Origin of the sequence: Heyndrickxia camelliae, from assembly GCF_002844575.1 — a bacterium.
In the GTDB taxonomy this organism is placed as follows: domain Bacteria; phylum Bacillota; class Bacilli; order Bacillales; family Bacillaceae_C; genus Margalitia; species Margalitia camelliae.
The window spans coordinates 57,672-115,342 of the sequence record NZ_PIQO01000013.1; the positions used below are offsets into that span (position 1 = coordinate 57,672).

The 57,671-nt window shown below is 40.1% G+C and carries 60 protein-coding genes and 1 other annotated feature (2 of these 61 cut by a window edge); of the genes, 57 read left to right on the forward strand and 3 right to left on the reverse strand.

Going from position 1 to position 57,671, the window contains the following annotated elements; genetic code table 11:
• A protein-coding gene (gene putP, locus CWO92_RS15985) for a sodium/proline symporter PutP (RefSeq protein ID WP_101355220.1) crosses the window boundary here: on the reverse strand, positions 1-808 show its 5' portion. It extends 671 nt beyond the left edge of the window; 808 of the gene's 1,479 nt are visible here — the first part of the coding sequence; it begins with the start codon at positions 806-808; its stop codon lies off the left edge, out of view.
• Positions 809-1,199: 391 nt separating this feature from the next.
• Here putP and CWO92_RS25480 point away from each other — a divergent pair, with 391 nt between their 5' ends.
• Positions 1,200-1,340: a hypothetical protein gene (locus CWO92_RS25480; RefSeq protein ID WP_158175445.1), complete on the forward strand. Its 141-nt coding sequence runs from the start codon at positions 1,200-1,202 to the stop codon at positions 1,338-1,340.
• Positions 1,341-1,399: 59 nt separating this feature from the next.
• Positions 1,400-1,631 (forward strand) — a binding site (T-box leader).
• A 4-nt stretch (positions 1,632-1,635) separates the two neighbouring features.
• Positions 1,636-2,889 (forward strand): threonine--tRNA ligase, encoded by a 1,254-nt coding sequence (thrS, locus tag CWO92_RS15990; RefSeq protein WP_101355221.1) that lies wholly within the window; start codon positions 1,636-1,638, stop codon positions 2,887-2,889.
• Between the two features lie 87 nt (positions 2,890-2,976).
• Here the strand turns inward: thrS and nagZ are convergent, their stop codons facing one another.
• Positions 2,977-4,608: a beta-N-acetylhexosaminidase gene (gene nagZ / locus CWO92_RS15995; protein WP_101355222.1), complete on the reverse strand. Its 1,632-nt coding sequence runs from the start codon at positions 4,606-4,608 to the stop codon at positions 2,977-2,979.
• A gap of 231 nt (positions 4,609-4,839) precedes the next feature.
• Between nagZ and rlmD the strand changes: the two genes are divergently transcribed.
• From rlmD to CWO92_RS16025, 6 genes are all read left to right on the forward strand, one after another.
• A complete protein-coding gene (gene rlmD, locus CWO92_RS16000) occupies positions 4,840-6,216 on the forward strand; it encodes a 23S rRNA (uracil(1939)-C(5))-methyltransferase RlmD (RefSeq protein ID WP_101355223.1) in 1,377 nt (458 codons plus the stop codon).
• A 359-nt stretch (positions 6,217-6,575) separates the two neighbouring features.
• Positions 6,576-6,770, forward strand: coding sequence for a helix-turn-helix domain-containing protein (locus CWO92_RS16005; protein WP_075726255.1), 195 nt, complete (start codon positions 6,576-6,578; stop codon positions 6,768-6,770).
• 22 nt (positions 6,771-6,792) lie between these two features.
• Positions 6,793-8,427, forward strand: coding sequence for an HsdM family class I SAM-dependent methyltransferase (locus CWO92_RS16010; protein ID WP_101355224.1), 1,635 nt, complete (start codon positions 6,793-6,795; stop codon positions 8,425-8,427).
• Positions 8,414-9,514 (forward strand): DNA cytosine methyltransferase, encoded by a 1,101-nt coding sequence (locus tag CWO92_RS16015; RefSeq protein ID WP_101355225.1) that lies wholly within the window; start codon positions 8,414-8,416, stop codon positions 9,512-9,514. The genes CWO92_RS16010 and CWO92_RS16015 overlap by 14 nt, the downstream gene beginning before the upstream one ends.
• 5 nt (positions 9,515-9,519) lie before the next feature.
• On the forward strand, positions 9,520-11,391 hold the full coding sequence (locus tag CWO92_RS16020; RefSeq protein ID WP_207767805.1) for an McrB family protein: 1,872 nt from the start codon (positions 9,520-9,522) through the stop codon (positions 11,389-11,391).
• 14 nt (positions 11,392-11,405) lie between these two features.
• Positions 11,406-12,713 (forward strand): LlaJI family restriction endonuclease, encoded by a 1,308-nt coding sequence (locus tag CWO92_RS16025; protein ID WP_101355226.1) that lies wholly within the window; start codon positions 11,406-11,408, stop codon positions 12,711-12,713.
• 67 nt (positions 12,714-12,780) lie between these two features.
• Here the strand turns inward: CWO92_RS16025 and CWO92_RS16030 are convergent, their stop codons facing one another.
• Positions 12,781-14,004 carry a CGNR zinc finger domain-containing protein gene (locus CWO92_RS16030; RefSeq protein WP_101355227.1) on the reverse strand — a complete coding sequence of 408 codons (1,224 nt, stop codon included), beginning with the start codon at positions 14,002-14,004 and terminating at the stop codon, positions 12,781-12,783.
• A gap of 375 nt (positions 14,005-14,379) precedes the next feature.
• Here CWO92_RS16030 and CWO92_RS16035 point away from each other — a divergent pair, with 375 nt between their 5' ends.
• The 49 genes from CWO92_RS16035 to CWO92_RS16290 all read left to right on the forward strand — a co-directional run.
• Positions 14,380-14,964 (forward strand): sigma-70 RNA polymerase sigma factor region 4 domain-containing protein, encoded by a 585-nt coding sequence (locus CWO92_RS16035; protein ID WP_207767806.1) that lies wholly within the window; start codon positions 14,380-14,382, stop codon positions 14,962-14,964.
• Positions 14,965-15,027: 63 nt separating this feature from the next.
• Entirely contained in the window at positions 15,028-15,807 is a 780-nt protein-coding gene (locus tag CWO92_RS16040; RefSeq protein ID WP_101355229.1) for a phage antirepressor, read from the forward strand.
• A 1-nt stretch (position 15,808) separates the two neighbouring features.
• A complete protein-coding gene (locus CWO92_RS16045) occupies positions 15,809-16,243 on the forward strand; it encodes a DUF7768 domain-containing protein (protein WP_101355230.1) in 435 nt (144 codons plus the stop codon).
• Positions 16,240-18,597: a virulence-associated E family protein gene (locus CWO92_RS16050; RefSeq protein ID WP_101355231.1), complete on the forward strand. Its 2,358-nt coding sequence runs from the start codon at positions 16,240-16,242 to the stop codon at positions 18,595-18,597. Before CWO92_RS16045 ends, CWO92_RS16050 begins: the two co-directional genes overlap by 4 nt.
• 224 nt (positions 18,598-18,821) lie before the next feature.
• Positions 18,822-19,103, forward strand: a complete 282-nt coding sequence (locus tag CWO92_RS16055) for a VRR-NUC domain-containing protein (protein WP_101355232.1) — start codon at positions 18,822-18,824, stop codon at positions 19,101-19,103.
• A complete protein-coding gene (locus tag CWO92_RS16060) occupies positions 19,084-20,436 on the forward strand; it encodes a DEAD/DEAH box helicase (RefSeq protein ID WP_101355233.1) in 1,353 nt (450 codons plus the stop codon). The genes CWO92_RS16055 and CWO92_RS16060 overlap by 20 nt, the downstream gene beginning before the upstream one ends.
• Entirely contained in the window at positions 20,433-20,657 is a 225-nt protein-coding gene (locus CWO92_RS16065) for a hypothetical protein (protein WP_046391911.1), read from the forward strand. The genes CWO92_RS16060 and CWO92_RS16065 overlap by 4 nt, the downstream gene beginning before the upstream one ends.
• Positions 20,654-21,106, forward strand: coding sequence for a DUF1492 domain-containing protein (locus CWO92_RS16070; RefSeq protein ID WP_101355234.1), 453 nt, complete (start codon positions 20,654-20,656; stop codon positions 21,104-21,106). Before CWO92_RS16065 ends, CWO92_RS16070 begins: the two co-directional genes overlap by 4 nt.
• Positions 21,107-21,224: 118 nt before the next feature.
• Entirely contained in the window at positions 21,225-21,584 is a 360-nt protein-coding gene (locus CWO92_RS26745) for an HNH endonuclease (protein ID WP_046391909.1), read from the forward strand.
• A 118-nt stretch (positions 21,585-21,702) separates the two neighbouring features.
• A complete protein-coding gene (locus CWO92_RS16080; protein WP_101355235.1) occupies positions 21,703-22,242 on the forward strand; it encodes a P27 family phage terminase small subunit in 540 nt (179 codons plus the stop codon).
• Position 22,243: 1 nt separating this feature from the next.
• A complete protein-coding gene (metK, locus tag CWO92_RS16085) occupies positions 22,244-23,407 on the forward strand; it encodes a methionine adenosyltransferase (RefSeq protein ID WP_101355236.1) in 1,164 nt (387 codons plus the stop codon).
• Complete coding sequence (locus CWO92_RS16090; RefSeq protein WP_101355287.1) at positions 23,397-24,632, forward strand: site-specific DNA-methyltransferase; 1,236 nt, start codon at positions 23,397-23,399, stop codon at positions 24,630-24,632. Before metK ends, CWO92_RS16090 begins: the two co-directional genes overlap by 11 nt.
• Positions 24,625-26,361: a DNA cytosine methyltransferase gene (locus CWO92_RS16095; protein WP_207767807.1), complete on the forward strand. Its 1,737-nt coding sequence runs from the start codon at positions 24,625-24,627 to the stop codon at positions 26,359-26,361. Before CWO92_RS16090 ends, CWO92_RS16095 begins: the two co-directional genes overlap by 8 nt.
• Positions 26,362-26,455: 94 nt before the next feature.
• Entirely contained in the window at positions 26,456-27,148 is a 693-nt protein-coding gene (locus CWO92_RS16100; RefSeq protein ID WP_101355237.1) for a virulence protein, read from the forward strand.
• Positions 27,132-27,362 (forward strand): DUF4314 domain-containing protein, encoded by a 231-nt coding sequence (locus tag CWO92_RS16105; protein ID WP_101355238.1) that lies wholly within the window; start codon positions 27,132-27,134, stop codon positions 27,360-27,362. The genes CWO92_RS16100 and CWO92_RS16105 overlap by 17 nt, the downstream gene beginning before the upstream one ends.
• A complete protein-coding gene (locus CWO92_RS16110; RefSeq protein WP_101355239.1) occupies positions 27,352-27,531 on the forward strand; it encodes a DUF5049 domain-containing protein in 180 nt (59 codons plus the stop codon). Before CWO92_RS16105 ends, CWO92_RS16110 begins: the two co-directional genes overlap by 11 nt.
• 110 nt (positions 27,532-27,641) lie before the next feature.
• Positions 27,642-29,243: a terminase large subunit gene (locus CWO92_RS16115; protein WP_235851622.1), complete on the forward strand. Its 1,602-nt coding sequence runs from the start codon at positions 27,642-27,644 to the stop codon at positions 29,241-29,243.
• Between the two features lie 15 nt (positions 29,244-29,258).
• A complete protein-coding gene (locus tag CWO92_RS16120) occupies positions 29,259-30,581 on the forward strand; it encodes a phage portal protein (protein WP_101355240.1) in 1,323 nt (440 codons plus the stop codon).
• Complete coding sequence (locus CWO92_RS16125) at positions 30,517-31,248, forward strand: head maturation protease, ClpP-related (protein ID WP_207767808.1); 732 nt, start codon at positions 30,517-30,519, stop codon at positions 31,246-31,248. Before CWO92_RS16120 ends, CWO92_RS16125 begins: the two co-directional genes overlap by 65 nt.
• A 16-nt stretch (positions 31,249-31,264) precedes the next feature.
• Complete coding sequence (locus tag CWO92_RS16130) at positions 31,265-32,461, forward strand: phage major capsid protein (RefSeq protein WP_101355241.1); 1,197 nt, start codon at positions 31,265-31,267, stop codon at positions 32,459-32,461.
• Positions 32,462-32,473: 12 nt separating this feature from the next.
• Positions 32,474-32,698: a Head fiber protein gene (locus tag CWO92_RS16135; RefSeq protein ID WP_101355242.1), complete on the forward strand. Its 225-nt coding sequence runs from the start codon at positions 32,474-32,476 to the stop codon at positions 32,696-32,698.
• A 22-nt stretch (positions 32,699-32,720) separates the two neighbouring features.
• Positions 32,721-33,029, forward strand: a complete 309-nt coding sequence (locus CWO92_RS16140) for a head-tail connector protein (protein ID WP_046391896.1) — start codon at positions 32,721-32,723, stop codon at positions 33,027-33,029.
• A 3-nt stretch (positions 33,030-33,032) separates the two neighbouring features.
• Positions 33,033-33,374, forward strand: a complete 342-nt coding sequence (locus CWO92_RS16145; RefSeq protein ID WP_101355243.1) for a head-tail adaptor protein — start codon at positions 33,033-33,035, stop codon at positions 33,372-33,374.
• Positions 33,361-33,792 (forward strand): HK97-gp10 family putative phage morphogenesis protein, encoded by a 432-nt coding sequence (locus CWO92_RS16150; protein ID WP_077316360.1) that lies wholly within the window; start codon positions 33,361-33,363, stop codon positions 33,790-33,792. The genes CWO92_RS16145 and CWO92_RS16150 overlap by 14 nt, the downstream gene beginning before the upstream one ends.
• On the forward strand, positions 33,789-34,133 hold the full coding sequence (locus CWO92_RS16155; RefSeq protein WP_077316358.1) for a hypothetical protein: 345 nt from the start codon (positions 33,789-33,791) through the stop codon (positions 34,131-34,133). Before CWO92_RS16150 ends, CWO92_RS16155 begins: the two co-directional genes overlap by 4 nt.
• 2 nt (positions 34,134-34,135) lie before the next feature.
• On the forward strand, positions 34,136-34,720 hold the full coding sequence (locus tag CWO92_RS16160; RefSeq protein WP_046391892.1) for a major tail protein: 585 nt from the start codon (positions 34,136-34,138) through the stop codon (positions 34,718-34,720).
• A gap of 13 nt (positions 34,721-34,733) precedes the next feature.
• Positions 34,734-35,117 (forward strand): hypothetical protein, encoded by a 384-nt coding sequence (locus tag CWO92_RS16165; RefSeq protein WP_101355244.1) that lies wholly within the window; start codon positions 34,734-34,736, stop codon positions 35,115-35,117.
• 205 nt (positions 35,118-35,322) lie between these two features.
• Entirely contained in the window at positions 35,323-37,929 is a 2,607-nt protein-coding gene (locus tag CWO92_RS16175; protein ID WP_101355246.1) for a phage tail protein, read from the forward strand.
• 12 nt (positions 37,930-37,941) lie between these two features.
• On the forward strand, positions 37,942-38,718 hold the full coding sequence (locus CWO92_RS16180; protein WP_101355247.1) for a distal tail protein Dit: 777 nt from the start codon (positions 37,942-37,944) through the stop codon (positions 38,716-38,718).
• A 4-nt stretch (positions 38,719-38,722) separates the two neighbouring features.
• Positions 38,723-41,248, forward strand: a complete 2,526-nt coding sequence (locus CWO92_RS16185) for a phage tail spike protein (RefSeq protein ID WP_101355248.1) — start codon at positions 38,723-38,725, stop codon at positions 41,246-41,248.
• 202 nt (positions 41,249-41,450) lie between these two features.
• Positions 41,451-42,035: a hypothetical protein gene (locus tag CWO92_RS16195; protein ID WP_101355249.1), complete on the forward strand. Its 585-nt coding sequence runs from the start codon at positions 41,451-41,453 to the stop codon at positions 42,033-42,035.
• Positions 42,035-44,503: a glycosyl hydrolase family 18 protein gene (locus CWO92_RS16200; RefSeq protein WP_101355250.1), complete on the forward strand. Its 2,469-nt coding sequence runs from the start codon at positions 42,035-42,037 to the stop codon at positions 44,501-44,503. The genes CWO92_RS16195 and CWO92_RS16200 overlap by 1 nt, the downstream gene beginning before the upstream one ends.
• Before the next feature lie 60 nt (positions 44,504-44,563).
• A complete protein-coding gene (locus CWO92_RS16205) occupies positions 44,564-44,971 on the forward strand; it encodes a phage holin family protein (protein WP_101355251.1) in 408 nt (135 codons plus the stop codon).
• A 2-nt stretch (positions 44,972-44,973) separates the two neighbouring features.
• The gene (locus CWO92_RS16210) at positions 44,974-45,912 is read left to right on the forward strand and encodes a GH25 family lysozyme (RefSeq protein WP_101355252.1); all 939 of its coding nucleotides are present in this window, start codon (positions 44,974-44,976) and stop codon (positions 45,910-45,912) included.
• Between the two features lie 139 nt (positions 45,913-46,051).
• Positions 46,052-46,270, forward strand: a complete 219-nt coding sequence (locus CWO92_RS16215) for a hypothetical protein (RefSeq protein WP_101355253.1) — start codon at positions 46,052-46,054, stop codon at positions 46,268-46,270.
• Positions 46,245-46,562 (forward strand): rRNA biogenesis protein rrp5, encoded by a 318-nt coding sequence (locus CWO92_RS16220; protein WP_101355254.1) that lies wholly within the window; start codon positions 46,245-46,247, stop codon positions 46,560-46,562. The genes CWO92_RS16215 and CWO92_RS16220 overlap by 26 nt, the downstream gene beginning before the upstream one ends.
• The gene (locus CWO92_RS16225; protein WP_101355255.1) at positions 46,555-47,691 is read left to right on the forward strand and encodes a DUF2800 domain-containing protein; all 1,137 of its coding nucleotides are present in this window, start codon (positions 46,555-46,557) and stop codon (positions 47,689-47,691) included. The genes CWO92_RS16220 and CWO92_RS16225 overlap by 8 nt, the downstream gene beginning before the upstream one ends.
• A 5-nt stretch (positions 47,692-47,696) precedes the next feature.
• The gene (locus tag CWO92_RS16230) at positions 47,697-48,248 is read left to right on the forward strand and encodes a DUF2815 family protein (protein ID WP_101355256.1); all 552 of its coding nucleotides are present in this window, start codon (positions 47,697-47,699) and stop codon (positions 48,246-48,248) included.
• Positions 48,249-48,321: 73 nt separating this feature from the next.
• On the forward strand, positions 48,322-50,262 hold the full coding sequence (locus CWO92_RS16235) for a DNA polymerase (RefSeq protein WP_101355291.1): 1,941 nt from the start codon (positions 48,322-48,324) through the stop codon (positions 50,260-50,262).
• Positions 50,263-50,317: 55 nt separating this feature from the next.
• On the forward strand, positions 50,318-50,533 hold the full coding sequence (locus CWO92_RS16240; protein ID WP_067632657.1) for an SHOCT domain-containing protein: 216 nt from the start codon (positions 50,318-50,320) through the stop codon (positions 50,531-50,533).
• Between the two features lie 61 nt (positions 50,534-50,594).
• Positions 50,595-52,157 carry a recombinase family protein gene (locus CWO92_RS16245; protein ID WP_101355257.1) on the forward strand — a complete coding sequence of 521 codons (1,563 nt, stop codon included), beginning with the start codon at positions 50,595-50,597 and terminating at the stop codon, positions 52,155-52,157.
• Entirely contained in the window at positions 52,158-52,574 is a 417-nt protein-coding gene (locus CWO92_RS16250) for a hypothetical protein (protein WP_061106162.1), read from the forward strand.
• Between the two features lies 1 nt (position 52,575).
• Positions 52,576-54,138, forward strand: coding sequence for a recombinase family protein (locus CWO92_RS16255; RefSeq protein WP_437177559.1), 1,563 nt, complete (start codon positions 52,576-52,578; stop codon positions 54,136-54,138).
• 142 nt (positions 54,139-54,280) lie between these two features.
• Positions 54,281-54,505, forward strand: coding sequence for a helix-turn-helix domain-containing protein (locus tag CWO92_RS16260; RefSeq protein ID WP_000205227.1), 225 nt, complete (start codon positions 54,281-54,283; stop codon positions 54,503-54,505).
• A 14-nt stretch (positions 54,506-54,519) separates the two neighbouring features.
• Complete coding sequence (locus CWO92_RS16265) at positions 54,520-55,389, forward strand: nucleotidyltransferase domain-containing protein (RefSeq protein WP_101355258.1); 870 nt, start codon at positions 54,520-54,522, stop codon at positions 55,387-55,389.
• Positions 55,370-56,107: a class I SAM-dependent methyltransferase gene (locus CWO92_RS16270; RefSeq protein WP_101355259.1), complete on the forward strand. Its 738-nt coding sequence runs from the start codon at positions 55,370-55,372 to the stop codon at positions 56,105-56,107. The genes CWO92_RS16265 and CWO92_RS16270 overlap by 20 nt, the downstream gene beginning before the upstream one ends.
• A gap of 99 nt (positions 56,108-56,206) precedes the next feature.
• On the forward strand, positions 56,207-56,485 hold the full coding sequence (locus tag CWO92_RS16275) for an HNH endonuclease (RefSeq protein WP_207767809.1): 279 nt from the start codon (positions 56,207-56,209) through the stop codon (positions 56,483-56,485).
• Positions 56,486-57,182: 697 nt separating this feature from the next.
• Complete coding sequence (locus CWO92_RS16285) at positions 57,183-57,497, forward strand: YdcP family protein (RefSeq protein WP_101355262.1); 315 nt, start codon at positions 57,183-57,185, stop codon at positions 57,495-57,497.
• A 20-nt stretch (positions 57,498-57,517) separates the two neighbouring features.
• Positions 57,518-57,671, forward strand: partial view of a YdcP family protein gene (locus CWO92_RS16290; RefSeq protein ID WP_101355263.1) — the 5' portion only. It continues 230 nt past the right edge of the window; 154 of the gene's 384 nt are visible here — the first part of the coding sequence; its start codon is at positions 57,518-57,520; the stop codon falls past the right edge of the window.

Consider the following 57,671-nt stretch of genomic DNA (forward strand, 5'->3'; position numbering starts at 1 on the left):
CACTTTTTGTTTCCTTAATGGTTTTAATCGCCATAAAGCGTACAATAATATGCGGCTGTCCAACATAGCCCAGCCCCCAAGCGATAGCAGAAATCAATCCTAATATGGTTGTTCCTTTAAAAAGGTTTAAGAGTGTCGGATCAATGGCTCTTATTGTATGAAATGTTTCAGATGGTCCTCCCGTTGCAACAAAGCCTATGGCTGGAACAAGCAATAACGCAATTACCATGATAAGACCTTGAATAAAATCAGTCCAACTAACAGCAAGGAAGCCGCCGAATAATGTATATGCGACTACAACCCCCGCCACAATAAGCAACCCAATATGATAGTTTAAGTGAAAAGAACTTTCAAAAAAGACTGCACCTGAAACGATTCCAGAAGATACATAGAAAGTGAAAAAAACTAAAATGACAAGGGATGAAACAATCCTTAATAGCTTGGTTTTATCCTTGAAGCGGTTCTCAAAAAAGGATGGAATCGTAATAGAGTCATTTGCGACCTGAGTGTAAGAACGCAATCGTGGTGCAATCAATACCCAGTTTAGATATGCCCCAATAGTTAGCCCGATGGCAATCCACGCATCTGTAAGACCATGCTTATAAATTCCTCCTGGCAATCCCATTAAGAGCCAGCCGCTCATATCGGCAGCACCAGCGCTTAACGCAGTGACGGCTGGACCTAATGATCTTCCCCCTAACATATAGTCTGTTAAATTGCTTGTTCTCCGGAAGGCATACCATCCGACTAAAAGCATCATCAGTATATATAGAATAATGGCAATTAACTTGTAAAATTCTGGTGTCATGTAATCATCTCCTTCATGAATTATTGGAAGTAGTCTATCACGAATTTGTCTAAATTTATAGCAATATTCTCATTAATAGGGAAAATGTCACCATGTGATAGGTTAATAGACCTGGAAAAATGGAAATTTTATTATATATAGACTATCCATCGGTGCATATTTCCTGCGAATGGTGACAGAATAAATATGTATTTGAAAGGGAACAAATTGTTACGCAGCGGAACATAATGTGAAGTTTCCGATAATGTTCATAAAAATAAATATTCTGTTCTTTGTCTATTGCAATTTTGGAATCCCTGTGCTAAGATACATTTCAATTAACAAAATAATATTCTAAGCGTTGAAAAGGACATGAATCATTCTTAAATATCTTTACTAGAGAACAGGGTCAATGGCTGAAAGCCTTGTAGGTATAGGGATGATTTACCACCTTGGAGCAATGGTGGAGAAATGCGCGGAGCAGAATAACCACCATCGGGAAAACCGTTATTTATTTGAGCATATGTACGCGATTATGTGCATATGGAATTAGGGTGGAATCACGACCGCACTCGTCCCTTGTAGGGGATGGGTGCGTTTTTTAATTTCATAATGTATGCGAGGAAGAGGACATGAGTCATTCTTAATGTTTCTTTACTAGAGAACGGGGTCATCGGCTGAAAGCCCCTAAGAAAAAAAGGATGATTTACCACCTTGGAGCAATGATAGGGAAATGCATAAGCAAATTATCTATCATCGGGAAACCGTTATTTTACTTAAGCATAAAATACAATCAATGTGTTTTATGGAATTAGGGTGGAACCACGACACACTCGTCCCTTTTGCGGATGAAGTGTGTTTTTTTTATACAAAATTTTAGGAGGAATAATAATATGTCTATGCAAATGGAAGTGGAAAAAAGAAATCATCGTAAATTAGGCCAAGAATTAGAACTTTTTGCTTCTATGGAAGAGGCACCAGGAATGCCATTTTTATTGCCAAATGGGATGGTTATTCGGAATCAATTAGAAAATTACTGGAGACAAAAACATCATCAAGCGGGCTATCAAGAAATCAAAACACCAATCATGATGAAGCAGGAGCTCTGGGAGCAATCGGGACATTGGGATCACTATCATGAAAATATGTATTTTTCGGATGTAGATGAGCAGCGTTATGCCATTAAACCGATGAACTGCCCAGGTGCCATTCTAATTTTTAACCACAAAAAAAGAAGCTACCGAGAACTTCCTATTCGTTATGCAGAATTGGGATTGGTTCACCGTCATGAGCTATCTGGGTCTTTAAATGGTTTATTGAGAGTTCGATCATTTACTCAGGATGATGCTCACATTTTCGTTAGAAACAATCAGATAGAAGCAGAAATTGGAAAAGTTTTAGAGTTAATTGATGAAATCTACTCTCATTTTGGATTTGAGTATAAAATCGAGCTATCCACTCGTCCAGATGAATATATGGGAGCAAAAGAAATGTGGGATGAAGCAGAATCAGCATTAGAATTTGTCTTAAAGGAAAAATCACTAAACTATCAAATTAACCCTGGAGACGGAGCTTTTTATGGGCCGAAAATTGACTTTCACATATTAGATTCTCTTGGACGAAGTTGGCAATGTGGCACAGTGCAGTTAGATTTTCAAATGCCGGAAAAATTTAATTGTTCCTATGTCGGAGAAGATGGGAAGCTTCATCGTCCTGTACTGATTCACAGGGCAGTTTACGGTTCCATTGAACGTTTCATGGCTATATTGATTGAACATTTTGCAGGTGAATTCCCCCTTTGGCTAGCACCGGTTCAAGTAAAAGTGCTACCGATTGCGGAAGCACATAAAGACTACGCTTATTCTATGAAAGCGATGCTAGAGTTAGCTGGCGTAAGAGTAGAGGTTGATGAAAGAAATGAAAAAATAGGCTTTAAGATTAGGGAGGCTGAAAAACAAAAAATCCCTTACATGCTTGTGGTCGGTGACAATGAAGTGGCAAATCAATCAGTGGCAATTAGAAATCGAATAGATAAAAGTCAGAGTACTAAGAGTGCAGAGGAAGCATTTTATTATTTCAAACAGGAGATGATGAAAAAATAATGAATACAACCTATCACATAAAATAGAGATCGATTCCGAACTGGAATCGTCTCTATTTTATAGCTGTAGGTCCATCGATGTTTTTTATTATTTTGGTGGACTGCTTACAGAGTAATGATCTAATATTGCTTGCTGATTGTGATTAGGAAAAACAAATTTTACCGTATAAGGACGATATGAATAACTAATAATCTCTTCGTTATTTTCTGTTGTAATGTCTGAATTTGGTAAACCAAAGTTACTTTTAATATCTTCAACCGTTACATTTCTCAATATGGGATCAAAGGACCGTATTTCGAATAGTAGGTGCTCTTTATTGTATGCAACCACTACATGCTTTTTTCTGTAAGTACTGAAGGTCCCTTTAGCTGCGGCTACGTAATCGCTTGTTTCTTCTTTTCCCCACTCTTTTCTAACAGTGTCCATCGTGATTCCAACATGGAATTCAGCATTTATGATTTCTCCTTTTTTTGCTTTTGTGGCAATATCTTTAAGAAGGCTGGCCTTTGCTGAGCTATTTGTAGAACTACTATATGAATTAGCCCTTTCTATTTGCGAATTTAGTTTCGTTATATTCACTGGTGGAACATGATGATTCGTAAGTTCATATTTTCTCTTTAAAGATAAAATTCTGTATACACTTTTATCGATAGTATCTTCCTTAATCGTATGATTTTTGGCAGCTTCGTATAAACTGTTGTACACAGTGCTTACATTATCTTTTCCGTGTCCAACGAGTATCATGTCACATCCAGCGTTTACTGCCCTTACGGCCGCATCCTTTAAGTTATAGTGTTTAGTAATCGCTCCCATGGTCATGTCGTCCGTTATAACAACTCCGTTAAATCCAAGTTGTTTCCGTAAAAGTCCCGTAATAACCGTTTTGGACATGGAAGCGGGATATTTGGAATCTAACTTTTTCATCAATATATGTGCGACCATTACCATGTCTGCTTGGTTTTTAAATGCATTTCGGAAGGGGATTAATTCCAATTGATTTAAACTGGCAATACCTTTATCCACAACGGGAAGATCTAAATGAGAGTCAGTAAATGTGTCTCCGTGCCCAGGGAAATGTTTGATTACCGGAATGATATTTCCAGAACGAATACCCTTCATCATCATTACTCCTAGTTTAGATACCACACTTGAATTGGAACCAAATGAACGATCACCAATTACGGTATTTTTAGGGTTACTCTGTATGTCTAGCACTGGAGCAAAATCGACGTTGAACCCAAAAGATGTTAACTCTTTAGCAATCACTTTTCCGATGTTATAGGCATATTTGTCATTCTGTGTCTGTCCAATCGACATTGCTCGAGGAGTGTTTATTACCGTTGCAGGCATACGGTTAACTCTCCCGCCTTCTTGGTCAACAGAGATAAAAAGAGGGACCTTATTTTTAGAATTGGCTGTTTTTATTCCGTTTGTTAAATTCACCAATTGGGAATCACTTTTTACATTTCCCCCAAACAGAATTAGACCACCTAATTTGTATTGCCTTATAAGATTTGCCGCATCGGTCGTTGCACTACTACCATCAATTCCGCTAATAATCATTTGTCCAATCTTTTCAGCGAGAGTCAACTTATTCAGCTCTTCCTGAACTGGATCTGAATTAATATTTTTCGTATGCTTATCAATATTTATCTCACACCCAGTTATTAGGAAGACGATACTTATTACTACAAATAATTTAGTTGTTAATGATTTCATATAATAATTCCTTTCTTTGAATAATTGAGTTAAAGGAACCTGGATAGAATTCTATGTTTATAAAATATGTACATCTAGTATTCATTACTCTTTTGAAGTTCTTAGTATATGTAAATTCTGATGTTTTGCCATCATTGAATAAAAAGAGGGGCAGGCTAAACAACCTCCATTTAGCAATGCGCTTCTTGATATGGTACAATCATTTCATCAAAAATTAAAGGAAGACAATTCATGACCAAACAAGCACCAGTTCAAAAAAACGAATATATAGATGTAGTATTTGAAGATTTAACTCACGAAGGGAATGGAGTAGCAAAGGTAGACGGGTACCCCCTCTTTGTTCCCAATGGCTTACCTGGAGAAAAGGCTAAAATTAAAGTTATTAAATTGAACAAAGGCTACGGGTTCGGACGACTCATAGAGCTATACGAGAAAAGTCCGGACCGTGTTGAACCTAATTGCCCAATCTATAAAGAATGCGGCGGCTGCCAGCTTCAACACTTAAGTTATCCTGGTCAGTTAAGGGCAAAGCATAACCAAGTTCAAGAAGTATTGACTCGTATTGGAAAAATAGAAAATGCAATAGTTCATCCGGTCTTAGGTATGGAAGATCCTTGGAGATATCGGAATAAAGCGCAGGTACCAGTTGGTGAACGCGAAGGGGGATTAATCGCAGGTTTTTATCAGAAGCGAAGCCACGATATTATTGATATGGAAGCCTGCCTCATTCAACAGGAGAAAAATGATGAGGTAGTACAATCCATCAAACGAATTTGTGAAAAGCATGGTGTTCGTGCTTATAATGAACAAACTCACAAAGGTACATTGCGTCATATTATGGCACGTTCCGGGATGAAAACAGGTGAAATAATGGTGGTGTTGATAACCCGTAACACAGATCTACCAAATAAAAATCAAATAATACAGGACATCATTCAGTCTAATCCCGATATAAAATCCATTGTTCAAAATATCAATACAAAGAAAACAAATGTGATTTTTGGAGACGAAACAAAGGTCCTTTGGGGCAACGAATTCATCTACGATTATATTGGCAACATTAGATTCGCTATCTCTGCCCGTTCTTTTTATCAAGTTAATCCTGAACAGACAAAGGTCCTTTATGATCAAGCGCTAAAATATGCAGGATTAAGTGGCAAGGAAACTGTTATCGATGCATATTGCGGAATTGGCACGATTTCCCTCTTCTTAGCTCAACAAGCTAAAAAAGTGTACGGAGTGGAAATAGTACCTGAGGCAATTGAAGATGCAAAGCGTAATGCTAAATTAAATGAAATCGAAAATGTAGAATTTGCTGTCGGTGAAGCAGAAACGGTCATTCCAAAATGGTACGAGGATGGGGTAAAAGCAGACGTTCTAGTGGTCGATCCGCCACGAAAAGGCTGTGACGAAACACTACTACAAACCATTATAGAAATGAAGCCTAAAAAAGTCGTTTATGTATCCTGTAATCCTGCGACATTGGCAAGAGATTTACGGATATTGGAAGACGGAGGATTCAAAACAGCTGAAGTGCAGCCGGTAGATATGTTCCCGCAGACGATGCATGTTGAGACGGTGGTATTGATGTCAAGGGTCGATAAGTAAGGGTGTAATAAGATAAGTAAATAAAGGCTTTCCGTGGTTTGAGGTCTGGTTCTAAGCTGGAAGGATAATCATGGTTTTTTGCTTTGAGGGAAGTTATCTAAGATTGGTGAAATGTGAAATTTGTCCATTGGTAGATTAATTGATGTGGTGAGTTGATAAGGTGGTTGGCAAAATAATGGTGAGTTGACAAGATTGATATATGGTTTGCTTGAGTATCGCAACTATCGAAGAATTTAAAAAAAGTTCAATTATCAACAAATATAAAGAAATATCAACAAACATATTGAAAACAGGCTTTTTTTGATATATAGTATAATAGTATGCTGTTGCAAATTTACAGATATCTGAGGTGACATAGAATGGGTAAATTAATCAGTGACAACTGGATAAATATTGATGAGGCAGCAGAGTATCTAGGGGTAAAAGCTGTTACTGTGCGAACTTGGATAAAAAAGAAAAATGGAATTCCTGCTCATAAAATCGGTAAACAATGGAAGTTTAAATGTTCGGAATTAGATGAGTGGATTAAGAGCGGGAAAAGTGCAATTGATTAAACTATAGGTAGGTGCAACAGAAATGATAAGTGAGATTATAGTCGAGGCATTAACAATCACATGTAATTATATGTCTCAAAATTATAGTGATAAAAATTATAAAATTCTCTTTGATGAAATATTAACTATAGCTGGAATTGATAAATTTGAGTTTGAGAGTGATGAAACAATTTATTCATACGAGGCTGTTCAAAAAATATTATCATCTTTAAATGAAAAGGAAAATACAAGAAAAACTAAAGGGGTGTACTACACACCTATTGATGTTGTGAGATTCATATTAATTAACACTATAAAATCGGCTTGTGGGAAATTAAAACCAAATGGGTTACATGTTTTAGATTTAAATGGTATTCCTTACAATAATTTTTGTTTTAGCAAGACCGTATTTGATCCTACATGTGGAGCAGGAGAATTTCTTGTCGCTGCACTAGAGATAAAACTAGACTTACTGGATTTACATAAAGCAAATATTAGTAAAGGCAACCTCAAAAAGATTATCAGAACTATAAAAGGCAATGACGTTAATGTTGATTCGATTATAATTTCGAAGATTAGACTATTTCTATGTGCGTTGCAAAGACAAGGTGTAGCAAAAGTGTCAGGACTAGGGATAGAATTGAACAACTCTTTTGAAAGCTATGATTTCGTTCAAGAAACCCCAACTAGTGAAAAAAGTTTTGACATTATAGTTGGGAATCCCCCATATGTAGAAGACTCTAAGAGCGGTTTATCTCCAGAAAACAAGTATGGTAATATTTATGCGAATGTATTAGAGAATTCGAGTAAGCATCTTAAGCAAAACGGTTCGATGGGTTTTGTAATTCCTCTTTCTTATGTGTCTACACCAAGAATGTCTAAAATTAGAGAGATCTTACATGTCTATGTACCTGAGCAATATATATTGAGTTATTCGGATAGGCCGGATTGCTTGTTTACGTCGGTACATCAAAAATTATGTATTTTAATAGGTAAAAATAAAAAGATTGAAAAAACTATTTTTACGGGAAACTATCGCTATTGGTATAGTGAAGAGAGACCAGAGTTATTCAATACGGTTGAAGTTGTCAGAAATCTATATGGAACTGATAGTTACATACCTAAATTAGGAACTATTACGGATAAAGATATATATGCAAAAGTAATTAATAATGAAAGTAAGTTAATAGATGCCATGAAAGGAAATCAAGGATCTGTTTATTTAAATATGAGAGCGGCTTTTTGGATTAAAGCTTTTGTTAATAAGCATAATGGTGGCGAATATAAAGAGTATGGTTGCCAAAGTAAGGAAATGGCAAATTATATTATGTGCATTCTAAATTCTTCTTTATTTTGGTGGTATTGGATATGTGTATCAGATTGTTGGCACATAACAAGAAAAGAATTAATCGGATTTACAATTCCTAAAAATTCCAATTTTAGAGAGACAGATAGACTCGCTAAACTACTTGAAGATAAACTGGAAGTAACAAAAAAATATGTGGGTACTAAGCAAACCGAGTATGAGTATAAACATAAAGAGTGCATTGATGAAATTCATGAAATCGATGATTATATCAATAAATTATACGGACTTACAGAAGAAGAAAGCCTTTATATCAAAAACTTTGCTTTTAGATATAGAATAGGTGGAGGTGTTGAAAATGAAAGTAATTGATTTGTTTTCAGGGTGTGGAGGGCTTTCATATGGATTTATTAAAGATGGATTTCAAATAAAAAGAGCAGTGGAATTTGATGCAAGTATAGCCAATACTTATATTCTAAATCACCCAGAAGTTGATATGATTGTTGATGATATTCAGAATATTGACCAAGCAGGAGTATTTACTCAAGGTGACGCGGATGTAATTATTGGAGGCCCCCCTTGTCAAGGCTTTTCAATGGCAGGAGCGAGAATTCGCACAGGATTCATTGATGATCCTCGGAATTATTTATTTAAGCATTATTTTAATGTCGTCAAAACAGTAAAACCAAAAATTTTTATCATGGAAAATGTCAAAGGAATAATGACAATGCAAGGAGGGAAAATCTTTGATGAAATATTGCGGATTTTCTCCGATGAAGAATTATTAGAAGGACAATCATATAAAACTTACCATCGTCTTGTGAAAGCTGTTGATTTTGGAATTCCTCAAAAAAGAGAAAGAATGATAATAATTGGCACGTTATTAAACGAGGTTGACTTTGATAGAGTATGGCAACAAACTAAAGAGGAAATTGAAAGAGATTATCCCTTATATTTCCATAAGGTTACTATAGCTGATGCTATTAATAATTTACCGAAAACAACATCAGATGGTATCATTAGCAATCCTGAAATCCAAACAGAATACCAAAAATATTTAGCTTGTGATTCTAACACACTTAATAATCATACTAAAACAAACCACTCTAAAGTTGCTGTCGATAGAATGAAGAAGGTAGATAATGGTGAGAACTTCACTGTATTGGATGAAAAAATAAATTCTATTCATAGTGGTTCTTATGGACGCTTATCTTGGGATGATCAAGCTCCAACTATTACTACAAGGTTTGACACACCTGCAGGAGGAAGATTTATCCATCCTGTTGAGAACCGTACTCTATCACCACGTGAGGCGGCCAGGATACAAAGTTTTCCAGATGATTTTATTTTCTATGGTAATAAAACATCAATATGCAAGCAAATCGGAAATGCAGTTCCACCAAAGATATCCTATTTCTTGGCGAGGTTTGTAAGAAATATATTAAATGAGGAGGTATAAGCTATATGAACCCATTATTAGAAAGCAAATTAAACGAACTTAACAGTGCAGCAGATTATGAATGTTGGTATTTGGTGAAACAGCCAACAGCATTTGATAATATCTGTTATCTTGTTAGTTTCTTAGAAGATTTTAAAGCACAAGATAATCCAGGAAATCTACAGGACTACATCGCAAATAAAATAGAAACACTAAAGACAATAAAACCGAATGTGGATATATCTAATAATTATCGTGCTCTGAGAGTAGCGGCATTTTTTGGTCTTATTACTATGACAAACACGAAGTATGAGAATGCAGTTATTACAGATTCGTTTAAAGAGGTTACATTAAGATGCAATGGTGAATATGAGAAGACAGGATTATATTTAGACATTATACAGCGTCAAATTGAAAAAATGTATATCAGCTCTTCTGTAGATGAAGAATATGAAGGAGTAAGGCAAGACTACAGATTGTACCCCGTTATGTTGCTATATAAGGTGTTGGTTGAACTTGGACGTTCAACCGGTAATTACTCTATTTCAATGACAGAGTATAGATACTTGGTGGCTACAACAAAAACATTTGAAGGTTTTCTTGATACGCTTTTATTAATTAAATTATTACGTGATGATTCTGATGCAACAACTTCATTTGAACAATATCGTTCTAAGTTTGACAATCGTCTAATTCAAGCACTGAAACAACTTTCGACATTGGTTGTTGAAAGAGATTCCATTTCACTCAATGAAGATTATATTGAAGAGGTGGCACATAAAGTATATATTTTTGAGGACAACCCAAATATATTCACGACAGAAAACTATCTGGGGTTTCTTGGCTCGACAAAATCCTTGTTTGAGTTAGAAAAATTTGAAGAAGAAGAGGAACTAACAATTTATGAAAATTCCACTAGAGTTAAAGGTGGAATGAATACCTTATTATATGGAGTCCCTGGGTCTGGAAAGAGCTGGACTATTGAAAAAGAGTATTGTGATGATGAAAGCAGAATGGAGCGTCTTGTATTCCACCCAGATTACACTTACTCGGATTTTATTGGTCAAATTCTTCCTAATGTGTCTGATGGTATTGTAAGTTATAAGTTTACGGAAGGACCATTTACAAGTCTATTGAAAAAAGCTTATACAAATCCTGAAAAGATGTTTTACCTTATAATTGAAGAAATTAATCGTGGAAACGCACCAGCTATATTTGGCGAAGTTTTTCAACTTCTAGATCGCAAAGACGATGGAACGAGTGAGTATGGAATAACTAACGTGGATATTGCGAATATAGTCTACAACAATCCAAATAAAAAAGTTCGTATTCCTTCTAATATGTCTATCATTGGAACAATGAATACATCAGACCAGAATGTGTTCACTCTTGACACTGCCTTTCAACGTCGTTGGAATATGCGTATGATAGAAAACACATTTGTAGGACATGATTATGCAAGAACAACCATCTTAGACACAGGTGTAACTTGGCAAAGATTCTGTGAAGTTATCAATAATGAAATTGTTACAAAAAATATTCGTATGACATCGTCAGAAGATAAAAGACTTGGAACATATTTTGTTAGAGCTGCTGACTTAGAATATCATGAAGAAGCAGACAATAATGACCTTTCTGAAAAAGAGCAAATTCAAGCAAGGTTGCTTAATTATAGATTTGCTGAGAAAGTTCTTAAATATTTATGGGATGATGCTTTTAAATTTTCTCGTGAGGATATTTTCAAAAATACAATTTATAAGAGTCTAGAAGAAGTAGTTAATCACTTTAATTCTAGGAGTTCTGCAAAAGCAACAGGCAATGATCGTCTAGATGTTTTTAAAGAAGAGATTATTGACGCTTTTCTAACCCAGGATTCAATTGATAGTACTGTTGAGTAAGGTGGTGATAATCTATGGAAATAAGCACTGAATTGCTGAAGAGCAAGTGCCATGTTAATACGAATGAAGAGGGGGATCGCTTTGTTGGCATCAAGGCTGATTCTGAAAATGCGATGGTCTATTTTCCTATGGGTTATCAATTGCCAGACACAGAACATGAACGAAGAAGAGATATTTTGCATCTAATATCCGTACTTTCAGAATTTACGGTCAGAAATGATAGAGTTCTCCATATGAAAAAGTTTGAAGCTCCTCAATCCGTTGATTTTCCTGTCAATGCATATATGGAAGTAATAAACTACTATTTGGAGCAACGCTCATATTACACAGAGAAGGAGCCTATCTATAAAACTAGCGATCGTGGTAACACCGACTGGGCTAAAACAATTCGTCAGCAGAAACCTTTGTTGCAAGCTAACAATTCGCCTATTTATTTAAAACAGACAGTAAGGGATTCTACACCGAATGATCGTAATCTGATAACACAAATCCACAAGTACTGTGTATATGAGAGTTTTCAAAAATTAGGATGGTTGTTTACACCAAATCTTCCACCTAAACCAGATTTTCCGATTGATATAAAACGGTTTCTTATTGAACTAAATGATAAATTAGGTAAAACAAATAATGATAAAGATAAACGTCTTTTCACTTCAATGATTGCAATGCTTAAGTATATAGATGAAGAGACAAACAAACGTCAATTCTATTTTGGGACAGATAGTTTCGAGTATGTATGGGAAAAACTTATTGACAGAGTATTTGGTGTTAGTAACAAAAACTCATATTTTCCAAAGGCAACCTGGCACCTAAAAAAAGGTAAGACAAGAACATTTGAAGCTCTTAGGCCAGATACAATCATGGTTTGCAATAACAAAATCTATGTCTTAGACGCAAAGTATTATAGATATGGATTAACTGGCGAACCCATGCATCTGCCAGAGGGTAGATCTATACATAAGCAGATAACTTATGGTGAATATATAAGTACAAACAATAAATTTAAAGATGAAAATGGCAATAATCCAACGGTATACAATGCATTTTTGATGCCATACAATTCACGAGAAAATATTTTTGATTTGTCTGGTATATTTGAAAATTGTGGTGAAAGTACTGGTGAGTGGAAAGGGCATGATAATACTTTTGAACATGTCCAAGGCATCTTGGTCGATATCAATTACTTGATGCACCATTACACAGGAAACCACTCGAAAAAAATTATAGCCTTAGCAGATTCGATAGAGAGAGCTTTAGCTGAAAATGGTGGAAATTTACCTACAGAGGCTGAAATAAGTGTATCAGTTGGATCAGATTATTAATCATAAGTATATAGAAAAAAATAAAAAATCACCGTTACTATGTGGACTGCATAGTGACGGTGATTTTTTATTTTTGAGCCATTTTCTTTACTTTTTTCCGGTGATTGCGCTGAGCAGTTGCATTTCTACAGTTAGGGCTACAATATTTTTTACGACCATTAGAAGTCTTCACTAAGAAATGATTATTGCAAGCAGGATTAGCGCATTCTCTATATATTTCAGAACCTGGTCTCATATAAAATATTGAAAAATATAAGGCCGAAAGCAGGTTAGTGGCTTTCCACGAAGGCTCCATTTTACTTGCCACGAAACGAGGCACAATTCCAGAAAGATTTGAATTAATTTCTTCATTTAACACAATCTTTGCGACTATTATAAGAGCCTGTTTAAGGTTGTCATCAAAATTTTCAATAGCCGGTTTATCATAAAATTCGATGCCATTTTCATAAGTTACTTTACTAACCACACCTACCTTTCTCATAAGATGAAATAGGAAATCTATGGTAATACGAGCAGCAGGTGTTTCATTTGGTGCATTGCGATATAGATAAACAATATCTTTATATCGAAGGTCGTTCATTCCTGGATAACGGTTTGTCAAAGAACTACCCGAAATAATATCTTGATATTCCTCAATATTTAAATCATATGTTGGTTTATATACTGAATCATTAATTATATACGTTTCACTTTCAAAGCCTTCTTTGGTGCCGTCAATCTCGGGTACTGAGGAGGCTTTTTCTAATGTTTTAATAAAACCATGATAACAAGTCGAATATGGTTTGCTCATAGAATTTAACTTGATAGAAACTCGCTCAGACAGAAGAAGATAAAGAGTTAGGTATAGTATTTTCTCATAGTTTCTATTAGGTTCTTCAATCTCACTCATGAGAAGAACTGTTGCTTTTATATGATTCACAACTTCAGTTAACGAATGTATATCGATTTCCTCGTATTCTGCTTTACTAACAGGAAAGAAAAAACCGTTTTCCTCAAAAAAACTTCGTATGCTGTCCACTTCGTTTGGTAAAGAGATTAGTTCACTTAGCAAGTTTTCTTTTCTAACTGATCCCATCGGTGTGGTTCTACAAAGACCGTTTGAACCACTAAAGGCATAATGTAATTCATTTTGTTCATCAGATTGAATTTTCAAAGTGTGTCTCATCTCACCAGGAGAAAGATTAACAACATCAACACCTGTAAAACATCTATAGCCGTATAGAGAAAAATAATCATTTCCTAAATTAAAAAAGTTTTCATTTTCTAATGCAATATTTTCGATTTCAGACATAAGAATTTCCTCCTCCTCATACTACAAGCACATAAAATCACATCCACAAGTAATTGAATAAATAATCGTAAATTCATTATATCAAATTTTAGTAATCAAAACAATAACCTTTGAAAGTTGATTTTTATTAATAGTAAGCAATAAATTCAGAAATTTACTTACTTTTTGAGACTGATTACAATTATAGATGAGGGGAATCCCTCTTTAAATTTATCAGTCTCAAAGTCCAAGATGCGCATTAGGACGGCGGGATGCATAGAGAGTTCGGAACACAGTGATAAAGACTGTGTTTGGAATGAAGATGCACCCACCGTTATTTCGTGTGCCCTTTTTTAGGACAAACGAAGTTTGTGGTCATCTTATCCGCAGACTCTTTTGCATTCCGCCACCCATAGATGGGACGGAAAGGAATGCAAAATGAAAATACGAGTTTTATATGAAGATCACATCAAAAACGGTCACAAGAACTACACCACAATTGAAATTCCAGATGGAGATTACAGTGTCATGCTGGATATCGACTATGAGCAACGTCTTGCAGAGGCAAATCCTGAAAAGAAAGCGGAGGTGAAACGCTGCGAGACTCTACAAGAAATGTTCGACCTCATGAACAACAAGGAATACAACCATTGGCGCCGCTACCATCGACATCTTGGTAATCCCAAGACACCTTATCGGAAAGATGGTGAAGATGAAACAGATGTCATGGATACTTTCGCTGATAACTCTCAGGAGATAGAACGAAGTCTCCAAGATGAGTACGAATCTGTCTGCCAATGGATACGCAAGGCTCTCGGTAAAAAACAAGATTGGGCAGATATGTTCATTGCAGTTCGTATAGACGGTATGTCTATCCGTGAGTATGCGAGTTCCATCGGTGCAAGTGAGAACAACATTACTCAGAAATTAAAGCGAGCAACAAAGAAATTAGAACAAGAATATAAAAACCGTCAGATTTGACCTTCTCCCAAGGCTACTAGGTAGGAGGTCAAGACCTCCAAAAAACACAAGGAGGTAATTCGAATGGAATTACAAGTTTACAAAAATGCAGAGTTAGGCTCTGTACGTACTACAACGATTGGCGGGCAACCATATTTTGTTGGCAAGGATGTAGCAAGCATTCTTGGTTATGCAAATACTCGCAAAGCTTTAATTGACCACGTTTATGAAGAGGACAAGGGAGTAACGAAATGTGACACCCTTGGTGGAAAACAGGATTTGATTATTATCAATGAATCCGGTCTTTATAGCCTCATACTCTCAAGCAAAATGCCAAATGCTAAGAAGTTTAAGCGATGGGTCACCAATGAAGTCCTCCCTGCTATTCGCAAACATGGACTTTATGCAACAGACGATTTAATCGCAAATCCAGACCTTGCCATTGCTGCTTTTACTGCACTGAAAGAGGAACGAGAAAAGAACAAGGAATTGATGGCAGCCGTTGCGATTGGTCAGCAGCAAATTGCTGAGATGAAACCCAAGGCTACCTATTATGATGTAGTGCTTAAATGCAGGGATGCGGTCAACATTTCTGTGATTGCCAAAGATTATGGCTGGAGTGCCATGCGCATGAACGAACACCTCCATGAAAAAGGCATTCAGTTTAAGCAAGGTGATATATGGCTTCTCTACCAAAAGTATGCTCCAAATGGATATACCAAAACCAATACTCACATTTATGAAGATAGCAAAGGTATAAAGCATACGAAAGTGCATACCAAGTGGACACAAAAAGGCAGACTCTTTATCTATGAACAGCTAAAGGCAGACGATATTTATCCGCAGATTGAGATGGAGGTGTGATATGGAAATTAATATGAAAAATGCAGAAGGGTATTATGATCCAACTCCCCATGAAGCACTTAGCAAAATAACTCGTGAGGAAAAGGCAGCAGCAAAAGCTGCCTTTAAGCCCCTTGTCTATATTTGCTCTCCATTTAGTGGCGATATAGAAAACAACAATAAGCGCACACGAGCATTTTGTCGTTTTGCTTTAGACAAGGGCAATATTCCGCTTGCTCCTCACCTTCTATTTCCACAGTTTATGGATGACAGCAATGAGAAAGAACGTGAGCTCGCTATTTTTATGGATATTATCCTGATGGGCAAATGCCAAGAGGTCTGGGTGCTAGGTGATGTGATCTCAAGAGGCATGAGTATTGAAATTGAAAAAGCAAAGAAGCGCAGACAGCCGGTTAGATACTTTAATAAAGATTTTGAGGAGGTAGAGTCTCTATGAAGATAGCATACGGTAACAGCCGAATGGATAAGAAATGGAAAAACACAGACATCAGCTGGGAGGACTTTTGCTCCCGGGTTAAGAACACACAGCGTACCACTGAAACCGTAGAAGAATATCGAAAAATGAGAAAAGGTGGTCAAGATTCCATTAAAGATGTCGGAGGTTTTGTTGGGGGTCACTTAAAAGATGGCAGACGTAAAAAAGGAAATGTTCTATCTCGTTCTATGCTCACCCTTGATATGGATTATGGCATAAGTACTATCTGGGAAGAAATCTCTACCTTCTTCCCTTATCAGTGTTGTATTTATTCTACTCATAAGCATACTCCAGAAAATCCAAGACTAAGGCTGATCATTCCTCTCTTCCGTGATGTGGGAGAGGAAGAGTATGCAGCTGTTAGTCGCATGGTCGCAAAAGAAATCGGCATCGACCTTTTTGATGATACGACCTATGAACCGGAACGTTTAATGTATTGGCCGTCTACCTCTAGAAACGGTGTCTTTGTGTATGAAGAAAAAAACGGTTCTCTCCTAGACCCTGATGAATTTCTAAATAAATACGATGATTGGCGTGATACCAGTACATGGCCCGTATCCTCTAGGCAGTCAGAAGTTATTGATCGCTCATTAAAGGAACAAGCCGATCCACTTTCTAAAGAAGGTGTCATCGGTACTTTTTGTCGCACCTACTCAGTAAGCAGTGCAATCGATATGTTCTTAAAGGATATATACGAGCCTTCAGCAATGACTGGTCGCTATGATTATATCCCAGCTGACTCCAGTGCCGGAGTCATACTCTATGATGATAAGTTTGCCTATTCCCACCACGCAACGGATCCTGCAAGTGGGAGACTTCTTAATGCTTTTGACCTCGTTCGCATCCATCGATTTGGTCATTTAGATGATCGAGCGACAGAAAGCACTCCACCAAGTAAACTCCCATCCTTTATCAACATGTGCGAATTTGCCATACAAGATGATGAAGTGAAAGCACAGTTTACGAAAGAGCGGATGGATCAGGCAACAATCGATTTTGCGGAAGATAACTGGCAGACAGCACTTGAACTGGATAAGCAAGGAAAGATTAAGGATACCTTGGATAATATCGTTCTCATCATCCGCAACGATTCAGAACTAGAATCCATTGCCTTTAATAAGCACCGTGATGGAATCGATGCAAGAGACGGATTACCTTGGGAACAGATGAAAGGCGGCTGGAATGATTCAGATAATGCTGCCCTTAAAGTTTATCTATCAAATAAATACGGCATCTACTCCCCAACTAAGACAAAGGACGCAATATTAGCAGTCGCAGCAGAGCGTTCCTATCATCCTATAAAAGAATACCTGGATCATTTACCAGAGTGGGACGGAATCGACCGTGTCGAAACCTTGCTGATTGATTACTTCAATGCAACAGATAATTCCTATACCAGAGCCGTTACCAGAAAAATGATGGTGGCAGCAGTCGCTAGAATTGTTCATCCTGGTACGAAATTCGATAGTGTCTTAATTCTAAATGGACCACAAGGCATCGGTAAGTCTACCTTCTTTGCAAAGCTTGCAGGCGATTGGTTTTCCGATAGTTTAACCCTCACCGATATGAAAGATAAAGCAGGTCCTGAGAAACTTCAAGGGTACTGGATTTTAGAACTGGGTGAACTAGCTGGCATGCGAAAAACCGATGTGGAAGTTGTGAAATCCTTTATCTCAAGGTCGGATGATAAATACCGTGCCAGTTATGGTGTGAATGTTGAAAGCCACCCTCGTCAATGTATCATTGTCGGCTCTACCAATGCAGAAAGTGGATTTTTGCGAGACATCACGGGTAACCGAAGATTCTGGCCAGTGCGTATTAGTGGTAATGGTAAAAGAAAAGCATGGCAAATGTCCGTATACGATGTAGAGCAGATTTGGGCAGAAACTTTGGTGCTTTATGCCAAAGGTGAAAAGCTCTATTTAGAGGGCAGTGATGTAGAGTTGGCAACGAATGAGCAGGCAGATGCCATGGAGAGTGATGAGCGAGAAGGGCTTGTTCGCACTTACCTTGAAACGCTTTTACCCGATGATTGGAATGCCCTGTCCTTATACGAACGAAGAAATTACCTTAACGGTAGTGAATTTGGTGGGGAATCCCGTATCGGTACGGTAGAACGTACGCTTGTTTGTAATATGGAAATTTGGTGTGAATGCTTTGGAAGGGATGCCTCCGCCATGAAACCTGCGGACTCCTATGCCATTGCAGGTATTATGAAAAAGATTAATGGGTGGAACAAGTACCAAGGGAACAAGAACGGAACAAGTCATTTTCCCATTTACGGTAGACAACGTTGTTACGAGAAGAATGAGTAAGGTCGTTCCTTGTTCTTTAGTTGTTCCCTGTGCTTGTTCTCTTAAAAACCCAGTCATTACCGATGTTTTGGCTTTGACGGAATGAGAGGAACAAGAGTTTTACTACTTAGTAATAAATTAATAAATAGTAGTGGTAAGGCATCTTGAGTGTGTGTATGCGCGCGTATAGGGAAAAACGTTAAAAGTTGTGCTTGTTGTTCCTAATCAATTTATGGAGGTCATTTATGCAAGAAAAATATATAGAACAAAAACTGGTAGCGACAGTAAAAAGCATGGGAGGTATTGCCCCGAAATTTGTGAGTCCTGGAATAGATGGAATGCCTGATCGCATTGTACTACTTCCCATGGGAAGAATCGCCTTTGTCGAATGTAAGGCGACAGGAAAAAAGATGCGACCTTTACAAAATAAAAGAAAGAAGCAATTAGAGGCATTAGGCTTTCTAGTTTATTGCCTTGATGATGTAGAACAGATTGGAGGGATACTTAGTGAAATACAAGCCACATGAATACCAACGCTATGCCACTGAATTTATTTTATCCCATCCCATATCTGCTGTATTTCTTGAGATGGGTTTAGGTAAAAGTGTGATTACCTTATCCGCCATCTTTGATTTGTGTTTAGATAGCTTTCTCGTTTGCAAGGTTTTAGTCATTGCGCCTTTAAGAGTCGCAAGGGACACATGGCCAGCAGAAATCAATAAGTGGGATCATCTAAAAGGACTCTCTTACTCGGTGGCAGTCGGAACAGAAAAAGAAAGAATCGATGCCCTCAAGAAACAATCAACACTATACATCATCAACCGTGAGAACGTGGATTGGTTGGTTCATAAAAGTGGTATTCCTTTTCATTTTGATATGGTGGTCATTGATGAGCTGTCATCATTTAAGTCTTATGGAGCAAAGCGGTTTAAGAGTCTACTTAAAGTAAGACCCTCTGTAAAAAGAATAGTCGGCCTTACCGGAACTCCCTCCAGTAATGGATTGATGGATTTATGGGCTGAATTTCGAATTCTTGATTTGGGTCAAAGGCTTGGACGCTACATTAGTCATTACCGAAATACCTACTTTACACCGGATAAGAGAAACGCACAGATTATATTTTCTTATAAACCACTGCCAGGTGCAGAAGAGGAAATCTACAAACAAATATCGGACATCACCATTTCTATGAAATCTACCGATTATCTCAAGATGCCTGAATATGTCAGTAATGAAGTGTTTGTCACTTTAAGTGAAAAAGAATGGAAAGTCTATTCAGATTTTAAGGAAGACATGGTGGCTAACTTAGGTGATGAAGAAATTGATGCTGTTAATGCGGCAGTCCTTTCTGGAAAACTGCTACAGATGGCAAATGGTGCAGTATACGATAGCGAAAATAAAGCTCATGTGATTCATGACAAAAAGCTAGATGCCTTGGAAGATTTAATCGAAGGAGCAAATGGGAAACCGGTCCTTGTTGCTTATTGGTATAAGCATGATTTAGAGCGAATTAGAGATAGATTTCCAGTCAGACAAATTCAGTCATCAAAGGATATTGAGGATTGGAATGATGGCAAGATACCCATTGCTGTTATTCATCCAGCCAGTGCTGGGCATGGTCTTAATCTTCAAAGTGGCGGTTCAACGCTTATCTGGTTTGGTCTGACCTGGTCACTAGAGCTGTATCAACAAACTAATGCAAGACTTTATAGGCAGGGTCAAAAGGATACAGTTATTGTTCACCACATCATCACCAAAAACACCATCGATGAAGACGTACTGCTTGCACTCACAAAAAAGGAGAAAACTCAAGATGCCTTGATTGATGCGGTAAAGGCGAATTTAGAGGTGATGCGATGACAGAACCTTATCAAAACTTAGCCAATGCCATCATTTTAATGGCTGTTAAGGATTATCGGACAGCCTTAAAGAAACTAAAAAAGCGTCCAAAGTATGGACCGGCACAAGATTTGAAAAACGAGGTGGAGAGGTTCTTCCGCTCTGATTGGTATAGAGAACTTACCTCTGTTGATGGGAACGTCCTAATCAAAAAGCTACAAGCGGAGGTGAGCGAGAAATGAAAGCAAAAGAATATTTACATCAAGCCTACAGGCTAGATAAACGAATCCAATCCAACATTGAGGAAATGGAAAGGCTAAGGGAGCTATCGACCAGTGTTTCCTCCCCTATTTGGGGTGAGAGAATACAAACCCAGCGGCATACCGATGCTTTGTTTGTCAGGTATCTGGAGCGAATTGAAGAACTACAAATCAAGATTAATGATGAGGTAAATCATCTTGTAGCACTTAAAGCAGAGATTCGAGATGTGATTAATAAAGTAACGGATATCGATGAACGCATGGTGTTACGTTACCGCTACGTTCATAACTTTACCTGGGAGCAAATCGGTGATGAGCTGAATGCTGATAAGAGTACCATTCGCAGATGGCATGGCAATGCCTTAAATCACGTTGTCGTACCTGAAAATCCAATTGTTATTCAAATGTTGAACAGCAATGAGCACTTTTGAGCAGAGATAAGCACCTCATCTTCATGTTACATTATAATCAGCAAGATAGAATACTTACCAAGCCTTGTGGGTCATGCCCTGCAGGGCTTTTTCTATGCCCAGAAAGCGAGGTGATATGATGCCAAGAAAACCAAAACGACCATGCAGTACACCAGGCTGTCCCAACTTAACCGATGGCCAGTACTGTGAAGACCATCGAGTAGAAGAGCGTAGGCGCTATGACAAGTACCAACGGTCAAGTGATGTTAATAAAAAGTATGGCAGAGCCTGGAAAAGAATCCGTGACAGATATGTACGAGAACATCCCCTGTGTGAGATGTGTAAGGAGGACGGACGACTAACTCCTACCGATGAAGTGCATCACATCCTCCCTGTTTCTCAAGGTGGTACACACGATAAAAGTAATTTGATGTCCTTATGTAAATCCTGTCACAACAAGATTCATTTAGAACTCGGTGATCGACAGATTCGTAGCTGAGCCAAGGGGGAGGTCAAATCTCCAGACCTTTTATGGCGGACAACGGCCTGGGGCTTGGCGTGTAAAAATCAGAAATCAAAGGGGGTATTAAAGACTTTTAGGAAAGTGGGGTGAAAACATGGCGAAAGACGGTACAGCAAGAGGCGGTCAGCGTGTTGGTGCAGGAAGAAAATCAAAGGCTCTAACCGACAAAATTGCTGATGGCAGATTAAATGGTGCCATGATCCTGCCAGAGCCAACGGAAATAGAAGGTGCAGATGTTCCTCCTGTAAAAAATTATTTAAAGGCTACTCAGAAAAATGGCAAAGACCTCTGTGCAGAAGATATTTATATCGAAACTTACAAGTGGCTGAAAGATCGTGGCTGCGAAATGTTAGTAAACAACCAGCTAATCGAGCAGTATGCCATGAGTGTTTCTCGTTGGATTCAGTGTGAAGAGTGCATTTCAGAATATGGCTTTCTTGCCAAGCATCCAACCACTTCCGCTGCCATCGCATCACCTTATGTTGCGATGAGTCGTGAATACATGAAACAGGTCAACCAGTGTTGGTATCAGATTTACCAGATTGTGAAGGAAAACTGCTCTGTGGAGTTCGGTGGAAGAAGTCCACAAGACGATTTGATGGAGCGGTTATTATCTGCTCGGAAAGGAAAATAAAATGAAAAAATATAGAACGTGTGAAAGTGTATGCAAAGGTCATCCCGATAAATTATGTGACCTTATTTCAGATAGCATCTTAGATGCGTGTTTAAGAAAAGATAAATCCTCTCGTGTTGCTTGCGAGGTGATGGCTACCAAAGGACACATCATTGTTGCCGGTGAGATTACCTGCTCAAAGAGAATTGATATCAGAGGTGTTGTTCGCCGTGTTCTGACGGATGTGGGCTACAATCCTAGAAAGTTTTTAGTCTTTGTCTATGTCCATCAGCAAAGTAAAGATATCGCAGGTGGTGTAGATAAGGCTTTGGAATCTCGTGAGGGTGATACGTCATGGTATTCCATGTTAGGAGCGGGTGACCAAGGCACCGTTTATGGCTATGCCACCAATGAAACCAGTGAGAAACTACCTCTCCCCTTAGTCTTATCCCATGCCATTTGCGAAAAGCTAGATAAGGTGATGAAGAATGGCGTGATTAAAGATATTGGCCCAGATGGTAAGGCTCAAGTGACGGTGGAATATGAAGGTGACAAACCAAAACGAATTAAGACCATCGTTGTCTCCGTTCAACACAGTGCAGATAAAGATTTAGATGTTTTAAGAAATGAAGTCATTGCTCAGGTGCTGTGGCCAGTCTTTGAAAAATATCCATTTGACGATGAGACTGAGATCCTCATCAATCCAAGTGGACGATTTGTCGAAGGCGGACCAGCTGCAGATACCGGACTGACGGGAAGAAAAATCATGGTTGATACCTATGGTGGACTCGCCGCTCATGGTGGCGGTGCATTTTCAGGAAAAGACCCGACAAAAGTTGACCGCAGTGGTGCCTACATGGCGAGGGCAATTGCAAAGAATATTGTTCGATGTGGTTTTGCTAAGCGATGTCAGGTTGCGATTTCCTATGCCATTGGAAAAGCAGATCCGGTTGCTCTTGAGATTGATACCTTTGGAACAGGCACGGTGGAAGAAAGTATCCTTTGTCGTGCAGTGCTAGATGTATTCAATCTAAGACCTGCAGCCATTATCGAAAAGCTAAAACTGACGGATGTTATTTATGCAGATACAGCTACTTACGGTCATTTCAGATATGGCTTAAGCACGTGGGAGTTTCTAGATTGCTATACAGAACTAAGGGAGGCGGTAAACAAATATGTTGATTGAAAAGAAGAACACAAAAGACCTCATCCCTGCAACATACAATCCTCGTAAAGATTTAAAACCCGGTGATGCAGAATACGATAAATTAAAACGCTCCATTGAACAATTTGGTTATGTAGAGCCGGTTATCTGGAATAAGATGACCGGACATGTTGTTGGTGGGCATCAAAGACTAAAGGTTCTCATGGATATGGGCATCACAGAAGTTGAGTGTGTCATCATTGAAATGGATGAAGAGAAAGAGAAAGCACTCAACATCGCACTCAATAAAATCAGCGGTGATTGGGACAAGGATAAACTGGCCCTTTTAATTTCAGATTTACAAGGTGTAGATTTTGATGTTTCCCTAACTGGATTTGACCCTAAAGAACTGGATGACTTATTCAAGGACACATTGAAAGACGGTATCCACGATGATGACTTTGATGTGGAGACAGAACTAAAAAAGCCTGCCATCAGCAAGCTTGGTGACATATGGACGCTTGGCAGACACAGGCTTATCTGTGGTGATTCTACCAAGAAAGAAACCTATGATGTGCTGATGAATAAAAAGAAGGCAAACTTGTGCGTAACAGATCCTCCCTACAATGTGAATTATGAAGGTGCTGCAGGGAAAATCAAAAATGACCATATGGCAAATGATGCCTTCTACCAGTTCCTCTTAGATGCCTTTATCAATATCGAAGAAGTTCTGGCAGACGATGCCTCCATCTATGTATTCCATGCCGACACCGAAGGGTTTAATTTTAGAAAAGCCTTCTCAGATGCCGGTTTTTATTTGTCTGGCTGTTGTATCTGGAAAAAGGACTCTCTTGTACTGGGGCGTTCTCCTTATCAATGGCAGCACGAACCTGTGCTGTTTGGCTGGAAGAAGAAGGGCAAGCATCAGTGGTATACGGGCAGGAAAGAAACCACCATCTGGGAATTTGATAAGCCGAAGAGAAATGGAGACCATCCTACGATGAAACCCATTCCTCTGCTCGCCTATCCGATTTTGAACTCCTCGATGACTAACACCATTGTGCTAGATCCTTTTGGCGGCAGTGGTAGTACCTTAATTGCTTGTGAACAATCAGAGCGCATTTGCTACACGGCAGAATTAGATGAGAAGTTTTGCGATGTCATTATCAAACGCTACATTGAACAGGTCGGTTCCTCTACCGAAGTCAGCGTTCAAAGGGATGGACTAAGTTACAACTATGATGAACTGGAGGTTGCTGATGGTTAAACTAACCCTTGGCAGTCTTTTTGATGGTTCAGGTGGTTTTCCTTTAGGCGGTTTAATTTCTGGTATTACCCCAGTATGGGCATCGGAGATTGAACCGTTTCCTATTAGGGTCACAACGAAAAGGCTGCCTTTTATAAAACATTACGGCGATATTTCAACCATGGATGGCAGTAAGATAGAACCGGTAGATATTATTACTTTTGGCTCACCTTGTCAGGATTTATCCATAGCAGGTAAGCGTGATGGCTTGGATGGTAAACGTTCAAGTCTTTTTTATGAGGCCATCCGAATTGTAAAAGAAATGAGGTGTGCTACAGATGGCAAAAAACCAAGATATATTGTCTGGGAAAACGTCCCTGGAGCCTTCTCATCAAATAAAGGAGAAGATTTCAGATGTGTCCTTGAAGGCATCTGCCACATCAAGGATGAAACCTTATCAGTTCCTAAGATTGATAAGTGGAAACAAGCAGGAACTATTGTGGGAGATCATTTCTCCCTTGCCTGGCGAGTGCTTGACGCTCAATACTGGGGAGTTCCCCAACGAAGAAAACGCATCTTCCTTGTCGCAGATTTTGCAGGTGGGGGTGTCGGAGAAATACTATTTAAGTCAGAAGGCTTGTCTGGGTATTCTAAAAAGAGCATCCGCTCGTGGCAAGGAACTGCCAGCAACTTTGCAGACAGCATTGGAGCGACAGGCACAATCTGCTTAAATGACCAAGGCGGAGAACGCATGGATGTGACAACAGATATCACTTGCACTTTGAGGGCGAAATCAAATCATCCGCCTTGTATCATTGACTCTGCAGTTTTTGATAATCATGGAAAGGATACACGTTTTACTGGGCCAATCGATGTTGCACCAACGATTTCTGCGACCTATGGAACAGGAGGCAACAATCAACCATTTGTTGTGGAGAATTCTAAGACTTATGATGTGCGATTTACCTCGGAAGGAACTGTAAATGCCCGTTCTAATGTTTACGAGAGTGATACGGCAAGAACGATTGATACGTCGGGTAATGCACCGGACAGCAATCAAGGTGGTATTGCAGTGGTGGAATCTTATGGCTTACAAGGTTCTATAATAGGACGGGCAGATAAGAATGGACCTCAAGGTGATGGTGTGAATGAGGAGCTTAGTTTCACTTTAAATACCGTAGATAAACACGCTGTGGTATATGCCATTGATAGAGAGTCATTTAACTGCGGTCAAAACTATGCTAGAAACCTAGGAATTACTGAAGACGGAATTAATTCCACACTAAAGGCACAAGGCCCTAGTGCTGTTGCAACTCCTACCTATTCATCCAGTAAGGCATCATTTTTTACAGATGCCAAAGAGGAACTTGCCAATACGCTGGTTGCTACCGACTACAAAGATCCGCCACTTATCAATGATAATGACGGGATAGATTATACGGTGAGAAGACTAACTCCAACTGAGTGTGCAAGACTGCAAGGTTTTCCAGATTGGTGGTGCAGTGATTTAGGCATAGAGAACCCAACGATGGATGACCTTCGGATTTGGTATGACATCTTTGAAACATTCCGTAAAGCGACAGGAGCTTATTCCAAATCTAAGACACTAAAGCAAATCACGAAGTGGCTTAAAAACCCTCATTCAGATTCTGCAGAATATAAGATGTGGGGTAATGGAGTAGCCTTGCCCAATGTATGTTTTGTCCTATCGGGCATTGTTTGGTTTACACAATTAGAAGTGAAATCTTAAGTCTCATTTCTACACCTAAAAAGCGAGAAATAGCTTGCTATAGTAGTGGTTTAGAGTGATATATGTACATACCAAAACAAAGGAGGTTTTGTACATGGTCATTAAATATAACGTAACAGGAGCAGACCGAAAAAGGCTAGTTACAACACTGAGCAAGATTACAGGTGTGAAAGCAAAGTATCTAGGAATGCCTAGCATGGCTTATGAGGTGGGGGATTTTATCATCGACAAGAATGGAACACTTGAACTGACTGGCAAGGCAGAAAGCGAAAAAATCGAAAGTGTGGCCGAGTGTTTAGCAAGCGAGGGCTTTACCCCAGATGAAGAAACTAAGGCCACAGCGAGCGCACAAACGGCGGACAGAGGAACATTTGGTCTTTGTATCTCCATGCCAAGAAGTAGCTTTACTGAAACGGCACTAGATAACGTAAAGGCAATCATTCAGGTAAAAGGCGAACTGATTCGTCACGCTTTGCAGCTAGATGATTTACCGATTGAGATTACAGAAGACCAAGTCTCATTTCCTTGGTTTGAAGAGATGCCTTCACCAGAAGAGGTACAAGCGTATACCCACTTTATTTCAGCACTTTGTGAGATGGCAAGGAATCAAAAACGCATCACGGTAAAAGAAAAGGAAACTCCGAATGAGAAATATGCATTCCGATGCTTTTTACTGCGCCTTGGCTTTATCGGAAAAGAACATAAGGAAGAACGGAAAATACTGCTTAGAAACCTAACAGGTTCATCGGCATTTAAAGGAGGAGGTAAAAATGAGGATAATCAGTAAAGAAAAACTACATCATCTTCGTGAAAAGTACCCTGTAGGATGCCGTGTAGAACTATTAAGGATGGATGATATTCAAGCACCAGTGATTGGAACAAAAGGAACAGTAATAGGAGTTGATGATATCGGCTCAATCATGGTGTCTTGGGACACAGGGTCTAGTTTATCCGTTGTTTTTGGAGAAGACCTTTGCAGGAGGATTGACGATGACAGATAAGATAAAAGAGCAGATTATTGCCATTCGAGATACAGGCCTTACCAATATGTTTGATGTGAACGCAGTCCAAAGAATCGCAGATGAGATGGAATTTTATGAGCTGGTCATTTTTCTTGAAGAAGAAAAAGCCAAGTATGTGAAGTTCATTTTAAACGGTGATGAAGATTAAATCATAAACAAATTCAATAGTATAGGGATTTGAGCGTGCAGACGCTCTTTCTCTCGTCATACAGCTTAAGGCTGTATTTTTTATGCTCATTTTGAAGGGAGGTGACCGCAATTAGAAAGCTCAAGAAATATAAACCGACACCTTTTATGGCAAAGGACTCTATCTACGATAAAGATGCTGCAGATTATGCGGTCAACTTTATTGAGTGTTTAAGTCATACCAAGGGGAAATGGTCTGGAAAACCATTTGAACTGATTGATTGGCAAGAACAAATTATCAGAGATCTCTTTGGAACACTGAAACCAGATGGCTATCGGCAGTTTAATACAGCCTATATTGAGATTCCTAAGAAAATGGGGAAATCTGAATTAGCGGCAGCTGTCGCATTACTGCTTACTTGTGGTGATGGCGAAGAAAGAGCCGAGGTTTATGGATGCGCTGCAGACAGGCAACAGGCGTCCATCGTATTTGAAGTGGCTGCTGATATGGTACGTATGAGCCCGGCTCTAAGTAAACGAGTTAAAATCTTATCGGCAACAAAGCGGATCATTTTCCAACCGACTAATAGTTTTTATCAAGTGCTTTCAGCAGAGGCTTATTCAAAGCATGGTTTTAATATTCATGGTGTTGTTTTTGATGAGCTGCATACGCAGCCCAATAGAAAACTCTTTGATGTCATGACCAAAGGTTCTGGTGATGCCAGAACACAGCCCCTATATTTTCTGATCACCACGGCAGGATCTGATACAAAATCAATCTGCTATGAAACCCATCAGAAAGCCAAAGATCTCATGGAGAAAAGAAAGATTGACCCTACTTTTTATCCGGTTATTTATGGAGCAGATGAGTCAGATGATTGGACCTGTCCAAAGGTGTGGAAAAAAGCGAATCCAAGCCTTGGCATAACGGTAGGGATTGATAAGGTAAAAGCCGCCTGTGAATCAGCCAAGCAAAACCCTGCAGAAGAGAATGCCTTTAGACAGCTAAGGCTTAATCAGTGGGTCAAACAAGCGGTTCGCTGGATGCCAATGGACAGGTGGGATAAATGTGCCTTTGCCGTAAATGAAGAGGATTTACTTGGAAGGGTATGCTATGGCGGACTAGACCTTTCTAGCTCCATTGATATTACTGCCTTTGTATTGGTGTTTCCTCCCCTAGATGAGGATGATAAATACATCATTCTTCCCTACTTTTGGCTGCCAGAAGAAACTCTAAGTGCCAGGGTCAACCGTGACCATGTTCCCTATGATGTCTGGGAAAAGCAAGGACAGCTTAAAACAACGGAAGGCAATGTGGTCCATTACGGTTTTATTGAGAAGTTCATCGAAGAACTTGGCGAAAAGTACAATATTCGTGAGATTGCCTTTGACCGTTGGGGAGCCGTACAAATGGTTCAAAACCTAGAAGGCATGGGTTTTACTGTTGTCCCCTTTGGTCAAGGATTTAAGGATATGAGTCCACCGACTAAGGAACTGATGAAACTAACGCTAGAAGAAAAGGTTGCTCATGGTGGGCATCCTGTACTTCGTTGGATGATGGATAACATTTTTGTTCGAACAGACCCGGCAGGCAACATCAAGCCAGACAAGGAAAAATCATCAGAAAAGATTGATGGTGCAGTGGCAACGATTATGGCTCTTGATCGAGCGATTCGTTGTGGCAATGATACGAGTGCTTCGGTTTATGACAACCGAGGCATTCTCTTTATATGAGGGAGGTGATTGGTTTTGGGATTTTTATCATCCATTTTTAAGGCGAGAGATAAGCCTACTGATAGAGCTGTGAGTTCCAACTATACCTTTTTAATGGGATCAACCACAGCAGGTAAAACAGTGACCGAGCGGTCGGCACTTCAAATGACGGCCGTATACTCTTGTGTTCGAATATTAGCTGAAGCAGTAGCAGGGCTTCCTCTGCATCTTTATTGTTATACAGAAGATGGTGGCAAGGAAAAAGCAATTGATCATTCCTTGTATCGACTTTTGCATGATGAACCAAATCCTGAGATGAGTTCTTTTGTGTTTAGAGAAACACTGATGACTCATCTTTTATTATGGGGGAATTGTTATGCGCAGATTATTCGTAATGGAAAAGGTGAAGTTGTCGCTCTCTACCCCTTGATGCCAAATCGGATGTCAGTTCATCGAGATGAGAGTGGGCAGCTCTATTACTTATATACCAGAGGTGCAGATGATGTGAACAGTACGAAGGGTATGACAGTAAAACTTAGTACCTCCGATGTACTTCATATTCCCGGACTCGGGTTTGATGGACTGGTTGGCTACTCCCCGATTGCGATGGCTAAAAATGCGATTGGTCTAGCCATTGCAACAGAGGAATATGGAGCCAAGTTCTTTGCTAACGGTGCTGCTCCAAGTGGTGTGCTTGAACATCCAGGAACGATTAAAGAACCTGGGAAAGTCAGAGAGGCTTGGCAGTCACAATTTGGTGGCAGTGCCAATTCCAATAAAATAGCCGTGCTTGAAGAAGGAATGAAATATACACCGATTTCCATTTCACCAGAACAAGCACAATTCCTTGAAACAAGGAAGTTTCAAATCAATGAAATTGCTCGGATTTTTAGAGTCCCTCCTCACATGGTAGGCGACCTTGAGAAGTCGAGCTTTTCTAATATTGAGCAACAATCCCTTGAGTTTGTGAAATACACCTTAGACCCGTGGGTAGTGCGTTGGGAGCAAACCCTAGCCCGCACCCTTTTTACACCGGAAGAAAAGAAAAAATACTTCTTTAGATTCAATGTAGAAGGTCTGCTTAGAGGGGATTATGTTAGTCGCATGAGCGGGTATGCCACAGCAAGGCAGAACGGTTGGATGAGTGCCAATGATATTCGAGAACTTGAAAACCTAGACCGTATCCCAGCAGAGGACGGTGGTGACATGTACCTTGTCAACGGTAATATGCTCCCTCTTACAAAGGCAGGTGCATTCGCAAATACAAACGAGGATGGAAAGGAGGAAGACTTGGATGAAGAACAAGATGTTTTGGCGATGGAAGAACCAAGCAAGCGAACAAGAAGAACGAGTTCTTGAGCTTTATGGAACAATCGCTGAAGAAAGCTGGTTTGATGATGATGTGACCCCACAGATGTTTAGAAATGAACTCTTTAGCGAAAAAGGACCCATCACCTTATGGATTAACTCACCGGGTGGAGATTGCATTGCCGCAAGTCAGATTTATACCATGTTGATGGATTACCCAGATGAGGTAACTGTCAAGATTGATGGGATTGCAGCATCAGCCGCTTCTGTCATTGCCATGGCAGGAACAAAGGTATTGATGGCTCCGACAGCACTCATGATGATTCATAACCCGGCAACCATCACGATGGGCGATCATGAAGACATGAAACGAGCGATTGAGATGTTAGATGAGGTGAAAGAAAGCATTATTAATGCCTATGAGATTAAGACTGGAGTATCTCGCATCAAACTATCTCATCTGATGGATGCTGAAACCTGGATGAATGCCAACAAAGCCATAGAACTTGGCTTTGCAGACGATGTGCTAAAGGATGAGAAACAATCCGAACCCACTTTTTCTGCCTATGCGTTTTCTAGAAAAGCAGTGGCTACGAATCTGCTAAATAAAATTGCAGAAAAGACAATACCAATCAAGGCAGAGGAAACTCTAAAACCACAAGGGCGCTCAATTGATGAACTCAAGGAGCGTCTTTTAATTATCAAAAAATATATGTAAATGGAGGAATTTTACTATGACGATTACAGAAATGCGTAATAAACGCAAAAAGCTTATTGAAACGATGGATGGGTTCTTGGACACTCATAAAACCAAGAATGGCACATTGTCCGCAGAAGATGATCAAACCTACAAAACCATGGAAGATGAAATTTCTGAACTTACCAATGAAATCCATCGCATGGAAAGACGTGAAGCAATCGAGGCTGAACTTGAAAAACCTGTCAGCAAGCCAATCATTGAAAATCCGATGAATGGTCGACTGGATAACAGTGAAATTAAAACTGGCCGAGCAGCTGATTCTTATAAGACTGCCATGCTTTCAGCCCTTCGCTCAAACTTCCGTAATGTATCCAATGTCCTACAAGAAGGGGTAGACGCAGATGGTGGCTATCTCGTACCCGAAGAATACGACAGCAGATTGATTGATGGTCTGGAAGAAGAGAATATCATTCGTAAGCTGGGTCACAGAATTACCACATCAGGTGAGCGAAAAATCAATATTGCAGCTACAAAACCTGCAGCTGCATGGATTGATGAGGGCGAGGCACTGACCTTTAGTGATGCAACCTTCTCTCAAATTAATCTGGATGCTCACAAACTTCACGTAGCTGTAAAGGTGACCGAGGAACTGCTCTATGACAATGCCTTCCAACTGGAGAACTACATCATTGAGGAGTTTTATAAGGCTCTGGCCAATGCGGAAGAAGATGCCTTTATCAATGGTGATGGCACAGGAAAACCTCTAGGCATTCTTGCTGCTAGTGGTGGTGCTGAAGTAGGAGTGACTGCTGCCTCTGCCACAGCAATTACGGCCGATGAAGTGATTAATTTAGTGTATTCACTGAAACGTCCATACCGTAAGAATGCAGTCTTTATTTTAAATGACCAGACCATTGCGGCACTTAGAAAACTCAAGGATGGAAACGGAGCGTATATGTGGCAAGCAGCTCTTGTTGCGGGTGAACCAGATAAACTACTAGGCTATCCTGTTTATACATCTGCTTATATGCCTACCATTGAGGCAGGTGCTAAGACCATTATCTTTGGCGATTTGTCTTATTACAACATCGGTGATCGTGGTTCTCGCTCATTTGCGGAGCTTCGTGAGTTGTTTGCTGGTAATGGCATGGTCGGTTTTGTAGCTAAAGAACGTGTGGATGGCAAGTTAGTACTACCTGAAGCAATCAAGGTTCTTCAGCAGAAAGCCTAACGGAGGTGCGATATGGATTACAACACAAAAAACTACACCGAACAAGGCGGAGATAAAACCGTCATCGCAGGAACGTTAGAGATTAAGGAGGGAGCAACCGTAACAGGTCTCCCTTCTTCTTTTACTCCTGCAGAAAACCAAGCACCTAGTGTGGCAGAAGATATTACGAGTTTAGTTGCTGATTTTAATGCCTTGCTTCTAAAGCTTCAAACAGCAGGACTCATGGAAGCTGATTAAAAAGAGAAAGGATGGTGGCGGTATGACACTGATTCAAAAGGTAAAAGCAAACTTGATTTTAGAGCATGACGCTGATGACGAACTATTAGAGATGTTCATCACCGCTGCTGTCAGTTATGCCGAAAGTTATCAGCATGTACCAGAAAATTTCTATAGCGACAATCCTATGCCGCCTACTACTGAGCAGGCTGTTATTATGCTCTCTTCTCATTTCTATGAAAGTAGAGATGGCAGCACGGGTGGCTTTTTTGCAGATAATGTGCAAGCCGGTCAGCAGGTGTGGAATACGGTCAATCTTCTTTTGCGACTTGATCGGGATTGGAAGGTGTAAGAGATGAGTTTTGGAAAAATGAATAAATTTGCTGATATTAAAGCAATTACAACAACGAAAGATAGTGAGGGATTTGCGACAACATCAGAAACCGTGATTGCTTCGATTCGAGTCTACCGGGAAGGGCGTCATGGTAGTGAGCGCTGGGCTAACCTCGCTGCTTTTTCTGAAGCTACGGATCTCTTTAGATTTCGTGCCATTCCTGGAGTGCTGGTAACCACAGAGCATTTTATCGAGTGTGAAAGAGAATTATTTGATATTACATCGGTGGAAAACGTAAAAGGTCGAGGGATGTATACAGAAGTATTGGCTAAGAAGGTGGTGAGTAGCGTTGGCAAAAGTTGATATTAAAATGCCCGATGAATTTCTACTTAAGGTTTCAAAGCTTGGCTCTGACTTTGACCCTGTTGCAGAAAAGGTGCTAAAAGCAGGTGGTGAAGTCGTTTTCAAACGAACGAAGAGCAATCTTTCTGCTGTAATCGGTAAAGGTACAAAGCATGAATCACGCTCAACGGGTGAACTTGAAAAAGCACTCGGTGTTACATCAGTACGATTAGATAGGAACGGAAACCACAATATAAAAATTGGATTTTCTGAACCAAGGCCTGATGGTGAGAGTAACGCAAAAATAGCAAACATCCTTGAGTATGGCAAACACGGTCAACCTGCAAAGCCTTTTTTGAAACCCGCTAGGAGTGCTTCCAAATCAGAGTGTATTTCAGTTATGAAAAGCACTTTTGAAGAGGAGGTCAAAAAGCTATGAGTATTTTAGAGGACTTACAAGTAGTTTTAGAAACACTAGACGTTCCGATTGAAACAGGAGTGTTTTCAGATGTGGCTCCTGGTAAGTACATGGTGATTGTTCCGATGAGCGATAGCTTTGACCTTCATTCGGATAATCTACCATGCATGGATGTTCAAGAGGCACGGATTTCAATTTATAGCAAAGGCAGTTATACAGCGTTAAAAAATCAAGTGGTGCAGTTATTGTTGGATTCCAGTTTCACCATAACCGCACGGAGCTACATCGGCTTTGAAGATGATACGGGCTATTACCACTACAACGTGGATGTAGCCAAACATTACGAAATAGGAGGTAATTAAAAATGGCAACAATTGGTCTGGATAAACTTTATTATGCGACCATCACAGATGATGAAAATGGCGAAGAAATCTATGGCACACCCACTCAGCTGGCAAAAGCAATCTCAGCAGAGTTATCTGTTGAACTGGCAGAGGCAACTCTCTATGCAGATGATGGTGCGGCAGAAATCGTTAAAGAATTTAAAAATGGCACTATCTCTCTTGGAGTGGATGATATTGGCTCGACTACTGCAGCCGCCTTAACCGGAGTCACGGTTGATAAGAACAACGTTGTGGTTTCTAACAGTGAAGATGGCGGGGATCCTGTGGCTGTTGGTTTTAGAGCAAAGAAATCCAATGGCAAGTATAAATACTATTGGCTCTATCGAGTGAAATTCGGTATTCCTGCGACAAACCTAGCAACAAAAGGTGACAGTATTACATTCTCAACACCAACAATTGAAGGTACGGTTCTCCGAAGAAACAAGCCGGATACAAGCGGTAAACATCCCTGGAAAGCGGAAGTGACCGAAGGCGATAAGGATGTACCGGCATCGGTTATCAGCAGTTGGTATACAGAAGTCTATGAACCGGATTACACAGTATAAGGAGGGATAATTCATGGATAACGAACGAACAGCAAGCATTCGTATTGGTGGCGATGAATATGTGCTACTACTTACTACAAAGGCAACAAAGGAAATCGCAGGACGATATGGTGGTCTTGAAAACCTAGGCGATAAGCTAATGAAGTCTGAGAATGTTGAGATGGCACTTTCAGAGATTGTGTGGTTGATTACCTTACTGGCCAATCAAAGTACCCTTGTCTACAACATCAAGCATAAGGATGCACCGAAGGAATTACTGACCGAAGATGAGGTGGAAATTCTCACAAGCCCGATTGATTTGGCAGAGTACAAAGAGGCAATTATGAATGCTCTTTACAAGGGTGCAAAAAGAAATGTATTCAGCGAGGAAAGCCCAAAAAACGCAGTAGCCCCGTAAGTGACGAAGAGTTATTTACGAGGCTTTTATATTACGGCATCAGCGTATTACATCTGACCATGGATGAATTTTGGCTGATGCCGTTTGGTTTGCTACTAGACTTGTGGGAGTGTCACAAACAGTATCAGGGTCTGGCAAAACCAAAAAGAGAGATGTTTATCGATGACATTATCCCTGATGGAATCTGACAAAGGAGGTGGAAAGCATGGCAGATAATTTCGGCTTGAAAATCGGTCTTGAAGGCGAGAAAGAATTTAAGAAAGCATTAACCGATATCAATCGTTCCTTTAAAGTACTTGGCTCTGAAATGAAACTGGTAGCTTCAGAATTTGATAAAAACGATAAGTCTGTCCAGGCTCTTTCCGCCAGAAATTCAGTCCTCAACAAAGAGATTGAAACCCAAAAAAGCAAAATTAATACCTTGAGGTCGGCTCTAGAAAATGCAGCTACCTCCTTTGGAGAAACCGATAGAAGAACACAAAACTGGCAGATTCAATTGAACAATGCTGAGGCGGCACTCAACAATATGGAGCGAGAGTTAAGTAGCAATAATGCTGCTCTTGAAGAAGCAAACTCCAATTATGATGATGCTGAAGATGCTCTCGATGACATGAACCGTGAAATGAACGATGTCACCGACAGTGCAGATGATATGGGAAAAGAGATTGATGAGGCAGCTGACTCTGCTGAAAAATCCGAATCTAAGTTTAAAGGCTTAGGTACAACTCTAAAATCTATCGGCATTGCGATGGGAGCAGTTGCTGTTGCAGCAGGTGCGGCGGCTGTCAAACTTGGTAAAGAAGTCATTTCCGCTTATGCCGATTACGAACAATTAGTCGGTGGTGTAGATACTCTCTTTAAAGAGAATTCTCAGCAGTTACAAGACTATGCATCGAATGCCTATAAGACGGCGGGTCTTTCTGCCAATGACTACATGGAAACCGTCACTTCCTTTTCTGCAAGCCTTATTTCTTCTCTTGGAGGAGATACAGAAAAAGCCGTTAAATATGCGGATATGGCGATTACCGATATGTCTGACAATGCCAATAAAATGGGTACAGACATGGAATCCATTCAAAATGCCTATCAGGGTTTTGCTAAGCAAAATTACACCATGCTAGATAACCTTAAACTAGGCTATGGTGGTACAAAAAGTGAAATGGAGCGACTCCTTGCCGATGCCGAGGCTATCTCTGGCATTGAGTACGATGTTTCTTCTTATGCCGATGTAGTTTCTGCCATCCATGTCATTCAAGAAAGCATGGGTATTGCTGGTACGACTGCTCTTGAGGCAGAAGAAACTATTTCTGGATCGTTGAACGCATTCCAATCTGCATTCCAAAATCTTTTAGTTGGTTTTGGAAATGCCGATGCGGATATGGAACAACTCAGTAATAACATGGTGGATGCTTTTCAGTCGGTGGTAAAAAACATTACCCCAGTGATTGAAAATATCGTAAAGGCCCTGCCCATAGCAATTGAAGCATTATTGGATGCGATTTCGGATTTGTTACCGACATTGCTTGTTACGGTGACCGATTTGTTTACTCAGGTACTAAACGCACTGATGAACCTACTACCTACCTTAATACCGGTAGCAGTTGATTCCATTCTCACGATTGTGAATGCGTTGATTGAAAACTTACCACTGCTAGTGGATGCGGCCGTTCAGTTAATTGCAGCTTTAGTGGATGGTCTTGGGCAGGCTCTCCCAGAACTTATTCCTGCGGCAGTTAATGCAATTACTACGATTGTGCAAGGTTTGGTGGATAATTTACCCATGCTTCTTGATGCAGCACTGCAGTTAATACTTGGTTTGGCTCAGGGGCTACTCGAGGCGATCCCGCAACTAATTGAGGCTCTCCCTACGATTATCTTGGCAATTGTTGATTTTATTATAAGCGCAATTCCTCAGATTATAGATGCAGGTATTCAGCTATTAACATCGCTGGTTACAGCCTTGCCTGAAATTATTACGGCTATTGTAGAGGCGATTCCACAGATAATTGATGGAATATTAAATGGGATTTTAAGTTCGATCCCACAACTCATACAAGCGGGTGTCGACTTACTTGTTGCACTGATTCAAAATCTACCGACCATTATTACCACCATTGTGGTGGCAATCCCTCAAATCATTTCAAGTATTGTAAATGCCTTAATTGGAAACATCGACAAGATCATTATGGCAGGGGTTCAGCTATTTGTAGCACTCATTCAGAATTTACCAACCATTGTGGTAGAGATCGTAAAAGCAGTGCCCCAGATTATTGGTGGCATCGTCAGAGCATTTACAAACTCCATGGGTTCCATCGTGACGGTGGGTGGCAACATTGTAAAAGGACTATGGCAGGGTATTCAATCTCTTGCTTCTTGGTTATGGAATAAAGTCAGTGGTTGGATTAGTGGCATTTGGACTGGCATCAAGGATTTCTTCGGTATCAAATCACCATCGAAACAGATGGGGTGGGTTGGTGAAATGCTTGTGAAAGGTCTTGCAGGTTCTATCCAAGATAACGGTGATGAGGCTGTAAAAGCAGCTGAAATGATGAGCGAGGACATCAACGATGTGATGACTAGTCTTGCCAGTGATATGAGTACATCCTTGCCTACAGACTTTTCAGTGGATACTTCTGTAGGCGGCGTGATTTCAAACGCAGCGACCTCTTCCCTAGGCGGTGTCAGTGGTTCGCTGGTTACTGTACAGCAGATGATTGTACGAAGTGAAGATGATATCAGAAGGGTATCTCAGGAACTTTATAACTTAATTCAGACAGGCTCTCGTGCTCAGGGTCGGTTTTCTACAACATAAGGAGGTGTGCCGATGGGTTTTTCATATGACGATATTTCTTCAAAAAGCATGGGACTAAAAGCCAGGCTCACTTCCTGGCAGGTCTGTGGAGGAATGCGAAATTTCACCACCACCGTACCTGGAAAGTATGGGGTGACAGACTTTGGAGCTGATTTTGATTACCGAGAAATCAATGTAGCTTGCAATATCTATCCCAAGCATAGCTTTTCTGCTCTGGTGAGTACGCTTGATGAACTTTCAACATGGCTTGATCCCATGCAAGGGTTAAAAGAACTTGTTTTTGATGATGTACCAGACAGGTATTTTATGGCAAGGCTGAATGAAAAAGTTGACTGTGAACGACTCATTCGTTTTGCAGGAAGTTTCAACTTGAAGTTTTTCTGTCCTGACCCTTTTGCTTATGCCATTATGGATGAAAATTATTTAATAGAAAGCGAAGGCGACCACACGGTTACAAGACTGACCGGCAATGTTGATTCCAATCCTATGTATCGCTTGAAGGGAATCATCACATCGGGTGTGAACAATTCTATTTCTGTTACAACCAATGGCTTGGAAATGAAAATAGTGAATGCTGTACTTTTGGCAGAAGAAACCCTTGTCATTGATACAGATAAGATGACGGCTTATGTGGAAGACGAAAACGGGATAATCTTAAGAAACGCTTTGCCTTACCTAGAGGATATAGATTTTCCAAGTCTTCATGTGGGCACGAATACCCTAGCAATAACAACGAATAATGCTGTGTTTACAGCACTTGAAATAAAGGCTCGCAGTAGATGGAGGTGATCCAGTGGCACTAAAAACAATATTAAATAAACAGACAGATTTTACGGGAGAGTTCCCAGTCGAATATGCAAAATATGGACTGTGGCGATTTAATGATATATCGGTAGATGAAAACGGCTATCTTGCAGACTCTTCTGGATTAGACAGAAAAATAGAGCTTGTCAATTATCTAGGAACAACTGCAAGCCTTCAAAGTGGCCAAAAAGGGAGACAAATCCGAATCAACATCAACAATCCCGCTACAGAAAAAACCTACCTAAAAGTGGCCAATGATGGTACTTTCTTTTCGGAGATGGGAGAACGAATCCTTGTTGGCGGTTGGATGATACCGACTACTTATTCTGTGGGAAATACCTATTGCCCCATATTGAATACGCGCTATGGTCCTGGTCAGCCAATCTTTTACCTGTCGCTCTTTGCAGGCAGACCTAGAATCATGCTTTATAACGCTAGTGGTTCTCTCATACTCGATCAAACAACCACACCGCCTTTTTCACTTATCAATGGTGGTGTGTATTTTATTTGCATGGTCATAGAGCCAAACAATAAAAATGCATGGATTGTACTAGGAGATAGGACAAGTGGTGCAAGCTGGGTGTCACCGACTTACTCCTTTACAGGTACTTTAAATCCTACTTGTACAGCCGACATCATTATGGGTATGCATGCAGATGCCTATTGGTATGCAGGACGATTTGATGACTGGTTTTTTGATATGGATTCCAGTCTTACAACGGATGATTTGATTGATTATTTCAATGGGTCTCTTTTGACTAACGGGGGTGATATGGGCGGTGCTGTTGATGCTCTTAGCGTACCGGGAGTGGTGAGCTTAAGGGAAACAGAAGGTGTCTATCCAACGGAAGGAACACTATATACGGCTCCGGCAACGTGCAATCTATCTGGCACAGGTCGGGTCTCCGTTACCAGTGAATATATTTCTGGGGTAACTGCAGTTGGGCCGATAGAAACCTCAACAAGCGATGACCTAGTTCATTGGAGTGATTGGGTAGCCATCGCACTTGATGGAAAACTGGTATCTCCAAATAAGGCATACATTCGTTTTAAGGTCACACTTACTACCACAGATACGAGTAAGACCCCTCGAATTATTGATATCAGGCTATATGACATTCCAAAGTCACCTTATGAGAGGATTGGTTTTTCAAGACCGGTCGTACTGGATTCAAATGGGGCTTGGGAGGCTGTGTTAGAAAATGCTTATAACATTGTGGTAACCAGTGAAATCAATGGCGAGGATACGCTCTCATTTATGATCCCCTACCGTGATCCCAAGCGGGGATTTATTGATAGCGAAAAGAAAATTCAGATTGTTGATGACATCTATAAAGTAAGGACTTTAACAGATACAAAAGACAGCGAAGGAAATCTAGCGACTGAAGTGTATGCTGAGGCAGAGTTTTATGACCTGACTTTTTCAGTGCGAAAAGAAGAGCATAAATTTGATGCAGAAACTGCTGAAGTCTCTATGGCTTATGCCTTAGAAGGAACGGAATGGAGCGTAGGCACAGTTAATGTACGAACCAAAAGAACCTGGACGAGTACAGAAAAGAATGCACTTTCCATCCTTCGCACGGTTGCTGACTTACACGGTGGAGACCTTGTCTTTGATTGCCCGAATAGACTGGTCCATCTCTTAACGGTCTATGGTACGGATAGTGGTGCATTGTTCGCCTATAAGAAAAATATGAAGAGCATTAAAAGAGTCGTTGATACCAGAAGTCTTGTAACAAGGCTCTATGCCATTGGCAGCGATGGTCTTACCTTTGCAGACATCAATGGAGGAAAGGCGTATGTGGAGGATTATACTTATTCGTCAGATATTCGGATATCAACATTAGATTGCTCCTCTTTTACCAATCCCTATCAGATGAAAGAATATACGGAAATGAGGCTTGCTCAGTACTCAAAACCAAATATATCTTATGTTTTAAATGCAATGGATTTATCGGTCTTAACGGGTTATGAGCATGAGGCATGGTCGCTTGGTGATTATGTTCATGTAGAAGATAAAGATTTAGGCTTGTCAGTTACCACTCGTGTCATCAGAAGAGAATACAACTTGCAGGAGCCTTGGAACACGGTACTGGAATTATCCACAACACTTAAAAATCTAGGCAGTTCTGCAAGCCAGTGGGATAACGTGGCAGATTCTCTTGAAGGCACCAGTATGGTTACAAACAATGATATCCGGGAAATGGTTCCTTTTAATCTGCTGCGAAATTCTCGTGCTGATGATGGAATGGCTTACTGGGTTAATTCAGGCTTTGAAGTAGATGGTGATAACGGTGTAAGTGGGTCGACATCCTTTAAGGCAATGGGTGTATCCAATATGACAAAGAGTATGACTCAGACCATCTATCCGGCTAATCGCTCTAGCTACACGCTCTCGGCACAAATCGCATCTGAAAACCTTGAAAAGCTGAGTAGCAATTCACAGGTTGGCATTGAAGTGGTTATTGAATATGAAGATGGAACGACAGAAGCAAGGTTTATTGATTTGTATTAAGGAGGTGGATTGGTGGCTTATTTTTCAAGAACATCAGAAAAGATACTCCCAGAAAGCTACTCTTCTAAAGTAAAATCCATTACCATCCGTGTCTGTGTCACAAATTGCACAGGCACTTTTTATATTACGGATCTCTTTTTACAAGCAGGGTCAGTGGTCACGGGATGGGTAGGTCATCCCTGTGAAATAAGGTGGACGTTAGATGGCTAAGGTTAATTTTATAAGGTTGGCAGAAGTCATAAATAAAAAACAAGATAAGCGTGTCATGAGTGTAAGCATAAAACCTACCCTCTATGATTGCACTGGCATGATTTGGTTTACGGACATCCAGTTACAAGAAGGACCTGTTCTAAATGGTTATGCGCCTCATACAGAAAGTAGGTTAGAAAAACTAAAGGAAGATGGCAGTATCAAGAATCCTGTTTGGTTTAACGGTGTGGTCCGTTCAGAGGAAACCATTATTTTATTTAATGTTGGTGAAACCTCTGCAGGACTTGATATTCATATCTATCCAAAGCTTTCTATGTCTGCTGGAACAGTGAAACTAAGCCAAGGTATAGGAGGGCAACAGGTCTCCTTCCCTGGAACCATTGGAAAAGATGTTGATTTGGCGCTCCTAGCATCTACACGAGCATGTACCAAAAACGGAGCAAGCGAACCCAAAGAGGGGTTCTATCAATACAGTGCTGCCTGGGACTCAAAGCACAAAGTGACCCTTGAAAAAGGGAAATCTGCAAGGGTGCTGTTTACCATGCAGGAAATGCAAGACGGAGGTGAACCATTCTAATGGAACGACTAAAAGGCAAGAAAATCATGGTGTGGACTTTTATGGGAAATGCACGGATGTATGAAGCTTTAGAGAAATATGGAGACCGGATTGATACCATCGGTCTTTTTTCTTTTAAGGTACGAGCTACGGGTGAAATTGTTGAGAGTGGTGTCACCATCAGTAGTATGCTCCCCTACATTAACCGTTATCGTCACATCAAATGGTTACTGACCATTGCCAATGATGGTGCAAACAGTATTTTCAGAGCATTGAGAGACAACACAAATGGTGCTCTGGAACTGTTTCTATCCGAGCTTATTCGTATTATGAAAAAGTATCCTTGGTGCGATGGTATTGATATTGACCTAGAAAGGGGCGATGACTATTCCACTCATGCTGAGTCAACCGCCATGTTTAAAAATATTTACAACACTATCAAAGCCTATGATTCAAGCAAACTGATGAACATTTGCCTGCCGGGAATGACCAGTGTCAATGGCTCTGTCGGTGGTGAGAACTGGTGCGTCTATGGTGACCTAGACCCTTATTGCGATACCGCATCAATTATGAGTTATGGTATGGCTTGGTCAGGTTCTGCACCGGGACCTGTATCTCCAAGGAGCTGGCTTGAAGGGATTTATGATTATGCCGTTACAGTGATGAATCCCGATAAGATTTTCTTTGGGATGCCTGCTTATGGATGGAACTGGCAAATTTATGACACACCAGAAAACCTAGGTAAAGCCTATAGGGGAACGTCTCATACCTACTATGCAGCAAAATACTGGATGACAGGAGTATATAATTTCACAGACGATGCGCCTCCTCAACCGTTTATTCCCATCGTGGCTTACTGGGATGATGAGAATAAAGTGCCCTGGGCATTGCCGCATGTCTACGATTATATGGAAGGAAGAGATGCCACTCGCTATAGCTATCCACTCTTATCTGCAAGCTACAATGGCAGACAGTATCTGACAGCCTATGGCAAACAACAAAAGTTAGCCTTTGGAACTGTTTATGTAGATCATGATGCCATGCCGGATAGTTATTCTGGTGTTGTTTCTGTTTCTAATAGCGTCACAACACTGGGGGATGAAGGTGCGGCAACCTATCATTTTACGCTTGCTCAGGCAGGTACTTATGATGTAGCAGTAAAGCTAGGCTTTCCATTTTGGGATAAGAATAATATTCATATCTCCCTTGATGGAAATGAAGTAGATTTTTCTGAAAACAGACTGTGGTGGCCTTATTGGAGAACGACTTTCTGGGCGGTGCTTAAAAAAGGAGTGAGCCTTTCTGCAGGAACACACACCATCACCATTTCGCTTGGGGCAAAGGGTGTACAGTTTTATGGATTTAGAGTCTGTTCTTCATTTTCTGAGGAGCCAACAGTTGGTGAAGCAGAATATACCCTAGCTCCTAGACATTTCAAGGATGTAAATGGTGATATGGTAGGACCTGCAAATGGTTTTAAGTTGACGCTTGAAATGCTTAGAAGAAAAGCAGATTCTGCCCTTGTGTGGTATGAGGATTTTAGAGATGATAACCCTCTCCCCCAAAGCTACTGGACAACATTATCAGGCGAATGGAGTGTTTGGCAAGATACAAGCAGTTCGATGAATAGACCCTATTCCCAACTGGAGGGTAAGGGGCAGTTAGCATGGAACTACAACAATTTTTCAGATATCCATTTAAGGGCGCAGATTATTTTTCCTGAGACCTTTAGTGGCAAGGCAGGTGTTTTTATTGGAACGATTTATTGTTGCTTTAATTATGATAGCCAGCGTATTGAACTGTATGAAGGTTCTACTTTAAAAGGTAGTTATGCCACCAGCTTTTCAAAAACATCGGCCGCAAACATTCGATCGAATCCAAGCTTTTACACTCTAGAAATTCGAAAGCGTGGCAATCAAGTGCGGGTCTATTCCTCTGCATCTAATACACTGCGCTTTACAGCCACTTGCTCGGATGTGACAGGGTATGCAGGTATTCGTTCGGATAATAAAGTCCATTGCCAGTTGCTTCGCTTAGGCGATGCTTGGACCTATGAGCCTTATGAACGCTTTGACGTGCTTATGCCCGATGGAACATTTAAAACTTATGGTCGGCTATCAAGAAGTAACTGTTCTTGGGATGATGAGTTTCAAGTGTTTACTTTAACAGCAGACCTTGAGGAATCAGCCACAAGAAGTGAAAGCATCTCCCTAGATTATGATTTTTTTCATTCAGATATGATGCCGTCCATTCAGTGCGGAAATGACTACAGTGTCACCATCATTCCAAGGGATATCAACATCTGGATATCTCGTCTTTTCTTAGGTGATGGTGACGGATTTTCCATTCTTTATTATCAAGATGTAGATAGTCTTGTGTACTGGGCAAATGAAGCAGCTTATCGGTGGAAACTTCGAGGCATGTGTATGTGGTCACTAGGGCAGGAGGATTTAAGGCTCTGGGAGTGGCTACCAAAGCAAATAGAGTAATCAAAGGAACATCTGCAAAAGTAGGTGTTCTTTTTATTTCAACAAAAGGAGGATTTTTAAATGAAAGAAATATGGAACTGGATCCAAGTTGTGATAACAGCAATCGGTGGATTCTTCGGATGGTTTTTAGGAGGAGCAGACGGATTTTTATATGCGCTACTAGTCTTTGTAGTCATCGACTATCTAACAGGTGTCTTATGTGCAATTGCTGATAGGTCTTTATCAAGCGAAGTGGGATTTATCGGAATCAGCCGTAAAGTGCTGATTTTTGTTTTAGTGGGTGTAGCCAATATTTTAGACGTTTATGTGATTGGTGATGGGAGCGTACTAAGAACAGCGATTGTTTTCTTCTACTTATCGAATGAGGGGATTTCGCTGTTAGAAAATTCAGCTCACCTTGGACTACCTATCCCAGAAAAACTAAAAGATGTATTAAAGCAGCTCCATAAAAAGAACGAGGAGGAATAATCATGAAAACTAAAGGAATTGATATTAGTACTTGGCAAAAACCAAGTCAGATTAACTATGACCAACTTGCAAAAGAAGTTGATTTTGTCATCCTTCGAGCAGGATATACGGGCCACGGTACAGGAGTAAGTTTGCACAAGGATGATGCCTTTGAACAACACTACAAAGCCTTTCACGAGAGAGGTATTCCTATCGGTGTTTACTGGTACAGCTGTGCGAATACTAATGCCAAAGGCGTAGCAGAAGCGAAGAAATGCCTTGAAATTATCAAAGGCAAGACCATCTCTTATCCCGTTTTTATTGATACAGAGGATAATTATCACCAGCGACCAAGTGGCAAGAAAGCTATTACCGATGCTTTAGTAGGCTTTTGTGAAACCATAGAAAATGCTGGCTATTATGCCGGTATCTATGCGTCTAGTTCTTGGTTTCAAGATTTAACAGAACTGGATCGTCTAGCACCTTATGATTTCTGGGTCGCTCAGTGGTCTAATAAAGAACCGACACTTCGTCATGGTATCTGGCAGTACTCAAGCAAAGGTAAACTAAGTGGTTACTCAGGAAACTTAGACATGAACTATGCCTATAAAGATTACAAAGCGATTATCAAAAGTGCAGGGCTTAATCATCTTGGCAAAGAAGAAAATGCACCTGCTCCTACAGAAAAGAAATCGGTCGAGCTGCTGGCCAAGGAAGTCATTCAAGGGTTATGGGGTAATGGCGAAGAACGAAAGAAACGTTTAACGGATGTAGGCTATGATTATGCGGCGGTGCAATCAAAGGTCAATGAAATGCTATCTAGTAAAAAGTCTATTGATGCCATCGCAAAGGAAGTCATTCGTGGCGATTGGGGTAACGGACAAGATCGAAAAAACAAACTTACAAATGCCGGTTATGACTATATTTCGGTACAAAAAAGGGTCAATGAACTCTTGAAATAAGAACTAATAAGATTTCCTATCAAGGAGTATTTCTCTTTGGTAGGCATTCTTTTTTTCTAAACCGTCAGATTCTATCATCTCCCGTGGCTACTAGGTAGAGGGCAAGAAATAAATCGCCCTTTGGAAAGAGGTGATGGATATGAAACACAATCTAAGAATCAGTGTTTCTAAGAAACCACAGACAGGCGGACTTGTTAACTACCGTAATGTGTCCGTAAGGGAACGAATTCTTCGCTTTCTTTTAGGGAGTAAACAGCGTGTAACGATTGTGATCCCTGGAGATAGCATCGAGGAACTCTCTATCTGTGAAATGACGAAAGGAGGAACTGACCTTGAGCAAAATAAAGCTACTGCTTGAAGTGGTCAATGATATGCGAAGTCTTGCTGACAGCATACAGGCAGTTTGCGATGCGATGACAGAAGGAGATCCTGCTCCAGGTGCAAAAGCTGCCACTGAACAAGAACCAGTAAAAGAGCCGGATATCCCACTGGAAAAAGTACGTATGGTACTTGCTGAAAAGAGCCAGATTGGGTTTACTGCCGAAGTGCGAGGACTCATTCAGAAGTATGGTGCAGACAAGTTAAGTGCTGTTGATAAGGCGTATTATTCTGACATCTTGAAAGATGCGGAGGGTCTTGGGAATGGGTAATCATGCAATATTATCTGCATCCTCATCCCACAGGTGGCTTAACTGCCTACCCTCTGCAAGACTTGAACTGGAGTTTGAAGACCAAAGTGGTGAGTCAGCAAAAGAAGGCACAGCGGCTCATGACCTGTGTGAACACAAACTAAAAAAGGCACTTCATATGAGAAGTCAGCGACCTATCTCTGAGTATAACTCTGATGAGATGGAGGAATGTACAGATGCTTACGTGGACTTTGTTATGGAGCAGGTGGAACTTGCAAGAAAGTCTTGCACAGATCCTATCGTTCTTATTGAACAGCATCTTGATTTTTCATGCTATGTGCCAGACGGCTTTGGAACAGGAGACTGTGTAATCCTTTCAGATGACAGACTTCATATCGTGGATTTTAAATATGGACTGGGTGTGCTAGTCGATGCAGTGGACAATCCACAGATGAAACTCTATGCCCTCGGAGCACTTGGAATCTATGATCACCTGTATGACATCAAAGAAGTGTCTATGACCATCTTTCAGCCAAGACGAGAGAATGTCAGCACCTGGACAATACCGGTGGAAGAACTAAAAGATTGGGCGGAAGAGGAGCTAAAACCAAGGGCGGTCAAGGCCTTTAACGGTGAGGGCGAATACATCCCTGGTCCATGGTGTACCTTCTGTAAAGCGGCAAATAGGTGTCGGGCTAGAGCCGAAGTAAAACTGAAACTTGCAGAGAAAGAATTCAAGATGCCACCTCTGCTGACGGATGCTGAAATAGAAGAAATCTTACTTTTTCTTCCCGACCTTACCAAGTGGGCGAATGAAATAACAGCCTATGCCACTGATGCAGCAGTCAATCACGGTAAAGAGTGGAATGGTTTTAAAGTTGTGGAAGGTCGCTCGGTTCGCAAGTACAAAGATGAAGGAGCCATTGCAGAAAAAGCCGTGGCAGGTGGATATAAGGACATTTACAGAAAGAGCCTTATTCCACTGACAGAGATGCAAAAACTGATGGGTAAATCCAAATTTGAGGAACTCCTCGGTGACCTCATTTACAAACCACCGGGTAAGCCGACTCTTGTTCCAAACTCAGATAAAAGACCGGCAATGAACGTAGCAGATGCTAAAAACGAATTTAACGAAATTATGGAGGATTAAATATTATGGCAAATATACAAAACAAAACAAAAGTTATCACAGGTGTAAACTCAAGATTTTCTTACTTCCACGGCTGGGAGCCAGTATCCATCAATGGTGGTGCAGAAAAATACAGCGTATCCGTACTTATTCCAAAGGATGACAAGGAAACCATTAATGCTATCCATGCAGCAGTTGATGCTGCCATTGAGGAAGGTATCGCAAAGTTTGGTGGTAAGAAACCAAATAAGGCAGCCATTAAACTACCGCTGCGTGATGGTGATGTAGAGCGTGATGATGAGGCTTATAAAGGCCATTACTTCATCAATGCGAATAGCAAGACAGCGCCACAGATTGTAGATAAAAGTGTTAAGCCGATACTGGATCGTAGCGAGGTATACAGCGGTTGTTATGGCAGGGTTTCTCTTAACTTCTATGCTTTCAACTCAAATGGTAATAAAGGTGTAGCTTGTGGTCTTGGTAATATTCAAAAAATTAGAGACGGAGAACCTCTAGGCGGTAAGACTTCTGCAGTAGATGATTTTACGACTCTTGTCGATGATGACTTCCTTGCCTAATAGAAACAATAAACTTGACGGTGGTGGAGGTCTTCCCTCTGCCACCTTTTTTCATTTAGGAAAGGTGGTAGCTATGAAGAACTTAGAAATTGATATCGAAACCTATTCATCTACCAATTTACAAAAGAGTGGTGTTTATCGTTACGTAGAAGCAGATGATTTTGAGGTGATGCTGTTTGGTTATGCGGTTGACGGTGATGAAGTTAAGGTCATCGATTTGATGAATGGAGAAAAGATTCCAAAAGAAATCCTAGATGCCTTAACCGATGAAACCATTACGAAGTGGGCATTTAATGCTCAGTTTGAGCGAGTCTGTCTTTCACGTTATTTGGGCTACCCCACTGGAACTTATCTAAATCCTTCCTCATGGAAATGTTCCATGGTTTGGTCTGCCTATATGGGACTTCCTCTTTCTTTAGAAGGTGTAGGTGCAGTGCTAGGACTTGAGAAGCAAAAGCTGACGGAGGGTAAAGACCTGATACGATATTTTTGTCTTCCATGTGCTCCGACTAAAACAAATGGTGGTAGGACCCGTAACCTACCCACTGATGAAATCGATAAGTGGCAAAAGTTCAAAGCATATAACAAGCGTGATGTGGAGGCAGAAATCCAGATACAACAAAGATTGATCAAGTTTCCAGTGCCAGAGGACATCTGGGATGAGTATCATCTCGACCAAGAAATTAACGATCGAGGCATAAAGGTTGATATGGATTTTGTTAAGCAGGCCATCGCTATGGATGACATCTCTCATGAAAAACTACTAACCGCCATGCAGCAGATAACACATCTCGAAAACCCAAACTCCGTACAACAGATGAAAGGCTGGCTTTCAGATAACGGTCTAGAGATGGAGACACTCGGGAAAAAGGCTGTCGCTGAGAAACTTGAGGAAACAGATGGTGAACTAAATGAAGTTCTTTCACTTCGTCAGCAACTGGCAAAATCCTCGGTAAAGAAATATACAGCAATGGAAAATGCTGTATGTGCAGATTCTCGCGCCAGGGGAATGTTTCAGTTTTATGGAGCTAACAGAACCGGTCGCTTTGCCGGTAGGCTTGTGCAATTGCAAAATCTCCCTCAGAACCATATGCCAGATTTAAAAGAGGCGCGAACTATTGTCAGAAATGGTGATGTTGAAACACTAGAACTGCTCTATGAAGATATACCCGATACACTCTCACAACTAATTCGTACAGCCTTTGTACCAAAAGAAGGTCATAAGTTTATTGTGGCTGACTTTTCAGCCATTGAGGCTCGTGTGCTTTCATGGCTTGCAGGTGAGACATGGCGAACGGATGTATTTGCTAGTGGTGGCGATATCTACTGTGCATCTGCCTCACAGATGTTTGGTGTTTCCGTTGAAAAGCATGGTGTGAACGGTCACTTGAGACAGAAGGGTAAAATTGCTGAATTGGCACTTGGCTATGGTGGTTCTGTTGGTGCGCTAAAAGCCATGGGTGCATTAGAGATGGGGCTTGAAGAGGAAGAATTAAAACCGCTTGTGAATGCCTGGAGAATGTCTAATCCCAACATCACACAGTTCTGGTGGGATGTAGATCGAGCGGCTAAACAATGCGTGAAGGAAAACAAATCACAAGAAACCCATGGCATCGAGTTTCATTGTTTTAGTGGCATGCTTTTTATCGTTCTTCCCTCTGGCAGAAGGCTTGCCTATGTAAAACCTCGAATTGGTGAGAATCAGTTTGGTGGTGAGTCTGTTACCTATGAAGGAGTAGGTGGAACAAAGAAATGGGAGCGTCTTGAAAGTTACGGTCCTAAGTTTGTAGAGAATATTGTTCAAGCCATCTCCCGTGATATTTTAATGTATTCAATGAAGATGCTTAGTACTTATCGTATTGTGGCTCATGTCCATGATGAAGTCATTATTGAAGCCAATACTCAAATAGCGGTTACTGAAGTATGTAAACAGATGAGTCAAGTGCCACCTTGGGCAAAAGGGCTGCTCCTTGATGCCGATGGCTATGAATGTGACTTTTATCAAAAAGATTAAAGAAATCATCAGATTTCACCTCCTGCCATGGCTACTAGGTAGGAGGTGTTTTTCTATGAACATTTATGAAGTAAAAGATGGTTGTCCGTTAAAGGGTAAGACCGAGCAGATGACAGAGGAAGAATTACAAAAGGAATATGATTTTCACATAGCGGAGAGCATTGTCGCAAACCTATATAAAGAAGGCAAAATCACAGCGGATGAATTACACAAAATATCAGCCTTGAACAGGCAGAAATTCTCTCCCCGTTTAGCCGAGATTATGTTCTAAAAAGCTTGCTATTAATAGCTTTTAGAGTGATGTATGTAATGGGCGAAAGCGAGGTGAGATGATGAAAAAGATAACAAAAATAGATGAACTGCCCCAGGGACAACTACCTAATACGAAACTTAGGGTTGCCGCCTATGCCAGGGTATCAACCGATAGTGATGAACAGCTTGAAAGCCTTAAAGCACAGCGTGAACACTATGAGCGCTATATTAAGTCTAATCCAGAATGGGTATTTGCTGGTCTTTATTATGACGAAGGGATCTCCGGCACCAAGGTGGAGAAACGGACTGAACTGCTCCGTATGATACGAGATTGTAAGCAAGGTCGGATTGATTTTATTATCACCAAATCAATCAGCCGCTTTGCTCGTAATACAGTAGATTGTCTAGAGTTAGTAAGAAAACTGATTGATATCGGTGTTTATATTTATTTTGAAAAAGAGAATCTAAATACGGGTGATATGGAAAGTGAACTGATGCTTTCTATTCTTTCAGGGTTTGCTGCAGAAGAGTCTGCATCTATTTCACAAAACTCAACATGGTCCATTCAAAAGAGATTTCAAAATGGCAGTTATGTCGGTACTCCACCCTACGGCTACACCAATACAGATGGTGAAATGGTAATCGTCCCAGAAGAAGCAGAAATCATCAAACGTATTTTTACTGAGTGCCTTTCAGGGAAAGGTGGAGGTACTATAGCAAGAGGTTTGAACAAAGACAAAATCCCTGCAAGTAGAGGTAATCACTGGAGTGCAGGCACGGTGATAGACATGCTTCGAAACGAAAAATATATGGGTGATGTCCTACTGCAAAAGACTTACACCGATAGTAACTACAACCGCCATCCAAACACAGGGGAAAAAGACCAATACTACTACAAGGATAATCATGAACCTATTATAAGTAGAGAAGACTTTGCTAAGGCACAAGATCTCATTGATGAAAGAGCCAAGATGAAGTGTAAGGGCGTGAAAAAGAACGTTTATCTTAATCGATATGCTTTAAGTGGCAAGATTGTCTGTGGAGAGTGTGGTCGCAATTTTAGGAGAAAGACAAACTACTCAGCTGGTAGGAGTTACATTGCTTGGAGTTGCATCGGTCATATCGAAGACAAAGAGAGTTGCTCCATGTTGTTCTTGCGAGATGGGGAAATCAAAGCCACCTTTACCACCATGATGAATAAGCTTGCTTTCAGTAACAAGCTAATCCTAGAGCCACTTTTCAAATCAATTAGCCAAATCGATGAAGAAAGCGACCGTGAAAGAATGGATGCTATTGATAAGCGAATGGAGCAACTCATGGAAGAACGCAACACCCTTATTACACTGATGGCCAAAGGTTTCCTGGAGCCAGCTCTTTTTAATCAGGAACGTAATGTCTTGGATAGTGAGATAAAAAATCTTACAACTGAAAAAACAAACCTGGTAACGAACTCTACGAGTGGGGTTTTACGAGCAAACGATATAAAGGACCTCATTGATTACGTGTCAGCAGATAATTTTAATGGTGACTACACGGAAGAACTATTTGAAGAATTTGTAGAGAACATCATTGTAAATTCCAGGGATGAGCTGACATTCAATTTGAAATGCGGTCTTTCCCTGAAAGAAAAGGTGGTGAGATAAATGGCATATATTCCATATGGATACAAAATTCAAGATGGAGTGGTTACTGTCGATGAAAAGGCAGCAGGTCAAGTAAAGGTATTCTTTGAGAAATACATATCAGGACTATCCCTTACAGTGGCTGGCGAACAGGCAGGTATTGATAAGACACATTCTGTGATGGGTCGCATTTTGAAAAACGTCAACTACCTTGGAAATGATACGTATCCAGCAATTATTGATAAAGAGATATTTGATAAAGCTGAAGAAGTTAGAGATAAGCGTGCAAAGGATTTAGGACGAGTGGTAGAGCTTGCCGCTTTCACCTCTCCCCCTCCCAAAGAACGATTCAAAATGAAAAAGGCAGATAATAAGATGCCAGTGGATCCTTTTGAACGAGCAGAATACTTATACAGTCTGATAGAAAGCGAGGAATAAAGTGACAGAGAAAAATATAATGGTTATTCCTGCTCGTAAAAGAGTAGGAAGTACAGCTGCAAAAGAAAAGATAAAGAAACTTCGTGTTGCTGCCTATTGCCGTGTTTCTACAGAAACAGAAGAACAGAATTCTAGCTATGAGGTTCAGGTCGCACACTATACAGAGTTTATAAAAAAGAATAATGAGTGGGAGTTTGCCGGTATTTTTGCAGATGATGGTATCTCCGGTACGAACACCAAAAAGCGTGACGAATTTAATCGTATGATTGTAGAGTGTATGGACGGCAACATCGACATGGTTATTACAAAATCCATCAGCCGATTTGCACGTAACACCTTAGACTGCCTTCAATACATTAGACAGCTCAAGGATAAGAACATATCCGTCTATTTTGAAAAAGAGAACATCAATACCATGGATGCCAAAGGTGAGGTTTTACTAACCATTATGGCATCTTTGGCACAACAGGAAAGCCAGAGCCTTTCTCAAAACGTTAAGCTTGGGCTACAGTACCGATACCAACAAGGAAAGGTGCAGGTCAATCATAAGCGATTTATGGGCTACACCAAAGATGAAGATGGAAATTTAATCATTGTTCCCGAAGAAGCTGAGATTATCAAACGCATCTACCGAGAATACCTTGAAGGTCAGAGTCTAGTGGGTATTGGTCGAGGTCTTGAAAAAGATGGTATTTTAACAGCAGCTGGAAAACCAAGATGGCGACCAGAATCAGTTAAGAAGCTACTTCAAAACGAAAAATACATCGGAGATGCCCTTCTGCAAAAGACTGTCACAGTAGATTTTCTAACCAAGAAACGAGTTAAGAATGAAGGTCATCTTCCCCAGTATTATGTTGAAAATAGCCATGAGGCGATTATTCCTAAAGAGTTATTTTTGCAGGTGCAAGAAGAAATTCATCGAAGAAGCAATATCTACACAGGAGAAGGCAAGAACAAACGAATTTATAGTAGTAAGTACGCATTAAGTGCCATCACCTTCTGTGGAGATTGTGGCGATATTTATAGACGGGTCTATTGGAATATCCACGGAAGAAAAGAATTTGTCTGGCGATGCGTGACTAGAATTGAGCAGGGTCCTGAGGTATGTAAGAACCGAACCGTAAAAGAAGATGAACTTTATGGTGCAGTAATGACTGCGATTAATAAGCTACTTGCAGGTGGGAACAATATGATAAAGACACTGGAAGAGAATATTCATGCTGTGATTGGCGAAACCACAGAATACCAAATTTCAGAGATTAACAACTCACTAGAGGAAAAACAAAAAGAACTCATCAAGCTGGCTAATAAGGGGCAAGACTATGAACATCTAGCAGATGAGATTGATGAGCTGAGAGACAAGCGACAGACCCTTTTAGTAGAAGATGCCTCCCTCAATAGCGAGAACGAGCGAATCGATGAACTGATTGAGTTTATCCGCAAGAACAAATTCCGCACTCTAGAATATGACGATAAGCTTGTAAGGAAGATAATCCAGAACGTTACAGTCTATGAAGACCACTTCGTCATATCCTTTAAATCAGGCATCGAAATGGAAATATGAAAACCAGAAATAAATAGCCCATGACTCTACAGTAGAGTTGTGGGTTTTCTTTTGCTTGCTGATTATAATAATATTTTAATAACTATTGTGTTTATCAACCAAATGGTTTATAATATTCTTAGCGTAAACTTGGAGGTGCTGTATGACTACGGCAGAAATGATTAAAGAACTGTGTGAGCAAATGAATATAAGTGTTTCCGAACTTGCTAGACGTATTGGCCAGACTCCACAGAATTTCAATAAAAAATTACAACGAGAAACAGTAACCTTGGATGAGTTGAAGGCCATTGCTGATGTGCTAGGTGTCAAGTTTGTGCAGGCATTTATTTTACCAGATGGAGAAGAAATAAAAATATCTAACGAATAAAGGAGGATGTTTATATGGTAGGTAATGTTATTCAAATAGTAACAGAGAAATTATCATCTTTGCCTTTTATAGAAGGCATCGTATTAGGGGGCTCACGTGCAAGAGGCACCCATACAGAAAATTCTGATATAGATATCGGAATCTATTACAATTCAGACTCATTTGACCTGACAGCGATTAATCAAATTGCTACAGAATTGGATGATAAAAATAGAAACAACCTTGTTGTGCCTCCCGGAGCGTGGGGTGATTGGATTAATGGCGGCGGATGGTTATTTATAAATGGGTATCATGTTGACTTGATTTTACGTGATATAAAACGGGTAGAACAAATAATCAAAGATACGGAGCAAGGAATTGTTACTGCCAATTATCAGACCGGGCATCCCCATGGTTATATAAGTGCTATGTATCGTGGAGAATTAGCGATTAGTAAAATACTATATGCTAAGAACGAAAGCTTATGCGAATTAAAAAAGCAGGCAGAAATTTACCCTACTGCTCTAAAGAAAAGCTTGATGAACTTTTTTATATTTGAAGCTGAATTCTCTTTAATGTTTGTAAAAGCAAATGCGGGGGTAGAGGATAAATATTATATTGCAGGCCATGTTTTTCGTATTATTTCATGCTTAAATCAAGTACTATTTGCATGTAATAATGCTTATTGCATTAACGAAAAGAAAGCTATAAAACTGCTTGAAACTTTTGAATATAAACCTGAAAAATATGCCGAAAGAGTTAATCATATTTTTGAAGTACTCGGTCTTTCTCTTTTTGAATGCTACGATATGACCGAGAAACTTTATAAAGAAGTGAAAGAAATTGCAACGGAGATAAATAACTTTTTAAACGAGGAGAATTTAAATGAAAGAAAACAAATATGATGATAATATATTTTTTCAAAAATACAGTCAAATGAGTCGCTCACAGCAGGGACTAGCTGGTGCAGGAGAATGGGAAACATTGAAAAAGCTGCTACCGGATTTTAAAGATAAGCGTGTGCTTGATTTAGGATGCGGCTATGGATGGCACTGTATTTATGCGATGGAACACGGTGCTTCTTCTGTTGTAGGTGTTGATATTTCTCATAAAATGCTTGAAGTAGCAAAAGAAAAAACTCATTTTCCAGAAGTTGAATATGAATGCTGTGCCATAGAGGATATCGATTTTCCAGAGGAGAGTTTTGATGTAATATTAAGTTCACTTGCGTTTCATTATATAGAAGGCTATGAGGATTTGATTAATAACTTGTATATAATGTTAAAACCAAATGGAATACTTATTTTTACGGTTGAACATCCTGTTTTTACTTCCTATGGAACACAAGACTGGCATTATAACGAAAAAGGAGAAATACTGCATTTCCCGGTGGACAATTATTATTATGAGGGAAAACGAACAGCTGTATTTTTGAGAGAAAAGGTTACGAAATATCATAGAACACTGACCACATATCTAAACACACTGCTTTCAAATGGTTTTATAATAAATCAGATTGTGGAGCCACAGCCACCAGAAAACATGATGGATATTCCGGGAATGGAGGATGAAATGCGCCGTCCCATGATGTTGATTGTATCTGCAAGAAAAGGATGCAAATAATATAGAAACCCATATGACCCTAATCAAGTTTCCGAAAAATTAAATGACCTGTTGGAAGACTTTTACGTAAAAGATAAGAAGGGGATATATGAATATATTTTGGGTGGCTGTCTAGATTCACGATTATTGAATATTCGTATATTTGCTGAACCTACAAAAACAAGTGTATATCAATCACAAACAAGTAATGCAAAAGAGCAAGGAGTTTCTAACTGCCCATTATGTGCTATTGGCAGTAATAACAATAAAAGTAGAATATACAAGCAGAGCGAAATGGATGCAGACCATGTCACAGCTTGGAGCAAAGGTGGTTCAACGGATGTAGGCAATTGTCAGATGCTTTGTAAAACTCATAATAGAGCAAAGGGTAATAAATAGAATCACGACATATCAAAACACTTTTATACAATAAACTATATTTCTTAGATTGATTCATTGATATGTTTCCACATACGCAAGCCCTCAGTGGATATGTTCCCTCAAAGACAATAATGTTCAAGTGACTAATTTTTGACAGCTATGACTTCCTCTTAACACATGTAGAGACTATCGTGTTGATACAACGAGCAGATACGTAGAAATCCTTAGTTTTAGGCACTTTTTCAAGCATATCGTCTTTACTGGTGAGGGGGATAAAATCAGAAATAAAGTGATTAAAAATTATATCAATGTTTCTGTGGTGGTTGATATAGAGTGTGGGGATACAACGAAATAAAGATTAAGATTTAAGGGGTACTGTAAAATGGTACTCCTTTTCTCTTGTTCAAGGCGTTCAGAAATGAGCGTCTTTTTTCTTGCCAAAAACCAGAAAGGAAGTGATACCATATCACAGCCAAAACAGCAGGAGCGTTCGCCGCCCATAATTATTTTTGAACGCCAGTCAGATGAAAACTGGCAGGAATACTCCTTATTCTGCTTAATTGCGCTCTTACCTGTCTGAATGGGATTTGTCAAGGGTGCGAAGCACAAAGCCTGCCCTTGATAAATTTCATTTAGACGGGTATTATCCGCAAAGCAGAATGAGGTTATGTGTCACATGAAAACATTCATTTTTAGAAAGGAAAGGTAAAAACATATGGAACTGAAATTTGTTATCCCAAACGTAGAAAAGACATTTGGCAGTCTGGAATTTGCCGGAGAAAACAAAGTGGAACAGCGAAGAATCAACGGAAAAATGACCCTGCTGTCACGCAGCTTTAACCTATACTCGGACATTCAGAGGGCAGACGATATTCTTGTGATTCTTCCGGCAGAAGCAGGTGAAAAGCATTTTGACTTTGAAGAAAAAGTAAAGTTGCTTAACCCACGTATTACGGCAGAGGGCTATAAAATTGGTACTCGTGGTTTCACGAATTATATTTTGCACGCTGACGATTTGGTAAAAGCATAAGGAAAGAGAGGAATTATTCTATGAGATTAGCAAACGGAATTGTAATTGATAAGGACGCAACCTTTGGTATGTTAAAGTTTTCTGCTCTCCGTCGTGAGGTTCATATTCAGAATGAGGACGGAACCGTATCAGACGAAATTAAGGAGCGAACCTATGATTTGAAATCAAAAGGTC

Coding starts and splice junctions, on each gene's coding strand:
- CWO92_RS25480 (WP_158175445.1), top strand. CDS start 1,200: ATGGCTGAAAGCCTTGTAGGTATAGGGATGATTTACCACCTTGGAGCA.
- thrS (WP_101355221.1), top strand. CDS start 1,636: ATGAAGTGTGTTTTTTTTATACAAAATTTTAGGAGGAATAATAATATG.
- nagZ (WP_101355222.1), bottom strand. CDS start 4,608: ATGAAATCATTAACAACTAAATTATTTGTAGTAATAAGTATCGTCTTC.
- rlmD (WP_101355223.1), top strand. CDS start 4,840: ATGACCAAACAAGCACCAGTTCAAAAAAACGAATATATAGATGTAGTA.
- CWO92_RS16005 (WP_075726255.1), top strand. CDS start 6,576: ATGGGTAAATTAATCAGTGACAACTGGATAAATATTGATGAGGCAGCA.
- CWO92_RS16010 (WP_101355224.1), top strand. CDS start 6,793: ATGATAAGTGAGATTATAGTCGAGGCATTAACAATCACATGTAATTAT.
- CWO92_RS16015 (WP_101355225.1), top strand. CDS start 8,414: ATGAAAGTAATTGATTTGTTTTCAGGGTGTGGAGGGCTTTCATATGGA.
- CWO92_RS16020 (WP_207767805.1), top strand. CDS start 9,520: ATGAACCCATTATTAGAAAGCAAATTAAACGAACTTAACAGTGCAGCA.
- CWO92_RS16025 (WP_101355226.1), top strand. CDS start 11,406: ATGGAAATAAGCACTGAATTGCTGAAGAGCAAGTGCCATGTTAATACG.
- CWO92_RS16030 (WP_101355227.1), bottom strand. CDS start 14,004: ATGTCTGAAATCGAAAATATTGCATTAGAAAATGAAAACTTTTTTAAT.
- CWO92_RS16040 (WP_101355229.1), top strand. CDS start 15,028: ATGGAATTACAAGTTTACAAAAATGCAGAGTTAGGCTCTGTACGTACT.
- CWO92_RS16045 (WP_101355230.1), top strand. CDS start 15,809: ATGGAAATTAATATGAAAAATGCAGAAGGGTATTATGATCCAACTCCC.
- CWO92_RS16050 (WP_101355231.1), top strand. CDS start 16,240: ATGAAGATAGCATACGGTAACAGCCGAATGGATAAGAAATGGAAAAAC.
- CWO92_RS16055 (WP_101355232.1), top strand. CDS start 18,822: ATGCAAGAAAAATATATAGAACAAAAACTGGTAGCGACAGTAAAAAGC.
- CWO92_RS16065 (WP_046391911.1), top strand. CDS start 20,433: ATGACAGAACCTTATCAAAACTTAGCCAATGCCATCATTTTAATGGCT.
- CWO92_RS16070 (WP_101355234.1), top strand. CDS start 20,654: ATGAAAGCAAAAGAATATTTACATCAAGCCTACAGGCTAGATAAACGA.
- CWO92_RS26745 (WP_046391909.1), top strand. CDS start 21,225: ATGCCAAGAAAACCAAAACGACCATGCAGTACACCAGGCTGTCCCAAC.
- CWO92_RS16080 (WP_101355235.1), top strand. CDS start 21,703: ATGGCGAAAGACGGTACAGCAAGAGGCGGTCAGCGTGTTGGTGCAGGA.
- metK (WP_101355236.1), top strand. CDS start 22,244: ATGAAAAAATATAGAACGTGTGAAAGTGTATGCAAAGGTCATCCCGAT.
- CWO92_RS16090 (WP_101355287.1), top strand. CDS start 23,397: ATGTTGATTGAAAAGAAGAACACAAAAGACCTCATCCCTGCAACATAC.
- CWO92_RS16095 (WP_207767807.1), top strand. CDS start 24,625: ATGGTTAAACTAACCCTTGGCAGTCTTTTTGATGGTTCAGGTGGTTTT.
- CWO92_RS16100 (WP_101355237.1), top strand. CDS start 26,456: ATGGTCATTAAATATAACGTAACAGGAGCAGACCGAAAAAGGCTAGTT.
- CWO92_RS16105 (WP_101355238.1), top strand. CDS start 27,132: ATGAGGATAATCAGTAAAGAAAAACTACATCATCTTCGTGAAAAGTAC.
- CWO92_RS16110 (WP_101355239.1), top strand. CDS start 27,352: ATGACAGATAAGATAAAAGAGCAGATTATTGCCATTCGAGATACAGGC.
- CWO92_RS16125 (WP_207767808.1), top strand. CDS start 30,517: ATGAAGAACAAGATGTTTTGGCGATGGAAGAACCAAGCAAGCGAACAA.
- CWO92_RS16130 (WP_101355241.1), top strand. CDS start 31,265: ATGACGATTACAGAAATGCGTAATAAACGCAAAAAGCTTATTGAAACG.
- CWO92_RS16135 (WP_101355242.1), top strand. CDS start 32,474: ATGGATTACAACACAAAAAACTACACCGAACAAGGCGGAGATAAAACC.
- CWO92_RS16140 (WP_046391896.1), top strand. CDS start 32,721: ATGACACTGATTCAAAAGGTAAAAGCAAACTTGATTTTAGAGCATGAC.
- CWO92_RS16145 (WP_101355243.1), top strand. CDS start 33,033: ATGAGTTTTGGAAAAATGAATAAATTTGCTGATATTAAAGCAATTACA.
- CWO92_RS16155 (WP_077316358.1), top strand. CDS start 33,789: ATGAGTATTTTAGAGGACTTACAAGTAGTTTTAGAAACACTAGACGTT.
- CWO92_RS16160 (WP_046391892.1), top strand. CDS start 34,136: ATGGCAACAATTGGTCTGGATAAACTTTATTATGCGACCATCACAGAT.
- CWO92_RS16165 (WP_101355244.1), top strand. CDS start 34,734: ATGGATAACGAACGAACAGCAAGCATTCGTATTGGTGGCGATGAATAT.
- CWO92_RS16175 (WP_101355246.1), top strand. CDS start 35,323: ATGGCAGATAATTTCGGCTTGAAAATCGGTCTTGAAGGCGAGAAAGAA.
- CWO92_RS16180 (WP_101355247.1), top strand. CDS start 37,942: ATGGGTTTTTCATATGACGATATTTCTTCAAAAAGCATGGGACTAAAA.
- CWO92_RS16195 (WP_101355249.1), top strand. CDS start 41,451: ATGGCTAAGGTTAATTTTATAAGGTTGGCAGAAGTCATAAATAAAAAA.
- CWO92_RS16200 (WP_101355250.1), top strand. CDS start 42,035: ATGGAACGACTAAAAGGCAAGAAAATCATGGTGTGGACTTTTATGGGA.
- CWO92_RS16205 (WP_101355251.1), top strand. CDS start 44,564: ATGAAAGAAATATGGAACTGGATCCAAGTTGTGATAACAGCAATCGGT.
- CWO92_RS16210 (WP_101355252.1), top strand. CDS start 44,974: ATGAAAACTAAAGGAATTGATATTAGTACTTGGCAAAAACCAAGTCAG.
- CWO92_RS16215 (WP_101355253.1), top strand. CDS start 46,052: ATGAAACACAATCTAAGAATCAGTGTTTCTAAGAAACCACAGACAGGC.
- CWO92_RS16225 (WP_101355255.1), top strand. CDS start 46,555: ATGGGTAATCATGCAATATTATCTGCATCCTCATCCCACAGGTGGCTT.
- CWO92_RS16230 (WP_101355256.1), top strand. CDS start 47,697: ATGGCAAATATACAAAACAAAACAAAAGTTATCACAGGTGTAAACTCA.
- CWO92_RS16235 (WP_101355291.1), top strand. CDS start 48,322: ATGAAGAACTTAGAAATTGATATCGAAACCTATTCATCTACCAATTTA.
- CWO92_RS16240 (WP_067632657.1), top strand. CDS start 50,318: ATGAACATTTATGAAGTAAAAGATGGTTGTCCGTTAAAGGGTAAGACC.
- CWO92_RS16245 (WP_101355257.1), top strand. CDS start 50,595: ATGAAAAAGATAACAAAAATAGATGAACTGCCCCAGGGACAACTACCT.
- CWO92_RS16250 (WP_061106162.1), top strand. CDS start 52,158: ATGGCATATATTCCATATGGATACAAAATTCAAGATGGAGTGGTTACT.
- CWO92_RS16260 (WP_000205227.1), top strand. CDS start 54,281: ATGACTACGGCAGAAATGATTAAAGAACTGTGTGAGCAAATGAATATA.
- CWO92_RS16265 (WP_101355258.1), top strand. CDS start 54,520: ATGGTAGGTAATGTTATTCAAATAGTAACAGAGAAATTATCATCTTTG.
- CWO92_RS16270 (WP_101355259.1), top strand. CDS start 55,370: ATGAAAGAAAACAAATATGATGATAATATATTTTTTCAAAAATACAGT.
- CWO92_RS16285 (WP_101355262.1), top strand. CDS start 57,183: ATGGAACTGAAATTTGTTATCCCAAACGTAGAAAAGACATTTGGCAGT.